49 protein-coding genes and 2 pseudogenes are annotated in these 44537 nt (G+C 66.0%); 16 read left to right on the top strand and 35 right to left on the bottom strand.

All coding sequences use genetic code 11. The features are described from left to right. The first annotated feature begins 200 nt into the window (after window positions 1–200). Window positions 201–332, top strand: a complete 132-nt coding sequence (locus AU192_RS26155) for a hypothetical protein (protein WP_090346444.1) — start codon at window positions 201–203, stop codon at window positions 330–332. A gap of 113 nt (window positions 333–445) precedes the next feature. Here the strand turns inward: AU192_RS26155 and AU192_RS15430 are convergent, their stop codons facing one another. The 3 genes from AU192_RS15430 to AU192_RS15420 are packed head-to-tail and all read right to left on the bottom strand — an operon-like array spanning window position 446 to window position 3304. Then, window positions 446–1444 (bottom strand): NAD(P)H-dependent flavin oxidoreductase, encoded by a 999-nt coding sequence (locus AU192_RS15430; RefSeq protein WP_064397655.1) that lies wholly within the window; start codon window positions 1442–1444, stop codon window positions 446–448. After that, window positions 1441–2193 (bottom strand): 3-hydroxyacyl-CoA dehydrogenase, encoded by a 753-nt coding sequence (locus AU192_RS15425; protein ID WP_064397653.1) that lies wholly within the window; start codon window positions 2191–2193, stop codon window positions 1441–1443. The genes AU192_RS15430 and AU192_RS15425 overlap by 4 nt, the downstream gene beginning before the upstream one ends. A 19-nt stretch (window positions 2194–2212) precedes the next feature. After that, window positions 2213–3304, bottom strand: a complete 1092-nt coding sequence (locus AU192_RS15420; protein WP_064397651.1) for a CaiB/BaiF CoA transferase family protein — start codon at window positions 3302–3304, stop codon at window positions 2213–2215. A gap of 88 nt (window positions 3305–3392) precedes the next feature. Here AU192_RS15420 and AU192_RS15415 point away from each other — a divergent pair, with 88 nt between their 5' ends. Both AU192_RS15415 and tet(V) read left to right on the top strand, forming a co-directional pair. Beyond that, a complete protein-coding gene (locus tag AU192_RS15415) occupies window positions 3393–4211 on the top strand; it encodes an enoyl-CoA hydratase (protein WP_064397650.1) in 819 nt (272 codons plus the stop codon). Between the two features lie 156 nt (window positions 4212–4367). Further along, complete coding sequence (gene tet(V) / locus AU192_RS15410) at window positions 4368–5615, top strand: tetracycline efflux MFS transporter Tet(V) (RefSeq protein ID WP_198957274.1); 1248 nt, start codon at window positions 4368–4370, stop codon at window positions 5613–5615. 1 nt (window position 5616) lies between these two features. On the opposite strand, the gene AU192_RS15405 is transcribed toward tet(V), so the two are convergent. Genes AU192_RS15405 through AU192_RS15395 form a run of 3 tightly spaced genes read right to left on the bottom strand, consistent with a single transcriptional unit; the run spans window position 5617 to window position 8055 of the window. Further along, a complete protein-coding gene (locus AU192_RS15405) occupies window positions 5617–6309 on the bottom strand; it encodes a CPBP family intramembrane glutamic endopeptidase (RefSeq protein WP_416171924.1) in 693 nt (230 codons plus the stop codon). 26 nt (window positions 6310–6335) lie between these two features. After that, on the bottom strand, window positions 6336–7484 hold the full coding sequence (locus tag AU192_RS15400) for an NAD(P)H-binding protein (protein ID WP_064397645.1): 1149 nt from the start codon (window positions 7482–7484) through the stop codon (window positions 6336–6338). 46 nt (window positions 7485–7530) lie between these two features. Then, window positions 7531–8055, bottom strand: coding sequence for a gamma carbonic anhydrase family protein (locus AU192_RS15395; RefSeq protein WP_064397643.1), 525 nt, complete (start codon window positions 8053–8055; stop codon window positions 7531–7533). 172 nt (window positions 8056–8227) lie between these two features. Here AU192_RS15395 and AU192_RS15390 point away from each other — a divergent pair, with 172 nt between their 5' ends. Beyond that, window positions 8228–8989, top strand: coding sequence for a fasciclin domain-containing protein (locus AU192_RS15390; RefSeq protein ID WP_064397641.1), 762 nt, complete (start codon window positions 8228–8230; stop codon window positions 8987–8989). 138 nt (window positions 8990–9127) lie between these two features. On the opposite strand, the gene AU192_RS15385 is transcribed toward AU192_RS15390, so the two are convergent. The 3 genes from AU192_RS15385 to AU192_RS15375 are packed head-to-tail and all read right to left on the bottom strand — an operon-like array spanning window position 9128 to window position 12248. Next, window positions 9128–10270: an acyl-CoA dehydrogenase family protein gene (locus AU192_RS15385; RefSeq protein ID WP_064397639.1), complete on the bottom strand. Its 1143-nt coding sequence runs from the start codon at window positions 10268–10270 to the stop codon at window positions 9128–9130. A 2-nt stretch (window positions 10271–10272) separates the two neighbouring features. Further along, a complete protein-coding gene (locus AU192_RS15380) occupies window positions 10273–11058 on the bottom strand; it encodes a crotonase/enoyl-CoA hydratase family protein (RefSeq protein WP_064397637.1) in 786 nt (261 codons plus the stop codon). Between the two features lie 44 nt (window positions 11059–11102). After that, entirely contained in the window at window positions 11103–12248 is a 1146-nt protein-coding gene (locus AU192_RS15375) for a thiolase family protein (protein ID WP_064397635.1), read from the bottom strand. A 315-nt stretch (window positions 12249–12563) separates the two neighbouring features. Here AU192_RS15375 and AU192_RS15370 point away from each other — a divergent pair, with 315 nt between their 5' ends. Then, entirely contained in the window at window positions 12564–13355 is a 792-nt protein-coding gene (locus AU192_RS15370) for a FadR/GntR family transcriptional regulator (RefSeq protein WP_064397634.1), read from the top strand. Here AU192_RS15370 and AU192_RS15365 read toward each other — a convergent pair. The 16 genes from AU192_RS15365 to AU192_RS15290 all read right to left on the bottom strand — a co-directional run bounded on the left by AU192_RS15365 (window position 13352) and on the right by AU192_RS15290 (window position 30382). After that, window positions 13352–15094: a DUF3556 domain-containing protein gene (locus AU192_RS15365; protein WP_064397631.1), complete on the bottom strand. Its 1743-nt coding sequence runs from the start codon at window positions 15092–15094 to the stop codon at window positions 13352–13354. The genes AU192_RS15370 and AU192_RS15365 overlap by 4 nt on opposite strands. 135 nt (window positions 15095–15229) lie before the next feature. Continuing rightward, entirely contained in the window at window positions 15230–15751 is a 522-nt protein-coding gene (locus tag AU192_RS15360; RefSeq protein WP_064397629.1) for a DoxX family protein, read from the bottom strand. 185 nt (window positions 15752–15936) lie between these two features. Next, window positions 15937–16200, bottom strand: coding sequence for a hypothetical protein (locus AU192_RS15355; RefSeq protein WP_064397627.1), 264 nt, complete (start codon window positions 16198–16200; stop codon window positions 15937–15939). Window positions 16201–16226: 26 nt separating this feature from the next. Next, entirely contained in the window at window positions 16227–17495 is a 1269-nt protein-coding gene (locus tag AU192_RS15350; protein WP_064397624.1) for a WS/DGAT domain-containing protein, read from the bottom strand. Between the two features lie 10 nt (window positions 17496–17505). Further along, the gene (locus AU192_RS15345; protein ID WP_064397622.1) at window positions 17506–18414 is read right to left on the bottom strand and encodes an alpha/beta fold hydrolase; all 909 of its coding nucleotides are present in this window, start codon (window positions 18412–18414) and stop codon (window positions 17506–17508) included. A gap of 7 nt (window positions 18415–18421) precedes the next feature. Continuing rightward, on the bottom strand, window positions 18422–19189 hold the full coding sequence (locus AU192_RS15340; RefSeq protein WP_064397619.1) for a hypothetical protein: 768 nt from the start codon (window positions 19187–19189) through the stop codon (window positions 18422–18424). Then, window positions 19186–19899, bottom strand: a complete 714-nt coding sequence (locus AU192_RS15335) for a tetratricopeptide repeat protein (protein WP_064397617.1) — start codon at window positions 19897–19899, stop codon at window positions 19186–19188. The genes AU192_RS15340 and AU192_RS15335 overlap by 4 nt, the downstream gene beginning before the upstream one ends. A gap of 143 nt (window positions 19900–20042) precedes the next feature. Continuing rightward, a complete protein-coding gene (locus tag AU192_RS15330) occupies window positions 20043–21542 on the bottom strand; it encodes an MCE family protein (protein WP_064397615.1) in 1500 nt (499 codons plus the stop codon). Between the two features lies 1 nt (window position 21543). Then, entirely contained in the window at window positions 21544–22695 is a 1152-nt protein-coding gene (locus AU192_RS15325; protein ID WP_094288934.1) for an MCE family protein, read from the bottom strand. Then, window positions 22695–24023, bottom strand: coding sequence for a virulence factor Mce family protein (locus AU192_RS15320; RefSeq protein WP_064397611.1), 1329 nt, complete (start codon window positions 24021–24023; stop codon window positions 22695–22697). Before AU192_RS15320 ends, AU192_RS15325 begins: the two co-directional genes overlap by 1 nt. Then, the gene (locus AU192_RS15315; RefSeq protein WP_064397668.1) at window positions 24020–25372 is read right to left on the bottom strand and encodes an MCE family protein; all 1353 of its coding nucleotides are present in this window, start codon (window positions 25370–25372) and stop codon (window positions 24020–24022) included. The genes AU192_RS15320 and AU192_RS15315 overlap by 4 nt, the downstream gene beginning before the upstream one ends. Continuing rightward, window positions 25369–26400: a virulence factor Mce family protein gene (locus tag AU192_RS15310; RefSeq protein ID WP_064397666.1), complete on the bottom strand. Its 1032-nt coding sequence runs from the start codon at window positions 26398–26400 to the stop codon at window positions 25369–25371. The genes AU192_RS15315 and AU192_RS15310 overlap by 4 nt, the downstream gene beginning before the upstream one ends. Window positions 26401–26437: 37 nt before the next feature. Then, on the bottom strand, window positions 26438–27898 hold the full coding sequence (locus AU192_RS15305) for an MCE family protein (protein WP_064397609.1): 1461 nt from the start codon (window positions 27896–27898) through the stop codon (window positions 26438–26440). Window positions 27899–27900: 2 nt separating this feature from the next. Next, window positions 27901–28755 (bottom strand): ABC transporter permease, encoded by an 855-nt coding sequence (locus AU192_RS15300; RefSeq protein WP_064397607.1) that lies wholly within the window; start codon window positions 28753–28755, stop codon window positions 27901–27903. Beyond that, the gene (locus AU192_RS15295) at window positions 28752–29519 is read right to left on the bottom strand and encodes an MlaE family ABC transporter permease (protein ID WP_064397605.1); all 768 of its coding nucleotides are present in this window, start codon (window positions 29517–29519) and stop codon (window positions 28752–28754) included. Before AU192_RS15295 ends, AU192_RS15300 begins: the two co-directional genes overlap by 4 nt. A 248-nt stretch (window positions 29520–29767) precedes the next feature. Then, complete coding sequence (locus tag AU192_RS15290) at window positions 29768–30382, bottom strand: TetR/AcrR family transcriptional regulator (protein WP_233151458.1); 615 nt, start codon at window positions 30380–30382, stop codon at window positions 29768–29770. Window positions 30383–30481: 99 nt separating this feature from the next. On the opposite strand from AU192_RS15290, the gene AU192_RS15285 reads away from it, so the two are divergent. Beyond that, window positions 30482–31339, top strand: a complete 858-nt coding sequence (locus tag AU192_RS15285) for an alpha/beta fold hydrolase (RefSeq protein WP_064397661.1) — start codon at window positions 30482–30484, stop codon at window positions 31337–31339. An 86-nt stretch (window positions 31340–31425) separates the two neighbouring features. Here the strand turns inward: AU192_RS15285 and AU192_RS15280 are convergent, their stop codons facing one another. After that, entirely contained in the window at window positions 31426–32382 is a 957-nt protein-coding gene (locus AU192_RS15280; RefSeq protein WP_064397603.1) for a hypothetical protein, read from the bottom strand. A 25-nt stretch (window positions 32383–32407) separates the two neighbouring features. Between AU192_RS15280 and AU192_RS15275 the strand changes: the two genes are divergently transcribed. Then, complete coding sequence (locus AU192_RS15275; RefSeq protein WP_064397601.1) at window positions 32408–33193, top strand: adenylate/guanylate cyclase domain-containing protein; 786 nt, start codon at window positions 32408–32410, stop codon at window positions 33191–33193. Here the strand turns inward: AU192_RS15275 and AU192_RS25470 are convergent. Next, on the bottom strand, window positions 33175–33351 hold the full coding sequence (locus tag AU192_RS25470) for a hypothetical protein (RefSeq protein ID WP_094288903.1): 177 nt from the start codon (window positions 33349–33351) through the stop codon (window positions 33175–33177). The genes AU192_RS15275 and AU192_RS25470 overlap by 19 nt on opposite strands. A 42-nt stretch (window positions 33352–33393) precedes the next feature. Between AU192_RS25470 and AU192_RS15270 the strand changes: the two genes are divergently transcribed. Continuing rightward, on the top strand, window positions 33394–34071 hold the full coding sequence (locus AU192_RS15270) for a hypothetical protein (protein ID WP_064397659.1): 678 nt from the start codon (window positions 33394–33396) through the stop codon (window positions 34069–34071). Window positions 34072–34268: 197 nt separating this feature from the next. Here the strand turns inward: AU192_RS15270 and AU192_RS15265 are convergent, their stop codons facing one another. From AU192_RS15265 to AU192_RS15255, 3 genes are all read right to left on the bottom strand, one after another. Further along, window positions 34269–35087 (bottom strand): LmeA family phospholipid-binding protein, encoded by an 819-nt coding sequence (locus tag AU192_RS15265; RefSeq protein WP_082695026.1) that lies wholly within the window; start codon window positions 35085–35087, stop codon window positions 34269–34271. A gap of 303 nt (window positions 35088–35390) precedes the next feature. After that, complete coding sequence (locus AU192_RS15260; protein ID WP_064397597.1) at window positions 35391–35666, bottom strand: WGxxGxxG family protein; 276 nt, start codon at window positions 35664–35666, stop codon at window positions 35391–35393. A gap of 155 nt (window positions 35667–35821) precedes the next feature. Next, window positions 35822–36307 (bottom strand): SRPBCC domain-containing protein, encoded by a 486-nt coding sequence (locus AU192_RS15255; protein WP_064397657.1) that lies wholly within the window; start codon window positions 36305–36307, stop codon window positions 35822–35824. A 124-nt stretch (window positions 36308–36431) separates the two neighbouring features. On the opposite strand from AU192_RS15255, the gene AU192_RS15250 reads away from it, so the two are divergent. Further along, the gene (locus AU192_RS15250; protein ID WP_064397595.1) at window positions 36432–36698 is read left to right on the top strand and encodes a hypothetical protein; all 267 of its coding nucleotides are present in this window, start codon (window positions 36432–36434) and stop codon (window positions 36696–36698) included. Between the two features lie 10 nt (window positions 36699–36708). On the opposite strand, the gene AU192_RS15245 is transcribed toward AU192_RS15250, so the two are convergent. From AU192_RS15245 to AU192_RS15230, 4 genes are read right to left on the bottom strand one after another with little or no spacing between them, the layout of a single operon-like run. Further along, window positions 36709–37257 (bottom strand): VOC family protein, encoded by a 549-nt coding sequence (locus AU192_RS15245; RefSeq protein WP_064397594.1) that lies wholly within the window; start codon window positions 37255–37257, stop codon window positions 36709–36711. 22 nt (window positions 37258–37279) lie between these two features. Further along, window positions 37280–37816 (bottom strand): GNAT family N-acetyltransferase, encoded by a 537-nt coding sequence (locus tag AU192_RS15240; RefSeq protein WP_064397591.1) that lies wholly within the window; start codon window positions 37814–37816, stop codon window positions 37280–37282. Continuing rightward, window positions 37813–38178, bottom strand: coding sequence for a DUF1801 domain-containing protein (locus AU192_RS15235; RefSeq protein WP_064397589.1), 366 nt, complete (start codon window positions 38176–38178; stop codon window positions 37813–37815). The genes AU192_RS15240 and AU192_RS15235 overlap by 4 nt, the downstream gene beginning before the upstream one ends. A gap of 40 nt (window positions 38179–38218) precedes the next feature. Then, the gene (locus tag AU192_RS15230) at window positions 38219–38578 is read right to left on the bottom strand and encodes an Rv2640c family ArsR-like transcriptional regulator (protein ID WP_064397588.1); all 360 of its coding nucleotides are present in this window, start codon (window positions 38576–38578) and stop codon (window positions 38219–38221) included. Window positions 38579–38679: 101 nt separating this feature from the next. Between AU192_RS15230 and AU192_RS15225 the strand changes: the two genes are divergently transcribed. From AU192_RS15225 to AU192_RS15200, 6 genes and pseudogenes are all read left to right on the top strand, one after another. After that, window positions 38680–39162, top strand: coding sequence for an ArsI/CadI family heavy metal resistance metalloenzyme (locus AU192_RS15225; RefSeq protein WP_064397586.1), 483 nt, complete (start codon window positions 38680–38682; stop codon window positions 39160–39162). A gap of 61 nt (window positions 39163–39223) precedes the next feature. Continuing rightward, window positions 39224–39766 carry a DinB family protein gene (locus tag AU192_RS15220; RefSeq protein ID WP_064397585.1) on the top strand — a complete coding sequence of 181 codons (543 nt, stop codon included), beginning with the start codon at window positions 39224–39226 and terminating at the stop codon, window positions 39764–39766. A gap of 58 nt (window positions 39767–39824) precedes the next feature. Next, entirely contained in the window at window positions 39825–40205 is a 381-nt protein-coding gene (locus tag AU192_RS15215; protein ID WP_064397583.1) for an ArsR/SmtB family transcription factor, read from the top strand. Further along, window positions 40202–41258: pseudogene (gene arsB / locus AU192_RS15210) on the top strand (ACR3 family arsenite efflux transporter); the annotation flags it as partial. The gene AU192_RS15215 and the pseudogene arsB, both read left to right, overlap by 4 nt. Before the next feature lie 55 nt (window positions 41259–41313). Then, window positions 41314–41748 (top strand): annotated as a pseudogene (locus AU192_RS15205) (arsenate reductase ArsC); the annotation flags it as partial. Between the two features lie 36 nt (window positions 41749–41784). Continuing rightward, window positions 41785–42189, top strand: a complete 405-nt coding sequence (locus AU192_RS15200) for a VOC family protein (protein ID WP_064397578.1) — start codon at window positions 41785–41787, stop codon at window positions 42187–42189. On the opposite strand, the gene ychF is transcribed toward AU192_RS15200, so the two are convergent. Then, window positions 42179–43252, bottom strand: a complete 1074-nt coding sequence (ychF, locus tag AU192_RS15195; RefSeq protein ID WP_064397576.1) for a redox-regulated ATPase YchF — start codon at window positions 43250–43252, stop codon at window positions 42179–42181. The genes AU192_RS15200 and ychF overlap by 11 nt on opposite strands. An 84-nt stretch (window positions 43253–43336) precedes the next feature. On the opposite strand from ychF, the gene AU192_RS15190 reads away from it, so the two are divergent. Continuing rightward, window positions 43337–44464, top strand: a complete 1128-nt coding sequence (locus tag AU192_RS15190) for a DUF6542 domain-containing protein (RefSeq protein WP_064397574.1) — start codon at window positions 43337–43339, stop codon at window positions 44462–44464. Window positions 44465–44537 lie beyond the last annotated feature (73 nt).

Below are 44537 nucleotides of genomic sequence, written 5' to 3'. Positions count from 1 at the left end.
GTGGTAACCACACCGATACCGGAGGTCCTCACCTACTTCCTCACGCCACGCCGTCCACAACCTGCCTGGCCATTACACCTAGCTGGTCAGCAAATCGCTACTGGCAAGTAGCCCGCGACCCTACTTGGCGGTAAGAATTGCCACAGTATTCCGAATCGTGACTCAAAGATTCCTTAGAGGTAACACTTACTGTCGAGTACATGTGGATCGACGACACCAGTGCCGATGTCATCAAGGTCGACTTCGAGGCGCTCTACCACGGCGATGTCCTGGTAGAAGGCGACACCTCGGAGCAGCTCGACGACGAGCACACCCTGCGCACCGCCGTCTGACCGAACGCGCGCCGAGGGGTCGCGCATTCGCTCCGACGGTTCGGCCCCGAGGGCCCGAGCCGGTTCTGTTGCTGCTTGCTGTTGAACCCGCCCGCTAAATCCGATCCTTTCTCCTAAGCCACGTTCTCTTCTTCGTCGTCGGCGATCATGTCGCTGAGCCGGCCGCTGATGATCTCCTCGGCCTCGTCGACGATGCGCGCGACCAGATCCCCACAGGTCGGGATGTCGTTGATCAGCCCCATCGCGGTGCCCACGCTCCAGATGCCTGCGTCGAGGTCGCCGACCTCGTAGACCTTCACCCCGCGCGAACCGGCGACCAGGTCCTTGACGTCCTCGAACTGACCGCCGCGGTTGAGGATCTCCACGACCTCACGCGACACCGCGTTGCTGGCCACGCGGGCGGTGTTGCGCAGCGGCCGGAAGATCAGCTCCGTGTCGAGCTCGGTGCCCGCGACGATCGCCTCCTTGACGTTCTGATGGATGGCCGATTCGACGGTGCACATGAACCGCGATCCCATGTTGATGCCGTCGGCGCCCAGCGCGAGTGCGGCCACCAGGCCACGGGCGTCGGCGAATCCGCCGGAGGCGATCATCGGGATGTCGATCTTGGTCGCCGCCGCCGGGATCAGCACCAGGCCAGGGATGTCGTCCTCGCCGGGATGGCCCGCGCACTCGAAGCCGTCGATGCTGATGCCGTCGACGCCGAGGCTCTGCGCCTTGACCGCATGCCGCACCGAGGTGCACTTGTGCAGCACCTTGATCCCGTTCTCGTGGAACATCGGCAGATGCGGCGCCGGGTTCGAACCCGCGGTCTCGACAATCTTGATGCCCGAGTCGACGATCACCTGCCGGTACTCGTCATACGGCGGCGGGTTGATCGTCGGCAGGATCGTCAGGTTGACCCCGAACGGCTTGTCGGTCAGATCGCGGCACTTGGCGATCTCCTTGGCCAGGTCGGCGGGCGTCGGCTGGGTCAACGCGGTGATGAAACCGAGCGCACCCGCATTCGCCACGGCCGCAACGAGTTCCGCGCGGCCGACCCACTGCATCCCACCCTGCACGATGGGATGTTCGATTCCGAACGTCTCGGTGAACTTCGTCCTGATGCTCATCGGGGGGCCATCCGGATCGCGCCATCCAACCGGATCACTTCACCGTTGAGCATCGGGTTCTCAACGATGTGCACGGCCAGCGCGCCGTACTCGTCGGGATCGCCGAGGCGCGCCGGATGCGGCACCTGCTTGCCCAGCGACTGCTGCGCCTCCTCCGGCAGCGAACCCAGCAGCGGGGTCTTGAACAGACCCGGGGCGATCGTGACGACGCGGATGAATTCGCGCGACAGGTCACGCGCGATCGGCAGCGTCATCCCGACCACGCCGCCCTTGGACGCGGAGTACGCGGCCTGACCGATCTGGCCCTCGAAAGCCGCGACGGACGCGGTGTTGATGATGACGCCGCGCTCGCCGTTGATGGGCTCGGTCTTGGCGATCCGCTCGGCGGCCAGCCGCAGCACGTTGAACGTGCCGATCAGGTTGACCTCGATCACCTTCTTGAAGCCGTCGAGCGGGAACGGGCCGTCCTTGCTCAGCGTCTTGATCGCGTTGCCGATGCCCGCGCAGTTGACGTTGATGCGCAGCGGACCCATCTTCTCGGCCGCGTCCAGCGCCGCGCTGACGGCGTCGGGGTCGGTCACGTTGGTCTCGACGAACTGGGCGCGATCCCCGAGTTCTTTGACCGCCTCTTCGCCCTTGAGGTCGATGACGACCACCGAGGCGCCCCTGTCGAGCAGGCGCTTGGTGGTGGCCAGGCCGAGGCCCGACGCACCACCGGTGACGACGGCTACGGCGTCCTTGATCTCCACTTTGAGGGTGTTCCTTTCTCTAGGCCCAGTCTCGTAAGACGGCTTCGGTGTCGGCTCCGGCTTGGCCGGGTGGTGTCGGCGCCGGCGGCGCGCTACGGGAGAACCGCGGCGCGGGCATCGGTTGCAGGTGCTCGCCGTCGCGATAGAACGTGTTGCGCTCGGTGACGTGCGGTTCGGACTCGACCTCGCTGAACGACAGCACGGGCGTCACGCAGGCGTCGCTGTCGGCGAACACCTTGGCCCAGTGGTCGCGGTCCTTGGACGCGATGACCTCGGTGAGTTTCGCGCGCAGCTCGGGCCAGCGGCTCGCGTCGTTCTGATCCGGCAGGTCGGCGATCTCCAAACCGAGACCCTTGAGGAACTCGGCGTAGAACTGCGGTTCGATGCACCCGACCGCGATGTAGCGGCCGTCGGCGCAGGTGTAGGTGTCGTAATACGGCGCGCCGCCGTCGAGGATGTTGACCCCACGCTGATCGGTCCACAACCCGTCCTGCAGGAAGCCCCAGATCATCTGCGCAAGCACGCTCGAACCGTCGATCATCGCCGCGTCGACCACTTGACCCTTGCCCGACGTCTGGCGCTCCCACAGCGCGGACAAGATGCCGACAAGCAAAAACATCGAGCCGCCGCCGAAGTCACCGGTCAGGTTCAGCGGTGGTACCGGCCGCTCGCCGGCCCGACCGATCGAGTGCAGCACGCCGTTGAGCGAGATGTAGTTGATGTCATGGCCGGCCTGCAGGCGCCGCGGCCCGGTCTGACCCCATCCGGTCATGCGGCCGTAGATCAGCCGCTCGTTGACCTTCGCGCAGTCCTCCGGTCCGAGACCGAGGCGTTCGGTGACACCGGGGCGCAGCCCCTCGATCAGCACGTCGGCCTTCGCGACCAATCGCAACACGAGTTCACGGCCTTCGTCGCTCTTGAGGTCGGCGGCGACGGAACGCCTGTTACGCAAGGCGGCCTCGCGCTTGCTAGTGGGGATCCCACCGAGCTTGCCCGGACGCTCGATGCGGACGACGTCAGCGCCCAGATCACCGAGGATCATCGCCGCGTGCGGGCCGGGTCCGATGCTCGCGAGTTCGATCACCCGCAGCCCGTGCAGAGGTCCCGCCATGCTTACCGCCCTTCGTTGGACAATCGCTTCCGGATCGCCGACATAGCTTACTTGTATAACCAAGTCGTGCGGTTCTAGGGTGCAGTGCATGACAACGCTGGATTCGGGCGCACCCACATATACCGGTATCGACGCTCTGAGGGTCGACCTCGCCGACGGTGTGCTTTCGGTGACGCTGAACCGGCCCGACAGCCTCAACTCATTGAACCGCGCGATGCTGGCCGGCATCGCCAAAACTCTCCAGACGGCGGCCACCGATCAGCGGGTCAAGGTGGTGCGGCTCGGCGGAGCTGGCCGTGGCTTCTGCTCGGGCGCTGGCATCGGCGGCGACGACCAGGCGCAAAAGGAGGTCGACGGCCCGGCCTCAGTGCTGGACGCAGCCAACGCCGCATCCCGCGCGATCGTCAACCTGCCCCAACCCGTCGTCGCGGCGGTGCACGGTGCGGCGGCCGGCGTCGGGGTATCGCTGGCACTGGCCTGCGACGTCGTATTGGCTTCGGACAACGCGTATTTCATGTTGGCGTTCACCAAGATCGGGCTGATGCCCGACGGCGGCGCCTCGGCGCTGGTGGCGGCGGCGGTCGGACGCACGCGCGCGGCCCGGATGGCGCTGCTTGCCGAAAAGGTCTCGGCGCGTGAGGCATTCGAGTGGGGTCTGGCGGCTGCGGTCTATCCGGCCGACGAGTTCGACGCCGAGGTCGACAAGGTGCTCACCTCGTTGAAGTCGGGACCGGCGGTGGCGCTGCGCAAGACCAAGCATGCGATCAACGCGGCAACGCTCACCGAGTTCGAACCCGCGCTAGGACGTGAACGCGAAGGCCAGTTGAAGCTGCTGACCTCGCCGGACTTCATCGAGGGAATCACGGCGTTCCAGCAGCGCCGCAAGGCCAACTTCTCCGACTTCTAACCTTCCTCCACCGCCGCGACTGACCGTGTCTGCACCGCGACACGCGGCGTTCGTGCGTACAAAAGCGGTCGCTCGCACGAAGAAAATCGGTGGACTCGGCGCCTGCGCGTCGGCAACCATCGACAGGTGAGTACGCAATTCGAGATCCAACAGCCGGTGCGCAACGCCGGCGGCTGGCGCGTGCTCGCACCGTTCCGTAACCGCGAGTACCGCCTGCTGATCGCGGCCGTGACGTTGTCGATCTTCGCCGACGGCATGTTCGCGGTGGTGCTGGCCATGCAGGTCATCGAACTGAACAACGACCCCGTCTCGCTGTCGATCGTGACGACCTGTTTCGGCGGCGCGCTCGTCGCCTTCGTATTGGTCGGCGGGATCGCCGCCGACCGATTCCCTCAACGCGCGATCATCATCGCGGTCCAGACGGTCAACGTGCTCGCCTCGACAGCCATCGCGGTGCTGGGAATGTCTGGCGCACTGCAGATCTGGCACCTGGCGGTGGGCGCAGCTGCCCTAGGCACGGCGGCGGCCTTCTTCTTCCCCGCCTACAGCGCGATCCTTCCGCGGATCCTGCCGCCCGAGCAGCTGCTCGCCGCCAACGGCGTCGAGGGTGTGGTGCGCCCGGTGTTCCAGCGCGCGATCGGCCCGGCCGCCGCCGGAGTGATCGTCGGCGCGACGTTCCCCGCATTGGGCGCGGTGGCGGTGGCCGCCTTGTTCGCCGTCGGCCTGGTGTTGCTCGTCGCGACCCGGCCGGCGCTGAGGCCTCCTGCGTCACAGGAGCACACACATGTGCTGCGCGATCTTCGCGACGGCTTCGTGTTCGTGCTCGGCACACCGTGGCTATTGTGGACGTTGCTGTTCGCGAGCATCTTCGTGCTGGTCGTCCTGGGACCGATCGAGGTGCTGCTGCCGTTCATCGCCAAGGACCGCTTCGCCGACGGCGCGCGGATGTACGGCTTCATCCTGGCGTTCTTCGGGCTCGGCAGCGCGCTCGGGGCACTCACCGTGTCGTCGGGCCGTATGCCGCGCCGGTATCTGTCGGTGATGATGGCAATGTGGGGTCTCGGCGCCATCCCGCTGATCGTGTTCGGTTTCACCTCTTCGTTCGCGGTGATGGCGGCCGCGACGTTCGTCATCGGGTTCACCGACGGCACCGGGATGGTCATCTGGGGCACGCTGCTGCAGCGACGGGTGCCGACGGCGATGCTGGGCCGCGTGTCGAGCCTGGACTTCTTCGTCTCGCTGGCGTTCATGCCGGTGTCGTTCGCGATCGTGGGACCGTTGTCGAAAGTCGTTTCGATACAGACGATTTTCCTCGTCGCGGGCATCGTGCCCGTGCTGGTGGCAGCGGTCGCGGTGTGGGCGGCCGGAATGCGTCGCGACGAGCTGGCCCACCCGCTGCGCTGAGTCAGACGCCGAAGATCGGCGGCAGCGCGAGCACCATGACCAGACCCCAGAAGAAGTGGGTCAGCATCGGTGCGAGTATGCCGCCGGTCATTCGGCGTTCGAACGCGCAGATCGTGCCCAGGATGATCGCGGCGAAGCCGAGCATCGGGTTGCCGGTGGTGGCCGCGGTGGCGATGACGTAGAAGACCGTCGAGATCAGTATCGGCTTCATCGTGCCCAACGCCGTGTAGAGCGCGCCGCGAAAGAACATCTCCTCGGCCAGCCCGTTGATCACGGTGATGAACGTCACCAGGATCAAGGGTCCGTAGTTGGCGTATTCCAGTACGCGAGTGATGTATTCGCTTACGCCGGGAATCTCGCGCGCAATCAGGCCGCCGATGACGAACACCGCGCCCAGCGCCAAACCCACTGCGGTGCCGGTGATCACGGGCCGTTGATTGCGGCCGCGGAAGCGGATGCATCCCATGTGCAGCGGGCCTGACAGGAACGCGCCCAGCGCCCACACCCCGGCCAGCGCCAACGTCAGCCAGTAGAACGACGAGTCACCCGGCGGGCGGGTCAGCGAATAACCGAGCAGCGCGGCGCCGATGACGAGCACGACCGCGACGACGATGCGCCTGCGCCGTATGACGCTGGGCGGTTCGTGATGCGGAACGGGGCACGCACTGACGATCTCGCGGATCTCCCGAAGCAGGCCGGGTCGCGTCTGCGTCTCCTCCGTCACGTCAGATCAACCTTAGGCACGAAATGCAGCAGGGTGTCCACACCCGTGCGCACCGCCCCGGCGACGGGTCCGGGCACCCCGCCGATGAGCCCGAGCGCGGGCCGGACGACCGACGGTGTGACCGCACCGGCCACCTGTTGCAGACGCAGTGTGTCCCCACCCGCCCAGCCGGGGTCGGTATCGGCGAGGTGGTGTGGGTCGGTGAGCTCGTCGACGGGTCGACGCCGACGGCTCGCCAGCGCCCGCGTGATCGCCTCCTCGACGCCGATCAGCCCGGCAGGCGGGTCCGGCACGAACTCGCGCAGCCGGGTGTCAGAAGCCATCATCGGATGGTCCAGCGACTGCACCAGGTCGGCGGCGAGTCCTCCCGGCACCGGCAGCACCACCCCCGTCACCCACGAGACGAGACCGGTGTCGACGCCGTTGACCGGCAGCTCGGCCCGCCACTTTCCGGCGATTCGCGCATACGTGCGCAGCAGCTCGGCATACGACGTGGTTTCCGGGCCGGTGATGTCGTACGCGCCGGCGGGCACACGCTCGCTGTCGGCGGCGGCGACGAGGTAGTGCAGCACATCGCAGATCGATATCGGGTCGATCGGGTTCACCGACCACGACGGCATTGGGATGACCAGGAACCGATCCCCCACATAGCGCAGCATCTCGAACGACGTCGACCCCGCGCCGATGATGATGGCCGCGCCGAGCCACACCACGTCCGGTCCGCCGTCGACGTGCAACGCCTCGGCGACCTCGGCGCGGCTCGCGAGGTGTTCGGACAGCTCGTCACCGTCGGGCACGAACCCGCCGAGGTACACGATGCGACGCACACCGGCGTCCTTGGCCGCCCTCGCCACGTTGGCCGCCGCGCGGTTGTCGGCCTCGCGGAAATCGGGCTGCCCGATGCCGTGTACGAGGTAGTAGACGACATCGATCGGGCCGGCGTCGGCGAAGGTCGACCGAGCCGAGGCTTCGTCATGGGCGTCCAATGCGACGGCGTCGACGCGGTCCTGCCACCCGAACTCGGCCAGCCGGTCGGGATTTCGGCTGGCGGCGACCACCTCGTGTCCCTCGGTGAGCAGTTCGTTGACGAGCCGGGAGCCGACGTAACCGGTCGCGCCGGTCACCAGAGTGCGAACACGTTTCACGGTAGGGCCTGTACCCGGATCGGACCCCGGAGAATCCCGGGAGAATCTAGGCCTTGGCGTCTCGGTGCAGATCGATCAGATGCTGGTACACCTGCGCGTTGTAGCGATTGTGGTTGACCTCTGCGTCACTGAGGTCCCGGCGCACCTTGGCAGGAACCCCGGCGACCAGAGTCCGCGGCGGCACCACGAAACCCTGCGGCACGACGGCGCCCGCGGCGATCAACGCGCCCTGTCCCACCGTCGCGCCGTTGAGGATGACCGCCCCCATGCCGATGAGGGCCCCGTCCTCGATGACACAGCCGTGCAGCACGGCGTTGTGGCCCACGCTGACCTCTTCACCGATGCGGACCGGGAACTCCGGGTCGACGTGGACCGTCACCCCGTCCTGGATGTTGGTCCCGAAGCCGACCTCGATGGGCTCGGCCTCGGCCCGCAGCGTGGCGCCGTACCAGACGCTGGCCCGCGCCGCGAGTGTCACGTCGCCGATCAGGCTCGCGTTGGGCGCCGCCCACGCCTCGGCATGCAGCGACGGCAGGCGACCACGAATGGGAAGGATCAGCGGCTCAGGCATGCGGCTCATCGTATGCATCGGCGTTTCGCCGCCGTTCGGGGCGCTATGTGGGCAGATTGACAAAGCCCAGGTCAGATGGCCCGCAGCGGCTGTTTGGCGAGGTGGCGACTTTGGCAGGCACACAGCACTGCCTCTAACATGCCTTTCGACCTGTCTAGCTGAGGAGCCGTAAGTGAAGACTCGCACCAGCAAAGCCCTTGGTGCCACTGCCGGGATCGCCGCGATCGCCTTTTCGGTGCCGCTGGCCGTGACCGCATACGCCGATCCACCCGCGCCCGCACCCGAGCAACCGGCCGAGCCGACCACGACTGCGGTGGTCGAGATCCCGAACCCCGAGGGGAAGGGCTGTGACGCCTTCAAGGAGGCGGTGCCCGACTGGAAGGCGCTGAACAACCTGCCCGTAGGCCAGGCGCTGCAAGCCATCCCGGAGGCCAGCACCTTCTACTCCGCGATCTCCGGCGGGTTCAACCCCGCCGTGAACGTGGTGCCCGTGCTGGAGAACGGCCCGTACGTGGTCTTCGTGCCGACGAACGAGGCCTTCGCCGCGCTTCCTCCCGCGCAACTGGACGCGCTGAAGGCCGACCCCGCCGCGCTGACGGACTTCGACTACTACCACGTGTTCCTCGGCTTGCTCGGACCCAAGGATGTCAAGGGTCAGCGGCCCACCCAGCAGGGTGCGGAGATCAAGGTGACCGGTGAGAACGCCGACGTGACGATCAACGACACCGCCAAGGTGGTCTGCGGTGGCATCCAGGCGGCGAACGCCCGGATCTACCTGATCGACGCGGTGCTCGATCCGGCCAACGCGCCGGCGGCCGTGACGCCGTCGGCGACCTCGACCAGCGAGACGACGACCACCACGACGACGACCGAGACCACCGAGCCGGCCCCGCCGGCGGAACCGACGCCGGCAGGCGACGCTCCGATCGGCTGATCTCGCCCGCACACGCGAAAGCCCCCGAAACTCCGTTGTTTCGGGGGCTTTGGCGTTAGGGGTCGCGGCTAGAAACCACGCCGGGGGCAGCTATACGCCACGCCGGCGAGCCGGCTATACGCCACGCCGGCGAGCCGGCTATACGCCTAGGTCGCGGCCGATGATCTCCTTCATGATCTCGGTGGTGCCACCAAAGATCGTCTGGATGCGCCCGTCGACGTAAGCGCGCGCGACGCGGTACTCCATCATGTAGCCGTATCCGCCGTGCAGCTGCACGCACTGGTCGACGACCTTCTTGGCCACCTCGGTGGCCCACCATTTGGCCTTGGCCGCCTCGACCGCGGTCAGCTCACCGTCGACCACACCCTGTAGGCAGCGGTCGATGTAGTTTTCGGTGACCTCCAGCTCGGTCTCCATCTCGGCGAGCAGGAACCGGTTGTGCTGGAAGCTGCCGATCGGCTGGCCGAAAGCCTTGCGGTCCTTGGCGTATTGCAGCGTTTCGTCGAAGACCCCGCGGGCTCCGGCGATGGCCGAGATCGCAATGCCCAACCGCTCCGAGGGCAGGTTGGTCATCAGGTGGTAGAAGCCGCGACCCTCCTTGCCGAGGAGGTTGGCGTTGGGCACCCGCACGTTCTCGAAGTGCAGCTCGGAGGTGTCCTGGCTGTGCAGCCCCATCTTGTCGAGCTTGCGGCCCCTGGTGAAGCCCTCCATGTCGCGCTCCACCACGAACAACGAGAAGCCCTTGTGGCCGGCCTCGGGATCAGTGCGCGCGACGACCACACACAGGTCGCAGTTGATACCCGACGAGATGAATGTCTTGGAGCCGTTGATGATCCAGTCGTCACCGTCGCGCACCGCCGAGGTGCGGATGCCGGCCAGGTCGCTACCGGCGCCCGGCTCGGTCATCGCGATCGCGATGATCAGCTCACCGCTGGTGATGCCCGGCAACCAGCGCTTCTTCTGCTCGTCGTTGGCCAGCTCCTTGAAATACGGGCCCACGACGTCGTTGTGCAGGCTCAGCGCCGGTCCATGCACGCCGGACCTGGCGGTCTCCTCGTCGATGATCGCGTTGAACCGGAAGTCATCTGAACCGCCGCCGCCGTACTCCTCGGGCATGTTGAACCCGATGAGGCCGTACTTGCCTGCCGCGGTGTACGCCGACCGGTCGACGATGCGCTCGGTCTCCCACTTCTCCTGGTTGGGCACCAGTTCGCGCTCGATGTACTCCCTGACGGTCTCGCGGAACGCCTCGTGTTCGGCGTCGTAAATCGTTCTCTTCACTGCTACTTGGCCTTCCAAACAGGCTGGCGCTTCTCGGCGAATGCCAGCGGTCCTTCTTTGGCGTCTTCTGAGCGGAGCACCGTCGAGATCTCACGCATGGTCCTCGACCATCCGCCTTCGTCACCGGTGATGACACCGTCGTCGACACCCATCGCGACCCGCTTGCTCGCCCACACCGCGAGCGGCGCATTGCTGGTGATTCGTTCGGCGAGCTCGAGTGCGGCCTCGACCGCGGTGCCGTCGGGCACCATCCGGTTGATCAGACCCCACTTCAGCGCATCGGCCGACGACATCGGCTCACCCGTGAACAGCAGCTCCATCGCGACCTTGCGCGGCAGGTGGTCGACGATGCGAAAAACCCCACCCGCGGCGGCGATGAGGCCCCGCTTGACTTCGGGCAGACCGAATTTCGCGCGCTCTTCGGCGATCACCAGATCGCTGGCGAGCGCGAGTTCGGTCCCTCCGCCCAGCGCGGTGCCGTTGACCGCGGCGATGGTCGGCTTGTCGATGTAGTGCCGCACGTACCCGGCGAAGCCCCACTCGTCGTGTTCCGGGTGGAACAGGCTCTCCCGCCGCGAAATTGCCTTGAGATCTGCACCGGCACAGAAGGATTCACCTGCACCGGTGATCACCACCGCGCGCACCTCGGGGTCGTCCTGCGCCTGCTGCAGCGCATCGCCTACCGCGGTGCTCACCGCGCTGTTGACGGCGTTGCGCGCCTCCGGCCGGTTGATCGTGATGAGCATGACGTTCCCGCGGCGCTCGGTGAGCGCCGCGGGCGTCGTCATGGCTCGTCCGACGACGATCTTTGAGGAGTCGGACACAACCAACGTCACAGCAGCTCGAGGATGGTGGCGTTGGCCTGCCCGCCACCCTCGCACATGGTCTGCAGACCGTACTGAATGCCGTTGTCCCGCATGTGGTAGAGCAGCGTGGTCATGATGCGCGCACCCGAGCCGCCCAGCGGGTGGCCCAGCGCGATCGCACCGCCGTTGGGGTTGAGCTTCTTCTCGTCGGCGCCGATGTCCTTCAGCCACGCCATCGGAACCGGGGCGAACGCCTCGTTGACCTCGAACGCCCCGATGTCGTCGACGGACAGGCCGGAACGCTTGAGTGCCTTCTGGGTCGCCGGGATTGGCGCCGTCAGCATGATCACCGGATCGGCGCCGGCCAGCACCGCGGTGTGCACGCGGGCCAGCGGCTTGAGGCCCAGTTCCTTGGCCTTCTCCGCCGACATGAACAGCAGCGCCGCCGAACCGTCGGAGATCTGCGACGAGTTGCCGGCGTGGATCACGCCGTCCTCGCGGAACGCGGGCTTGAGTTGGCCCATCTTCTCCAGGGTCGTGCCGCGCCGGATGCCCTCGTCCTTGAGCACGGTGTTGCCCTCGTCGTCTTTGATTCCGACGATCTGGTCGTCGAACGCGCCGGCATCCTGTGCGGCGGCGGCCTTTTCGTGCGAATCGAGCGAGAACTGGTCGAGATCGGTGCGGCTGAAGCCCCACTGCTCGGCGATCATCTCGGCGCCGATGCCCTGGTTCGGAGTCTGCTTGTAGCGGTTCTTGAAGTTCGCCGAGTACGGGTTGCCACCGTTGGCCAGCGAGGCGCCCATCGGGGTGCGCGACATCGACTCGACACCGCCGGCGACAACGACGTCGTAGTGGCCGGCGACCACACCGGCGGCGGCGAAGTGCACCGACTGCTGGCTCGAACCGCACTGGCGGTCGACGGTCACGCCGGGCACGGTCTCCGGCCAGCCGGCGGTCAGCAGCGCGGTGCGGCCGATGTCGAGAGCCTGCTCACCGGCCTGCATGACGCAGCCCCAGATGACGTCGTCGACGAGCGCGGGATCAACGCCGGCGCGCTCCACCAGACCGTTGAGAACCTGTGCCGACAGGTCACCGGGGTGAACCCCAGACAGCCCGCCGTTGCGTTTGCCGACGGGCGACCGTACTGCTTCGACGATGACGGCTTCAGCCATGACGCTTCTCCTTCGAAGTTCGATGATTTACCCACACACGGAGGGGTCCACCCCCGAACGTAAACGAACAAGGTTTACTAGGTCAACCTACTGGTTGGTGGGCGCGGTGGGGAGGGTGGGCCTCCGGGCGAATTTTGCGGGTGCCGCGAACGTAGCGAAGGTTCGCCCTGCCTGGTCATTCGGGATAAGGTTCACGTCCGTCCCGGCCGAGACCGTGAGGGCGCCGCCGCAGGTCGCTTTGCTCGACGTATTCCCACACATGGTTTACTGAGTTGTACAGCTGGCCGTTGGGTCAGCCGCAACGTGGGAGTTGGAGTGGCTCGAAGTACACCGCTGGCGCCGATGATCGGCCCGGACGGCGTCGGCGCCGGGACGACGGTGCGGTCACCGAAGACGGCCGAACTCGTCGCCGGCACGCTGCGCCGCATGGTGGTCGACGGCCAACTCAAGGACGGCGACTTCCTCCCCAACGAAGCCGAGTTGATGGCTCACTTTGGGGTGAGCCGACCGACCCTGCGGGAGGCCGTCCGGGTCCTGGAGTCCGAACGCCTCGTCGAGGTGCGGCGCGGTTCGCGCACCGGCGCCCGCGTCCGCGTGCCCGGCCCCGAGATCGTCGCCCGCCCCGCGGGCTTGCTGCTCGAGTTGTCCGGCGCGACGATCGCCGACCTGATGACGGCGCGCGCCGGAATCGAACCGATGGCGGTGCGGCTGCTGGCCGAGTCCGGTTCGGCCGAGGCGTTCGACGAACTCGACGGCCTGCTCGAAGAGCACGTGCCCTCGGGCTGGCAGAACGACACCCTGGCCGAGACGACGGGCGACTTCCACCGGCGCGTCGTCGAGTTGTCGGGCAACGCGACCCTGTCCATCATCGCCGGCATGCTGCACGAAATCACGGTGCGCCACAACGCATTCCTGTTCAAGGAACGTCGGCCGGTCTCCCGTGCCGACTTCGACAAGTTGATGCGTTCGTACCGGAAGTTGATGCAGCTGTTGAGGTCCGGCGACGGCGCGGCCGCTGAAGCACATTGGCGCAAGCACCTCGACACCGCGCGGGAACTGCTGTTGCAGGGACTCGAGGATGTCCAGGTCCGCGACGTCATGGGCTAGGGAGCGTCAGCGCTGTCCTTCTGCCACGTGACGTGGACGGGAACGGTGTCGTCCCACGGCTGGCGGGTGACCATGTCGGCGACGCGGATGTAGCCCCGCTCGAATTCCCCTGTCGCGGCGTCGACCAACCGATACTGCTGGGTCTGCCGATGGATCGGCTGTCCGTCGATCAGCACGACGATTATTTCTCCCGGCTCGAAATTGCAGCGCTTCTGCAGGGCCTCGATGAGTTGTTCGTTGTGCATATGGCCGTCGCCGAAGTTCCAGCCGATCGCGGTGCTGCAGATGCGCTCACCGTCGGTCAGTACGTAGTCGTCCTCGTTGTGCCCGGCCATCGCCCGGTGGGCGAGGGTGAACATAGCGCGACCGTGAGAGTTGAACGCGCGGAAGGCGTATCCCATGTAGAGATACATCTGGGCAGTCTCGGGGCTGCCGTAGTACCGCTCCATCTGCGCCTGCGGCATGCTCGCGATCGAGACGACGCTCTTCTCGATCTTCGCCGAGGCTGACGGTTTCACACACCACAGCCCGGTGTCCCAGTTGCCCGCGTAGTAGCGCATGCCCGGCAGAAAGGACACCTTGCGCGGGAACAGGTTTCCGAGAATAACGGTGCCCGCTACGACGGCGAACAACACGATCGGCCACGGACTCTGCAGGTCGCCGAGGCCGATGCCCGGATGTCCCACGAAGAGCGCCAGGACCGCGAACATCATGAAAACGTTCCACTCCAGCGGCACGCCCATCGGAATCGAGGACAGAATCCCGAAGTGGAAGACCAGCATCACGAACGCGGCGATGTAGGTGGGCCAGCCCCCGTGGGAGAAGAACAGCACCAGCGGGACGAGGCCTTCGATCGCCGTGCTGAAATGCGCCAGCCACCGTGATGCGCGCCCGGGTCGCAGGTCGTCCGGAAAGCGTTCGAAGAACTTGCGTTTGATCCACTTGAGCCGGAACACGGGGTTGTTGCTCATCATCGTGGAGATGACGAACGGGAAGTGTTTGTTGAGCTTGGACGTCGCGGCGCCGAGCCAGATCGTCAGGCACACGAGTTTGGCCGCGATGATGATGTCGGGCCCGGCGAACAGGAAACAGACCGCGAGCGAGGCGTACACCTCGCCGCGGGCCGCCAGGAAGATCACCTTGTCGCGCAGGCCGAGCACGGCGAGAACGCCGAGGATGGCAGCGACCTGCCACACCGGTAACACGCCGACGGTCGTCCCCAGTTCGGGTATCGGTCCGGTTCCGTCGGAGAACAGCGCCACGAGGAGCAGGACCAGGAGCGCGCCGTAGAGCAGCGCGTCGAACGGTGTGCGGGTGTCGCCTTTGGTCAACGGGATCCGGGTCGGCCACGGAGGCAGCCGAATCGTGTTCGGCCGCAACCAGTACAGGATCGAGCCCATCGGCGGGAAGAAGCGGTTGTTAAGTGGTCCGAAGCCGCAGCCGAGGCCGACGACCTCGAACAGCATCGTGTACAGCACGACCTTCTCGAACACGATCGGCTCGTTGTACCAGGAGGCGACGTTGGTGAACCCGTCGATCCCCGTGGTGCTGATCGCGATCAGCCATGCGCCGAGGATGTAGAGCAGGATCTTGACGACGTAGAACAGGTGTAGGACCACCGGCGTCCCGAATCCCACCTCGGCCCAGTGCCGGGCCATGGGCACGATCTTCTCGGCGCGGCTGCCCTTACTCCACTCCTCGTAATCGACGACAGGCGCGTCCTGTTTCAAGAACCCCATGGGAACACAGACTAGAACGTGTTCTAGCTATGCGGCTCCAGAACCTCACGTCCGCTTCGCGAAATCTACAACAGGGTCGCGATCGCCGAGGTTTCACGACCCTGATGTGCAGTTCGCGAACTGCGTGGGCTGTCGTCAGGCGTCGGTCTTGGCGGGCGGCCGGTAGAAGATCGCCAGCTGACCGATGCCGCCGAGCAGGCCGAGACCCAGCGAGATGACCAGACCCCACCAGCCGTGCAGTAGGTCGTAGAAGCTCGTCGAGCTGAACAGCAGGTGGTCGAGGCTGAGCTTGCCCGCGCCGATCGTCGCGATGCCGACGGCAGCAGCGGCGAGCACGAGGTTGTACTCCCAACCTTCCTTGACGATGAAGAAGCCGTTGGCCCGGTGCACGGTCCACGCGGCAACGAGCATGAGCGCCACGAAGCCCGCGGCCGGTATCGGGGTGAGCAGGCCGAGCGCGAGACCGATGCCGGCCGCCATCTCGGTCGTCGCGGCGACTCGGGCGTGGAACTTGCCCGGCTTCATCCCCATGCTGTCGAACCACCCGGCCGTGCCGCTGAGGCCTCCGGGTCCGAAGAACTTGTTGTAGCCGTGGGCGGCCATGGTCAGGCCGAGCACCACGCGCAGGATCAGCACTCCGACGTCGTAGGCAGTCATGCAACAAAATCTAGGCCATGTGTTAAGCCGCTGCCCAGCCCCCTCGCATGATCGAGTGGTCATTTACCCCCACGCCCTGCGTGCGCGCCCAGCCCGCGTGAAACAGTTACCCCCAGCTCTTGGCGTCTGCACGGCGGGGTTATCCCCAAGTTGGGTTTCATCCCCAGATGCGCTCTATCCGCTGGTTACACGACGTCTGGGTCGATAGATTCGATCACATGTTCGAGGGATTGGTGGCCGCCGCCGGTGACGGCGACCTCGGCGGCGGCGATCGTCCAATTGTCGATGCACCACTGTTCGCGGTCGACGGCCCCGGCTTCGACGATCAAACGTTCCAGGACGTCGGCGGCGGCGGCCAGCCGGCGCGCGCAGGCGGCGTTTTCCACCCGCGCCCACGTCGCCCCGACCGCACCCGCACCCCGAGCACCAACCACCGTCGACCAACTCATGGCCGAACGCAACAAACCCCCAACTTCTAGGGGTATGCGGCGGTCAAGGACGCCTCCAATCTCTCGACATAAGAGTCGATGTCGCCGATCGCCGACTCGGCCGCATGCACGCTGACGGCGATGGTGTCTCCGATGCCGTGTACGCCATGCGTCACGCCCATCATCGGAGACAGCCCCGGAAATCCGGCCGTGAGCACCACCGGTGAGTTCCCGAAAAGTAGGTCGGCAGGTCCACGGTTCACGCTGGATACGACGGTGTTCCCGGTGACCGTCGGGGAGCGCAGTGACATGTCGAATTTCTTGACGCCATAACGCAGTAACGGTGCCGGCACCGCAGCGGACGCCCGACCAGACGCAACCATCGCCGGATGGGCGGCCCTGCGCCGGCGTTGCTCCAGGTCCTCGGCAATGCGCGCTGCACGTTCATGGAATGGCAGATCCGGATACAGGCCCACACCCACATTGCCGAAGTGATTGTGGGCGCGCCGCTCGCCCGTCTTCGCCATCGGCACCTCGGCGCCCAGCAGCGATGGGTCATCACCGAACTCCCGCAAGTGCGCGGCCAACGCCTCGGACACCGCGGCCAATGCGCCAGTCGTCACCGTGGGCCCTGGCATCTGTGAACGCCGCATCACCACGGTCCGGATGCTGCGCAAGCCTTCCGGTCGCGCATTGCTGCGCAACGCTGGACGCGAATCCGCCTGCGGCGGAACCAATCCCGCCGATGTAGTTCGCACCAACCCACGGTGAGCCCGCGCAGCAGCATAACCACGCCACGGCAGCCTCGGCCCTAGAAACCGCTCTGGCACCGCAACATTCGGTACGATCTCTCTCCGCCCGAACAGCCACGCCGCCAACGCCGATGACCGCAGACCGTCCCCGAGCGCGTGCGCCACCTGTACCACCGCAACCGTTCCGGGGCCCGCTCCCGGAACATCCTCGACAGCCGGGAAGACGTGAATTCGCCACGCCATCATTCGCGGATCGAGTTGGTCCGAGCTCAACAACCCCGCCACGATCGCCAGACAGCCCGCCCAACTGCTCTCCGCGGCGTGCATGACGAACTGGTTCGGCGCGACGTCCGCGGGCACCCACTGCGGATACGTCAGCGGATTGCCGTCACGCACCCGCAGGCGCAGCTCGGTACAGCCCCGCGCCCGGTCACGGATTCGCGCTAGGGCCGACTCGACATCGGCAACGTCCCCCGCGAAACCGTAGAGCAGAAACTGATCGCTGGGAGTCTTCGCCGACATCCAATACGCCTGCGCATCCACCGCAGCCAGTCGCCGCCCCATGTCCCCCAGGCTAAGCGCGCGTCGAGCCGATGAAGTCGACGATGTGCCCCGCGACGGCTTCCGGCTGTTCCAGCTGCAGGAAGTGACCGGCCCGCTCGACGGTGGCGACCTCGCTACCTTCCGGCAGAACCCGCCGCACCCATCGGGTGTAATCCGCTGAGGCACAACCATCGTCGATGCCGTGCAGGTACAGCGTCGGAAGCTGTGGCGCCGAGAGCCAATGCCGGTGCAGTTCGGCGTACTGCGCGGGCGGCTTGCTGTTGCGCACGGTGGCCCGGTAATACCCGAGCGCGGCACGCCAGTTCTCGGGCGCGCCGATCGCGTCGAGAACGTGGGCGACGTCGTCGGCGGCGTCGTAGCCCGGCGACCACTGGCGCCACAACCGGGGCACCACCCACGACGCGGATCGCTCGGGAAGGCCGGGCAATTGGAAGTACATGATGTACCAGCTGCGGAGTAACTGGCGGGGCAACTGTGCGGCGAGCCGGCCCGCATCCGGCGTCTTGCCAAGGGGTCGGAACGCCGCGGCAAACGGCACCGACATGATGACGGCCTTCGAGAACGGGCTGTCGGGCATCGCGGCGAGCCCGGCACCGGCGATCGCTCCCCAGTCATGCCCGATCAGCACGTCGCGGCCCGTCGGTCCGGCCGCGTCGAGCACCCGCAGCGCATCGTCCATCAGCGCGCCGACGTGGTAGCTGCCGTCGGACGCGGTCGACGACGGTGCGTAGCCTCGCATGAACGGCGCCACCACCCGGAATCCCGCGTCGACGAGTAGCGGTGCGATGTTGCGCCATCCGTGCGCGGTGTCGGGAAAACCGTGTAGGCACAGTGCAATCGGCGCACCGACGGTGCCCCAGCTGAGGGCGCGCAGCCGTACGCCCGGCGCATCGACATCGATGAGTTCGGGTTCGGCCACTACGCCCCTACACCGGCTCGAACTTCGAGATGAGCCAGTCGCCGTCGATCTTCTCCAACGTCACCCGCACACTCGAGGCGGTATCCGTCGGCGCGTCCTGCCCCATGACCACGGTCTGGTTGACGAACACCAGCACCACGGCCTCCTCGGAGTCGGCCGACACGGATGCGGCCGCCGGAACGGAAGCCACCGCGGAGATCTGCTTCTGTTGTGCGCCGGGGATCACCACGTCGTTGATGAGCCCGGTGTAGGACTCCTCGAACTCGCCTGTCAACAAGGAGCGTGCATCGTTGAGCTGCTGTTCGACGGTGTCCGGCTTGTACGACAGCATCGCCACTGTGCTGTCCTTGGCGGCCTGGACCGATTCGGCGCGCGCCGCGTCCGCATTGCGCACGGAGTTGTCGACCCACTTCAGATAACCGGCTCCGCCGGCCAGCAGCAGCGCGAGGGCGGGCAGCACGCCGAAGGCGAAGACGCGGGCCCAGTTGATGCCTCGCTTGCCTGCGGGCTCGGTCGCGGCGGGCTCGGCTGTGCCGGGCTCGCTCGTGGCTGGCTCGGTCGTCTCCGCTGCCTCGGTCGTTTCGGCCGCCGGGGTGTCTTCTGCGGCCGTGGTCTTCTCCACCGCCTCGGTCTTCTCCGCAGGCGCGGCCGTCGTCTCGGCCGTCGATTCGGTCAACTCGACCGCCTCGGATCCCGGCGTCGTGCCCTTCTCGGCAGACTCGTCGGTGGCGTCGTTGTCTCGCTTGCGCCGCGGAAGTCGATGTCTATTGCTCACGGTACGAACTCCACATTCGAGATCTTGGCCTCGTCCTCGCCGGTCTTCTGCACCGAGATCCTCATCCGCCAGGACCGCGGCGCCTGCTCGGGCGCTCCGGCATTGGTCGTGTTGACGGTCACCGCGACCAGCACCTTGGCCTCGTTGTCGTTCAACGACTCGATCCCAGCTTCGGCGATCTCGCCCTCCGACTTCGACTGCGCCTGCTTGACGACCTCGATGAACGGTTGCGCGCGGGCCTGGAAATCGTCGTAGAACGTTCCGGTCGATGAGTCCAGGACACGTTGCACATCCTGCTCGGCGTGCTCGTGGCTGATCGTCGTGAGGTTCAGCGCGCCCTGCCGCCCGACCTGCAGGAAGAGGTTGCGCAGATCCTCGGCCTGCCGCGACTCGTACGCCCGGTACCCGAGCCACCCCGCAAGCGCCGCGAGGGCCACCACGACCACCAGGCCGACGATCGTCGCCAACCGGACGTGCGACATCGGCGCCTTGGGCGGGGCGGGCTCCGCTTCATCTTCGGCGGCGTCGGCGGCGTCGTAATCCTCGACGCCTCCGGCAGCCTCTGTCGTCTCGGCAGCCTCTGTCGTCGACGCAGTCGGTGTGGTCGAAGCAGCGGGCGCCACCGAAGCAGCCTCTGCCGTCTCGGCAGGTGTCGTGGATTCGGAACCTTCGGCCGCGGCGTCCTTGCCGGGTGTGGTCTCGTCTGCCATCTAAGTTCCTCTGCGGCCCACGGGCCAGGTCGGGGTCGGGTAGACAGGTCGGCTACAACTTACGTGTCCGACACCATAGCGTCGGAACCTGCCCACGAAACGGCACCACGTCCGTGCCGGTATCGACACTGCAAACTTCAGCGTCAGCTCCCCGGCGGGACGAGCATCGACTGCCACGGCCGCTCGCCCGCTGCACCGTTTGCCAGGTTGGACTGGGTGTACACCTTGCCGTCCGGTCCCACGTACTCGCCGGACGCGGGGTCGTACTCGGCGGCCGCGACGGGCAGCGGCGGCGTACCCGGCGGAGGCGGCGTGATGGCGACTGGCACATCCGGCGGCACATGCGGAATCGGCTGCCCGGACAGGGTCGCGTTCGGATCACCCTTCCAGTTGTAGCCGTCGTTGAGCGGCACGTACTGCTCGTCGCTCTCGCACATCTGCCACGTCGGAGCCCGCTTGCCCGGCACCGTGATACACGGCAGGTTGCGCGCGCCGCGCACGTTGAACGGCGCATCCTGCGGCGTGCGGCAGTACAGATCACCCTCCGGCCGGTCGGGGTAGTCCTCGAAGACCGGCACCCGCTGCTGTTGCGCGGGCAGGAACCCCGTCGTACACGGCGGCGGCAGGTTCTGCGGCGGCAGCGGCAGCGGTGCGGGCAGCGCGGGCAGGATCGCATTGAGGTTGAAGATCAGCGAGTCGCCCATGTAGTCCTGCTTGGTATTGCGCTTGTGCACACCCACGGCCTGTGTGACGGCAGTGCCCTGTGGCAACAACACCAGCAGCTGCTCGAGGCTCGGCTGGTAGGCGAGGGCGACCTCTCCGATGCTGACCAGGTTGGCCAACACGATCGGCAGGGTCGGCTGCAGTCGTTCGAACAGGGCGCGCACCTCGTCGGCGGCCCCCGGCCCCTTGGCCAGAATCCCCGACACCGCCGGATCCTGGCTCTGCAGTTGACCGCTGATGCTCGCCAGGTTCGCCGCCCACGCCTGAATGGAGCCGGCAGTCTCGGTCTGGGTGTCGAGTATCGGCTTGGACTCGTCGATCAGTGTGAGCAGCGGGTCGAGGTTCTTGCGGGCATCGATGGCCAGCGTGGCGCTGCCCTGGACCAGCCGGCGCAGTTCGGGGCCGAGCCCGCCCACCGCGGTATAGGCCTCGTCGACGACGGTCCTCAAGTTCTCTTGCGGAATCGCCTGCAGCCCCCGGGCCGTATCGTCGAGCACCGTATTGATGTCCGTCGGAACCGTGGTGCGGTTCAACGGGATCACATCGCCGTCCCTGAGCTCCGGGCCCTCACCGCTACGTGGGAGCAACTGGACGTACTGCTCGCCGACGGCGGACACGCTGTGCACCTCGGCTTCGAGGTCGGCGGGGATCCTGACGTCGGAGTCCAACGACAGCACCGCCTCGACTCCCCTGTCGGTGAGATCGACGCTTTTCACCTCACCGACCTGCACACCGCGGTAGGTGACGTTGCCCCGCGGATACAGCCCGCCCGTCTCCGGCAGTTCGAGCGTGACGCGGTACTGCCCCACGCCGAGGAGGGTCGGCAACTGCATGTACCCAAAGATCATGACGCTCAACGCAATGATCGCGATGGCCGAGAAGATGGCCATCTGAATGAGGATCTGACGGGTCATTCGCATGCTACGGCCCCTGATCCCAGCGATACGGAGCGACCAACGGGTTGCCGCCCGGTGGCGGCACGTGGTGGTTGCACGGGCTCGGGAACTGGCCGATGGTGCGGCCCCACTGCAGTTCCAGCCAGGTCAGGTTGCACTCGAACCGCGTTCCGGTGAAGAAGGCCGAATCGATTCTGCTCAACGTCAGGTCGACGACCAACGTCAGGTTCGCGTAGTCGCCGCGCATCCAATTGAGCAATGTCTCCTTCGGGAACGGGAAAGTCGGCAAGAAGCTCAGCGCGCGGGTCAACGCGGGACCGGCGTCGGCCAACTCCTCCAGCACCACGCCCAGGTCCTTGAGCTCTTGCACCAGAGCGTCTTTGGTCTGGTTGACCGAGTCGGCGGCCAACGCGCTGAACCGGCCCAGCTGGGTCAGCACCTCGGCCAGGTTCTGCCGCTGATCCCTCAGCACGGCCAGGGCATCGGGGATGGTTCGTAAGGCCTTGTCCACCACCGGCTTCTGTTCGGCGATCTGCCCCATCAGATTGTTCAGGCTTTCGGTGGCCTCGATGATGTCCTGCTTTTGGTCATCGAGGTGGCCGATCGCGATGTCGAGCTGTTCGATGAGACTGCGCAGGTCGTTCTCGCGACCGGTGAACGCGACACTGAGAGCTTCGGTGATGTCGTAGATGTTGCCGATCCCGCCGCCGTTGAGCAGCAGCGCAACTGCGGCCAGCGCCTGCTCGGTGCTCGGGTAGGCGCTGGACGACTCGAGCGGAATCAGCGCGCCCTCTTTCAGCTTGCCCACCGGCGGCGCGTCGGTCGGCGGGGCCAACTCGATGTGCAGCGACCCCAACAGGCTCGTCAGCCCGAGCTTGGCCGTCGCATTGGCGGGCAGCTCCACGTCACCGTTGAGTTCCATCGTCACCAGTGCATGCCAGTCCTGGCGCTCGATTTTGCGCACGGTGCCGACGTTCACATCGGCCACCCGGACACGGGAGTTCGGCTCGATGTTGTCCACGTCGGGCATCTGCGCCTGGATCGTGAACGCATTCGGACCGGTGCCCTCGACGCCCGGCAACGGAAGCGAGTTCAGCCCCTGCCAGTCCGAACAGCCCGACAGCAGCGCGGCAGACACGGCCACCACCGCTACTCTGCGAAAGAGCTTGCGCCGCATCATGGGCCGACCCCCTGGGGCACCATCATGCCGTGCAGACCGTCGGCCGGGTTCGTCGAGACCGGCGCCTCTGCCGCCAGCGGCGGGCCCGCGACCGGAGCGGGTGGTGCCGCCTGCGCCGACGGGGGCGGCGGAGCCGCGGGCGGAACAGGTTGCGGCGGAATGTAATCCGGGCGCAGCCAGTCCTCGCTGTAAGTCAGCTCGTTGGGCCGTGTCGTGGCACCGGAGAAGACGTTCTGCATGATGGGCAGGAAGTTGTACTGGCGGTTCTTCAGGATCGGCGCCAGGTACTGCACGCACAGCTTCGCCGACTGCTCGGCGTTCAGCCGGGATGCGGCCTGAATCCCGCCGCACAGGAACGAAATCGGGTTGGCGAAGTTGTTGAGCATCGGCAAGCTGCTCACCGCACCCTGGGCGGGCTGCCAGATGTTGACGTAGTTCTGCAGCGTGTTGGGGGCCACGTGCAGGAACTGCTTGAGCTCGCCGAGGCTGTCGGTCAGCGCCTGGGTCACCCCCGCCAACTTGTCCGACGTGGTGCCCAGCGCTTCACGGTTGTCGGCGACGAAGGTCTGCACTTCCCCGACGACGTTGTTGAGGTCGCGCAGCGCGTCGGCGACTTCGCCGGGATCGTTGGCCAGCAGTCCGGTCACGGACGCGAGGTTCTGGTTGAGCTGACGCATCACGTCGGTGCTGTCCTGCAGCGCCGAGACCAGGATCGCCAGATTCTTGACCGTGGAGAAGATGTCGGTGCTGTGGTCGCCAAGCGCAGTCACGGCCTGCGACAGCTTGACGACGGTGTCGCGGATGTTGGCGCCTTCACCGCGCAGGTTGTCGGCGGTGGTGTTGATGACCGATCCCAACGGGCTGACATCGCCGGGCTCGGTAGGCTGCAGCGTCTCGGCGAGCTTCTGCAACTGTTGCCGGACCTCGTCCCACTCGACCGGAACGGCGGTGCGCGACTGCGGGATCACCGTGTCGTCACCCATCACCGGTCCGCCGGTGTAGGGCGGGGTCAGTTGGATGGCGCGCGCTGTCACCAACGTCGGCGACAGGATCGCGGCCTTGGCGTCGGCAGGCACCTTGTGCTTGCTGTCGTACCAGAACGAGATCTTGACCCGGTCGGGCTGCGGTTCGATGGATTCGATCTTGCCGACGGGGACGCCGACGATGTTGACGTCGTCGCCGGGGTAGATACCGTTGGCGTTGTCGAAGTAGGCGACGACGTGTGTGCGGTTGATCGCTCCGGTGTTGCGCAACAACACGACCGCGCCGGCGGCGAGTATCACGACCAGCGCAACGGCCAACATGTTGCGTGCACCCCGCGTCATCGTCCGGCCTCCGGCGATGAAAGGTGGGCCTGCCCACCGGGAGCGGGCACCGCGACCGGAGACGGTGTCGGGTCCGCGGTCGAGCGCATGGCCGGCGGCGCCTCGGCGGGCGGGCCCGGCGGCGGCCCGCCTGGGGGCGGTGCCGGCAGCGGCTCGCGGTATGGATAGCAGCCGGGTCCCGGCAGCGGCAGCCCGGGCGGCCCACACGCTTGATCGCCGGGATTGCCGGTGATGGCGTCGGGCACCGTCAGCCGCGGTTCACCGCCTTGACCCGTCCGCGGGAACGGCACCGGCAGCGCCGGTGTCCCCGGCTGACCGACCTGCGGGTCGGACAGCTCCGACGGCAGCTTCACGTTGGGGTCCAGGCCGAGGTCGGAGAATGCGGCATCGATGAACGGCTGAAGGAACTGGCCGGGCAACAGGTTGGCGACGTAGTTCTTGAAGAACGGACCACCCGAAACCGATTCACCCAGCGACATCACATAGTCGGTCAGCAACGAGAGCGACTTCTGCACGCGTTCCTTGCGATTGTCGATGATCGTCAGCACGCCGTTGAGCTTGTCCAGTGCGGGCCGAAGGGTTTCGCGGTTCTCGCCGATGAAACCCTGCAACTGCGCGCTGAGCGCCGAGATGTTGCCCGAGATCTCATCGAGTGCGGCGCTTTGGTTTTGCAGCTCTGCCAGCAGCGCGTTGGTGTCGGTCACCAGACTCACGATCTGGTTGCTGCGCTCGGCCAGCACCTTGGTGGCCTTGTCGGCGTTGCCGAGCAACCCCCGCAACTGCGCGTCACGTTCGTTCAGCGTGTCGGAGAACCGCGCCACACCCTCGATCGCGATCTTCAACTCCGGTGGAGTGTCGGAGAACGTGGCCGACAACACCCGCAGCGATTCGGACAACTGGTCGGTATTCAAACCGCTGATCGCCGTGGCCAACTCGCCCAGCGCATCGGGTAGCTCATAGGGCGACGTCGTGCGGTCGAGCGGGATCGTGCCTTCCTGCCGGCCGTCGCCGCGGGAGGTGACCTCGAGGATCTTCGTGCCCAGCAGGCCCTCGGTCTTGATCGCCGCCTCGGTGCGATCCCCCAGCCGGATGTCGCTGTCGACGGTGAACGTCACCAGGGCACGCGGTCCGTCCAGCTCGATCGATTTGACCCGGCCGACCTCGAATCCCGAAACACGCACGGCCTTACCGGCTTGCAGCCCGCCCACCTCGGCGAAGTAGGCCGAGTACTCGCTGCCCTGCAAGAACGGCAGCCGATCGTAGTTCAGCGCCCCCAGCACGATGCCGATCGTCAACGCCAGCCCGATGGCTCCGATGACGGTCTGATTCCGTTCCGAGAAGGACCTCATCGCGGCGCACACCTCCCGGTGGACTGCCCGGCAACCTTCACATACACCGGCTGGCCGCCCTTGCCGTTGAGTTTGAGCACGATGTCACAGAGATAGAAGTTGAAGAAGTCGCCGTAAAGCCCTTGCCGCGCCAGCGCTTGATGGGCATCCGGCAGGGTGTTCAGCAGGTTGTCGAAGTATTCGTGGTCAGCCACCACGATGCCCGCGGCGCGGTCCGTTTCCTGGACCGTCTTGCGCAACGGTGGCCGGGCCTGGTCCAACAGGTCCGCGACGGTTCCGGCCGCTTCGTTGGTGTACGCCAGCCCGTTGCTGATGTCCGCTCTGCGCTCCGCCAGGGTCCCGACCAGTTCGCTGAGCGCGTCGACTGCCTTCGCAAACTGGTCGTTCTGATCACCGAGCGATCCCAGCACCACGTTGAGGTTGACGATCACGTCCCCGATCAGCCGGTCCCGGTCGGCCAAAGTCGTTGTCAGCGCTGCGGTCTGGGACAGGAACGAGTTGATGGTCGTGCCCTGTCCCTGCAGCGCGTGGATCAGCTGACTCGACAGCGCGTTGACCTGATCTGGATCCAGCGCACGGAACAGCGGGCGGAAGCCGCCGATCAGCGCGTCGAGGTCGAGCGCCGGAGACGTGCGGGCGAATGGAATCGTGCCGCCGGGCTCGAGCTTCTTGACTCCGCCCGCGCCCTCCTCGAGTGCCAGGTAACGGCCGCCGATGAGGTCGTCGTACCGGATGACGGCCCTGCTGCCTTCGGTCAGCACCACCGACTGGTCCGCGTTGAACTCGACCCGCGCGGTGGTATCCGGTTGGATGGCAACCTTTTCCACGCTGCCGACCTCGACACCGGCGATGCGCACGAAGTCCCCGTTCTCCAGGCCGGTGACATTGGTGAACTCGGCGACATAGCTGTTGGTGGCCTCCCCGAAGCGCATCTCGCCGAAGACCGCGAACAGTCCGAACACGCCGAGCAGGCAGACAGCCAGGAACACGCCGAGACGCACCGCGTCTCGGCGAACCCTGGCGTTCATGCTGGACATGGCGTGTCACCTCTCATGGCGTCGTGGATCATCCGAACGGGGGGCCCGGTCGTGCCGGCGTCGGCAGCGGTGTCGGTCGCAGCGGCGTGGGCTGCACCTGGGCCGGCGAGTGGACGATGAACGGCTCCGAACCCGGTGTGGGACCGGGATCCCGCGGCGCCATCGGCGGCGGTGCGGCCGGCAGGCCGGGCCACAGTGGGGTGCCGTCGTCGGCGTACAGATCGGCACCGTAAGCCGGGGCTCCCGGGTACGGGATCGGACCTATCGCGGGTCCGCCGAACAGGTTGCGCACGCTCGGCGGTTCGGGCACCGCACGGGTGGTCGGCAGGTAGTTGGCGTATCCGGGGAAGCCGATGCCGGGGTTGGGCCGCCAGTCGATTCCGGTGCCGAACCCGGTGTTGGTGACGAGGTTGCGCACCGGCCAGTTCTGCGCGACGTCGGGCAGCGAGCCGCAACTTGGCTTACCGCCCGGCCCGCCCTTGGCGCCGACGATCGGCAGGTGATTGGGGTACCGGTACGGGTCGTCGCCGACGCCCAGGGCCACGTCCAGCACCAGTGTCCGGCCGTTACCGCCCGGCCCGTCGTACCCGCCGGTGTCCAGCAGGGTCTTGGCACCGGTCAGCAGGCAGGTGTATTCAGGGCTGTACTTGTACAGCAGATTCGTCGTCGGTTCGAGCACGTTGATGGACTTGATCAGGTTCGCCTGGTTCGGCGCCAGCAGGTTGATTCCGCTGTTGGAGAGCCCGATGGTGGCCATCAGCAGCGCGTCCAATTGGCTGGCCTGGGCCGTGATCGTGGCGCTCGTCGTGCTGAGCGCGTCCAAGGTGCTCAGAATGTCCTGTGCCGCAGCGCTGTACGTGTCGTTGAAATCCCGCAGCGCGCGCAGGTCGGCGGTCACCGTCTCGTAGCGCGGATTGACTTCGAGCAGCACCTGATTCGCGTCAGTGGTGGCCTGTCCGATCAGCTCGCCCTGACCCCGGACCCCCTCGGCGAGCGCATACAGCGTGCTGTTGAGCTTGGCCGGGTCGATCTGTTCGAGCACGTCGACGATGTTTTGAAACACCGTGTTGGCTTCGACGGTGACGTTGCGCGACTCGATCACCTGACCGGCGGCCAGGTGCTGTGAACTCGGATCGTTCGGATAGATCAAATCGACGAACTTGGCCCCGAACACCGTCGTCGCCCGGATCTGCGCCTCGACGTTGGACGGGATGAACTGGAGCTTGTCCTTGTCGATCTCCAGCTTCAACGCCACCGGTTGGCTGCCACCCTGGATTGCGGAGACCCGACCGACCTGCACGCCGCGCAACTTGACCTTGGCGTCGGTTTCCATCACCAGACCCGAGCGGTCGGATGTCAGCGTGACCGTCTCGGTCGCCCTGAAGGCGCCGACGAACAGGGCGTACGTCAGCCAGATGGCGGCGGCGAGTATGACCACGAGGATCAACGTCCACCACGCGGGGTGCAGGCCTTCGTCTTCGATGTCCATGATCAACCGGCCAGGTTGAAGTTGCCGGATTGACCGTAGACAGCGAGCGACAGCATCACCAGCACGAAGGCCGAGACGATGAGCGAGGTGCGCACCGCCCGCCCGACGGCCTCACCGACGCCCGCGGGTCCACCTCGCGCGGTGTAGCCGTAGTAGGTGTGCACCAGCATGATCATCACTGAGAGCGCGATGGTTTGACCGAACGACCACATCAGATCCGTGGGGTTGAGGAACGTCCTGAAGTAGTGGTCGTATACGCCCGTCGACTGACCGTAGATCACGGTGGTGCCGAAGCGTGCCGCCCAGAACGCGGCGATCACGCCGACGCAGTACAGCGGGATCACGACCAGGAAGCCGGCGACGACCCGCGTCGATGCGAGGTAGGCGATGCTTCGGATGCCCATCACTTCCAGCGCGTCGACCTCCTCGTTGATCCGCATGGCGCCCAGTTGCGCGGTGGCGCCCGCGCCGATGGTGGCCGACAACGCCACCGCCGTCGTGGCCGGCGCGATCAGCCGCACATTGAAGAACGCCGAGGCGAAACCGGTCAGCGCCTCGACGCCGATCTCGGAGAAGTCGGTGTAGCCCTGCACCGCCACCAAGGCGCCGGTCGTCACGGTGAGGAAGCCGACGATGGCCACCGTGCCGCCGATGATGATGAGCGCCCCGGCCCCAAGGCCCATCTGGGCGATGATCCGGATCAACTCGACCTGGTAGTGCACGACGGTGTAGCGGATCGACGTCAGGGTGCGGCCGAAGAACTTGGCTTGCATCCCGACTCGGTTCCACGGATCGGCGACGCTCTTGAACCGGGCTTTCAGCCAGGGGAACTGGGAATGCGGCCGTGAAACAGTCACATCGTCACCTTCACCGCGACCGCGGTCGCGACGATGTTGATCGCGAACAACGCCATGAACGTGAAAACCACGGTTTCGTTGACCGCGTTGCCGACGCCGGCAGGTCCTCCGCCGACGGAAATGCCCTTGTAGCAAGCGATCATGCCTGCGGACAAGCCGAACAGCGCGGCCTTGAGCAACGCGATGATGACGTCGGTGGTTCCGATGAGCAACGTCAGACCGGCGGCGAACGCACCCGGTGAGACGTTCTGAATGTAGACCACGAAGAAGTATGCGCCGGCCAGCCCGACGAGGATCACGGTCGCCGACAACGCCAGCGACACCAGGGTCGCGGCCGCCACGCGTGGAACGACCAGCGCCTGAATGGGATTCACACCCATTACCCGCAGCGCATCGAGTTCTTCGCGGATGGTGCGCGCGCCGAGGTCCGCGCACATTGCGGTGGCCCCTGCGCCCGCGACCACCAGCACCGTCACGATCGGGCCGATCTGGCGTACGGTTCCGAGCGCCGCGCCCGTTCCGGAGAAGTCGGCGGCGCCGAACTCCACCAACAGAATATTGAACGTGAAGGTCAGCAACACCGTATACGGAATGGTCAGCATCAGCGTCGGCAGTATCGAAACGCGTGCGACGAACCACGACTGAGAGATGAACTCACGCCACGCGAAAGGTGGCCGAAACATCCACACGAAGGTGTCGAGCGCCATGGAGTAGAAGCCGCCGAACGCGCGCACGGGCTTTGCAATTGCATTGACAGCGACCATCAGTCGGCTCCCACCCGCGCGCTTCGCACTGCCATCTGCACTGCCATAGCCCGCTCCGACCTTCCCTGACACCAACAACCCGCGCCCGTGATGGCTGTGGCGCAAGGGTACACACAGCCGGACGTCCGGGAACCGTATATCGGGATTTTGCGGTTGAGCAACCGCCGACGTCGCTCAGCCGAGTTTCCCCACGACAGGGGCCAGTGGCTAACTTTCGCGCACGGCCTCCTCGAGGTCAGCGATGACGCTCATCGTTCTTCGGCGACGAACTGCCTGGCGCCCAGCGCGCGGAGCGCGAAGTCGAGCACGCGGGCCTTGGCCAGGCGCAGACCCTCGTGGTCGTCGAAGGTCTGGCTGATCAACACGCGACTGATGATCGCGTTGATGGCTACCGCATCCTGCTCGGGGTCGGCCAGCGGAAACGAACCGTGGTCGCGGCCGCGCCGCAGAATCTCTACCAGTGAGCGCTCGCGATCGGCGTGTGCCTTCTCGCGCGTCTCGCGATAGCCCTTGGCGGCGCGGACCTCGTCGGAGTCGATGACGGTGAAGTGCATCCGCATCTCCTCGTCGTGGATCAGCCCGAACATCGCCTCGATCCAGGCTTCGAGTTGCTCGGCGGGCGCACCCGACTTCTCCTCGAGGACGCGGTCGAGGCGCCGCGCCAACGCGTCGGTCTCCTCGCGCAGCATGGCGAGGAACAACTCGTCCTTGGATTCGAAGTGACGGTAGAAAGCGCGGGTCGAGACTTCCGCCCGCTGCAGAATCGCAGCGACCGGAACGGGTCCCGTGTGTGGTTGCGACAAACAGGCGTAAGCAGCCTCGATGATGCGCTCACGGTCATGGGCGGCAAACTCGGGCTGCACGAGCGCAAAGTATATTGACGCCCTCATCGCGGACATCGGGATCGACGGAAATTCCCGGTAGGTAACGTGAGCCACTGGGGCGAGCCGGAGAGGACGGCCGTGAGCGCGACTGACAGCGAACCGCAGACCGTTAAGTTCCGCGGGTCGGAGGACATCACCTTGGTGGCCGACGAGTGGAACCGTGGTGCGCAGACGCAGCAACCCTCCGTCCTGCTGCTGCACGGCGGCGGCCAGAACCGTTACTCGTGGAAGCAGACCGGACACGTTCTGGCCGGTCTGGGTCTGCACGTGGTCGCGCTGGACAGCCGGGGACACGGCGACAGCGACCGGGCACCGGGCGCCAACTACACCGTTGACGCGTTGAGTGCGGACACGCTTGCGGTCATCGAGCAGATCGGGCGTCCGGTCGCCTTGATCGGCGCGAGTATGGGCGGGATGACGGGCATGCTGGCTTCCGCCGCCGCGGGACCCGAAAAGGTCACCAAGCTCGTGCTCGTCGACGTGGTGCCGCGGTACGAGAAGGACGGCAGCGCGCGCATTCGCGAGTTCATGTCAAGCGGCATAGACGGATTCGAGACCCTCGACGAGGCGGCCGACGCGGTCGCCGCGTATCTGCCGTACCGCAAGCGGCCGCGCAACCCCGAAGGTCTGAAGAAGAACCTGCGATTTCGCGACGGACGCTGGTTCTGGCATTGGGATCCGGCGTTTCTCACCGCGCCGATCGACGACCGGTTCATCCGCGAGGAGAAGCTCGAGCGCGCGGTGATGAGCTTGACCATCCCGATCCTGTTGATCCGCGGGAAGCTTTCCGACGTGGTCAGCACCGCGGGGGTCCAGGACTTCCTGGAGAAGGTGCCGCGAGCGGAATTCGTCGAGCTCTCCGAGGCCGGGCACACCGCGGCCGGCGACGACAACGACGCTTTCTCCGAAGTGGTGGTCCAATTCGTCAGCCGGTGACTCACGACCGCTGCATGCGCCGAAACTGAACCTCCGCGTCAAGAAATCGTGATGATTTGTGCAGAAGTTCAGTTTCGAGTCGACGGCTACGCCAGTAGCGGTACGGTCTCGTGGCGGTCGTTGGTCAGGATCTCGAACATCGCGCGCCGGTTGGCCGTCAACTCGGCGCGCTCGAACGCCTTGCCCGCCACCTGGATTCGGCAGCTGGCGATCGCGGAGTTGTAGCAGTATTTCGTCGCGCCGTCGGTGTCGGTGTACGTCAGCCCGATCACGTCGGACGGTTGCGTCACGATCTCGCCCTCGATCATCTGGTCGCCGACCCGCCCGCCGAACGTCCATGTGAACGGCTGGTAGTGGCCGTGGGTCTGCAGGCTGCCGCGGATCGAGCGCACGGCGAACTCCTGACCGGCATGCCGGAACACGAACAACGTCACACCGGGCAACAGCACCGGGCCGAACGCCGCTCGGGCAGTGACGATCTCGAGCGTCGTATCCGGTGCGTCGTCGAACCCGCAGACCTGCCCGTATGCGTACGACGGTGTGTGCCGCGTGCCCCAGTTGTGGTTGACGCTGCCGGTCCAGCCGTCGACAACGAGGCGGACATCGTCGAGTTCGAGCAACCCGTCGAAGCGCGCGAGGGGATGGCGCACCGTCGTCTTGGCGGTCGGAAACCGCGCCGCGTAGGCACGGTCGGTGAGCAGCCGGACCGGTGCTTCGTCGCCCGGGGTGATGCGCAGGTCCCACCGCGCCGAGCGGGGCCGACCCGTGACCACGCCCTCGGCCGACCGGTCGTCGAGGACGGTCGCGGCGATGCCCGCGGTCCAGTCCTCGTAGCCGTAGTCGGCCGACTCGATCGGGTACGGCTCCTTGAGCGCGCGGTTGCCCGCGCCGTCGGGGTCGAAGACCATCACCCACACGTCTGCGACCGCCTCCCCCGCCGCGGGAAGCAGCAGCGTCTCCCGGAGCCACAGCGCCTGAGGCAGGTCAGGGTGGTTGGCGCGGATGTAGCGACTCTCGTAATACGGGGGCTCCGCAGACGTCACCGATTCAGCATCCAATACTTGGTGTGTGACCGGTGCCCAGATCGTGGCTTACGTATTGGCGATTGTGGCGGCGGCCGAAGCCGTCGCGCTGGCCGTGCTGTGGATCCGTTACACCCGCCAGCGTGAGGAACTCGACGAAGCCCGCCGGCGTCTGGACACCAGGAACATGCTGTTCAGCGGCGGCCGCGAGGCGGTAAAGCAGGTGTGGCAGACCGCGAACATCCTGCGCAAGGACGGCCTCGGCGCGGCCGTGCGGTCCTCGATCGAGGACCTTGCGGACTGGGCCGAGGTCGAACGACCGGACCTGGCGCGGCTCTCGCCGAGCGGCAAGATGGTGATCCTGTTCTCCGACATCGAGGAGTCGACGGCGCTCAACGAACGCATCGGCGACCGCGCCTGGGTCCGGCTGCTGGGCCGCCACGACAAGATGGTGCGCCGCCACGTAAAGAAACACTCAGGTTATGTGGTCAAAAGCCAGGGCGATGGTTTCATGGTGGCCTTCGCCCAACCGGAGGAGGCCGTGCGCTGCAGTATTGAGGTGCAGCAGTCACTTCGCCGTCCGCCCAACGGTATTCGCGTCCGAATGGGTATTCACATGGGCAAATCGGTGCGCCGCGGTGACGACCTGTTCGGACGCAATGTCGCGATGGCCGCCCGCGTGGCGAACGAAGCCAACGGCGGCGAGGTTCTGGTGAGCGAGGTGGTGCGCGACGCGCTCGCCGACGTCGGGGACATCGAGTTCGACGACGGCCGCGACGCCGAACTCAAGGGGTTCAACGGATCACACCGGCTCTATGCCGTCGCGTCCTGACCGTCGGCGTTGGTCTCGGCCACCCGCTGGTGTAGCCGCGCCCTGATGTCATCGGGTGTGTACGAATTGCGGCGCCGCTGATCGCGCGCGACCAGCGCCCCGCCTGCCACCACACCCGCCACACTCGCCAGCCCGACCCACTTCCAGATACCGCGCATGACGCTCAGTCTGCCTAAGCTGCGGATGTGAAACCAACCACCGTGTCGTTGGAGCAGGCGCTCGAGGCGACCCGCACCGGCGATCTGTGGCTGTTTCGCGGACGGTCGGGGCCGGACCGGGCGATTCAGTCGTTGACCAACAGCCCGGTCAACCACGTCGGGATGACGATCGCGATCGAAGACCTGCCGCCGCTGATCTGGCACGCCGAACTCGGCGACAGGCTGACCGACATGTGGACCGGGCGCAACCAACGAGGCGTTCAACTCAACGACGCACGCCAGGTGGTGGAGCGGTGGATCACCAACTATCACCAGCGCTGCTGGCTGCGCCAACTCACGCCGTATGCCAGCCGCGAGCAGGAGGACCGCGCGTTGAAGGTGGTCGCCCGCATGGACGGCACACCGTTCCCTAGCACCGCGCGGCTGACCGGCCGATGGTTTCGCGGCCGCCTCGCCGTCACCGACTTCACCCGCGGAATTCCGTTCGTACACAAGAAGGTTCGCGATGCGACGCTACGCAGAAAACAGGAGAAGCTCCAAGTGGGGCTGCAGACCGCATACTGCGCCGAGACCGTCGCCATCACCTACGAGGAGATGGGCCTGCTGACCTCGGAGAAGCACTACAACTGGTTCGATCCGGGCTCGTTCTGGAGCGGCGACACGCTGCCGCTCGCGCCCGGCTATCAACTCAGCCCCGAAATCGCCGTGACGCTGGACTGATCGAGGCCCCCAGAAACGAGGCTTGCAAGGCAAGGGAAACCCCTGCTTCTTTTTCGTTCCGGCCGCCATACCGTCATTGGCATGTTGACGTGGATGAAATTAACCGTGACACTCCTGCTCGCCGCACTCACGATGCTGTTGTCCGGGTGCGTCTTTGCCACCGGCACAGTCATCAGTACGGTCCCGATTCTGTAGCGCTAAAGGCGCGCGAAGCAGGGGTTGGCGTCCTCCTTGGGGATGGCGGCGTCTCGACTCGAGAATGTGCCAACCACGCCGGAGTCGGTGACCTCGACGCTGTCGGCTTGGATCCCGAGCGGGTAGTTGTCGTTGAGCTTCTTGGTCAGGTCGTTGAGCGCGGTCTGCACAGCCTCCTTGGGCAGCGGCCCGGTGACGTCGAGGACCTGCAGGTTGAGGTCACCGTCGGTGACGACGGGTTTGGCGCTGACACTGTTGTCGCCGGCCTCCAGGATCACCGTCCCCGCCGCGGGGTCGGTACGCACGCCGGTGACCAGATTGCCGACGCCGGGCAGGTTCGCGGCAACGGTGTCCTTGATACCGGCCGACTTCCAGCTCAGCGTGGCGTCGAGCGACCCGATGGTGCCCTTGGAATCCCCGGTGTCCTGCAATCGCACATCGGCGAGGGTGACCTCCGCGGTCATACCGTCGGCGCTCTGCACCCGGTTTCCGTCGGTGGTGACCGAGATGTTGGTGTAATGCCCCGTGATGTGCTGCCACAGGAACGGGGGGTTCACTCCGAAGGAAATTTTGACGCCGTCCTCGGTCACACACTCGGCGACCTCGGTCAAGATGTTGTCCGCGCGCTGCCGCGCATAGAGCTCGCCGGCGGCCAGGCCACCCGCCAGCAGGGCGAGCACGATGACGGCGACCAGCGCGATCGACGTTTTGTTGAAACCGTGTCTGCGGCGCGGCTTCTCGTCGCCGCCCGGCGCCCCGAACGTTGGTGGTGGCGGCGGTGGGATCGGTTCTCGTCGATGGATCTGCTGGGTCGGCTGCACGTCGGCCGGTGACGGTGGTCGCGGGAAGCGTTGTGTCGGACCGGCGCTCGCCGGCCCCCTTGGGGTGCGGAGTTGCTCGGTCGGCCGCTCGTGCGGCGGCGGGGCCGGTTGCCGGGGCGGCTCCGGCGGCCGGGGCGGAGGTCGCCGCTGTGACGGGTGCGGTGGCGGCGAGCCACGGCCCCGCCACTCAGGCGGACCCGGGCGGTGCGGCGGCTGCGTCACGTGCGCGATTCTGCCCTATCAGTACTCGAGAAGCCCCCGCCAGGGCGGGCCTGGCGGGGGGCTCGTAGATCGAGTGAGGTACTACGCCCGCGGCGGCGGCGGGTTCGTCGTACCGGTGTTGCGAACGGCCGGGTGGTCGGCGTCCCTGCGCTTCTTCAGTCCGAGCAGGCCCAGCAGGCCCAGGAGCCCTGCAAGCCCCCACAGACCGGTGTTGTCGCTTTCCTGCTCGTGCTCGACTTCCTGCGCGACCGTCGCGGTGGTCGATGCGGGCACGGTCAGATCAGTCGCATTGGCGACACCAGCGCCGCAGAACAGCAAGCTGAGCGTCATGGCTCCCACTGCCACTGTTTTCTGCATCGTGTTGCTCCTTTGTGTCGGAGCCAGTCGACCCATGGACATCGAGTCCACCCCCCTAGCTCGGGAGCAAGTGTTTACGCAGAAGAAACCGTTCAAACCTGATGCCGGCGAGATCCTGCACAACGCGTCGGGCGTGCATCGCTTGGGTGGGCCGGTCACTCGGCGCGAAACACGGCCTGTCGCCTCGCGAGGTAGTCCGCGAGGTTCTGCAGCGAAGAATTCATTCCCTCCGCGTGGTCGGCGGCCGAGATCCCGACCGGCACGTCTTCCGCGCGCAGTTCGACCCGGGTGTCGCCGTCGACCCTCGTCACCGACCACGTCATCGTCATCGTTCCGCCGAAAATCGCCTCGGCAGACGAAAATTCGACGGTTTGAACGACGCGGTCATCGGGCTCTATTTCAACGAAGCGTCCCTCAAGGACATCGGAGTCGGCGTTGCTCTTGCCGCCCTGCGCGGGCGGGTCGCTGTAGGTCAGGACCATTCGGTAGGAACTACCAGGCTGGGCGTCGAAGTGTTCGAATCGGCCGGTCATCCCCGACGGCGGTAGCCACTCGACCAGCGCCCCAGGGTCGACGAGCGCCTCGAAGACGCGGCTCAACGGCGCCTTGACCACCCGCGATGCGCTATCCGTGCGTGTCATCACCAACATTGAACCCGATTCGGCGATCGCAATTCTCGGGATCGGTAGCGCGTCCGGCGCCTTCTACTCATCGCACCGGCGACGCGACACGACGCGAAGCCTCGAGAAAAGGAATCAGGCAGACATGAACGCACACGGCGCGAAGAAGTCGATGATCGGGGCGACGCTGTTGGGCGGTGCGGCCCTCGCCGCAGCACTCACCGCGGGTGCCGCCCATGCGACCCCGTCGCCGCTTCCGGAGCTGAGGATCGAACACTCCGATGTCGCTGCCCCCGGTGACGGTTCGGTGCGCGCCAGCCATCCGCAATCGCGGTTGTGCGACGGCTCGGTGCGCGTCGCCAGCCCTACAGTCCAGGCGTGGGACGGCTCGGTGCGGGTGGCCCTCCCCTGACTTCGGTCTACTAGCGCGGCAGGGTTCTTCTCGCCTGCCACGTGACTCCCGCCACGGTGTTCGCCAGGTCCGGCCTGGCTTTGGCGAATACCCGCAACGCTCGGTAGAACGACCAGACATGCCGGGGCGTCGGTACTTTCGGCACCCACGCCAACTCCCAGTGGATGCCGTTGATCGGATCGTCGAAGAAGACGGCGTAGTAGCCGGGCCAGTACTGCGGATACTCCCTCGGCGGGTCGGTGACCGGGACATCGCGCGCAAGCAGGAACTCGCGGTGGAAGCGATCGACTTCTTTGCGGCTACGCGCCCACAGGGCGATGTGGTTGATGCCGACGGACTGGTCGGCGTGGGTCAGCTTCGCCCCGGTGCGGGCAGGTTGAATGCCGATATAGCTGTGCGGGTTGACGTAGCGCGTCATGTAGTAGATCGACTCGTATTCCATGTTCATCGACGAGAAGCTGCTGTATCCGAGCCAGCCGAACAACGCGTCGTAGAAGGCGATCGAATTGTCGTAGTCCAGCACCGCAAACTCCACGTGACTGACCCCGCGCCACCGCATCGCGACCCCCCCCCATTGTGTACTACGGAGTGTAGTACTCGTATGTCACGACGGTCATCGTTTCTCCAGATGGCGTGACCTCGTCCCGGGGACCGTGCGCCAGCACAAAGCCGACGCTTTCCAGTACCCGACGAGATCCGTCGTTCTCCGGAGCGGTCCGTGCCGTCAACCGAGACAATCCGGCTTCGGTGGCCAGACCAGCGACCGCCGACAGACCCTGACGGGCCGCGCCGCGACCGCGCCCCTGCGGAGCCAACCAGAACCCCACCTCTGCATCGGATTCGTTGATCTCGAAAAGGACGATGCTGCCGAGGAAGTCGTCGGACCACGCGTCCGCGATGGCCAGCACGGCGAGGGTGTCTTCGGTCAGACCGCGTGCGATGACGCCGTCGATCTGCTCGCGCACGATCTCTGCCGAGTACTCCCGCAGCGGTAGGTGTGCGAACCGTCGCACCGCGTCGTCGTCAGTGCCCGCTGCGAAGGCGTGCGCGTCGCCATGTCGCAGCCGACGGACAGTCGCGTTGCCTTCGCCGCGGGGAAGCCGGTCGGCGATCCTCACTTGCGGCGCTTCGACGCCTTGTTGCTGCGGTTGACCTCGACGGCCCTGTTGATCAGGGCCTTGAACGCCTTGGGATCCAATTCATCGTCTTCGCGTAGATCGATCGACCGCCCGACCGGAGCTTGCAAACTCGCGTTGAAGAGTTTGTCGGGGTCGTCGATGGACGAGCCCTTAGCGAAATTCACCTTGACCTTACCCTTGTACATCTCCAGCGTGCAGATGAGGCCGTCCAACGAGAACGCAGGCACACCATCGGGATTCGATGGCTTGCGCCATTTGATCTCCTCGACGACGTCGGGCTCGGCTTGCTTGATCAGTGACCGGATGTCGTCAACCCGGTCGACGCGCCAGTCGTCAGTCATACCTCGAATGTAACGCCTCGCGGCTACGACCCCGGCGAGACTACGTGCAGCAATTTGGGTCCAAGACGGCGCATAACGCACCGAGCGCATCGCGGTGCGGCCGGTGGTACACGTTCATTCCGCGCCGGTCGGATTCGACCAGCCCAGCGCGTCGAAGCTGGGTCAGGTGATGGCTGACAGTTGATTCGGTCAACCCAAGTGCCGTCGCAAGTTCGCCGCTGTTCTGCTCGCCCGCCGACGAACTGAACAACATCGACATGATCTTCACCCTGGCCGGGTCAGCGAGCGCCTTGAGTCGAAGCGCGACGTGGAGCGCGGCGTCGTCGCTCATCGGGCCGGCGGCGACCGGCGCACAGCACACCGGCGCGGACATATCGATCACGGGCAACGATTTGGGCATGAAGCAAGTCTGCCACGGGTCTTGACATATATCAAAAAGGTGAGGAAGGTGGTGGGCAGCCGGCTACTTCGATATATGTCTCACAAGTATGGAGGAACATCATGTCCCGCGTTCAGCTCGCCCTCAACGTCGACGACCTCGACGAAGCGATCACCTTCTATTCGAAGCTGTTCAACACTCCACCCGCCAAAGTCAAGGAGGGCTACGCGAACTTCGCCGTCGCCGAACCACCGCTGAAGCTGGTCCTGCTGGAGAATCCCGGCAAGGGCGGCACAATCAACCACCTCGGAGTCGAGGTTGCGACGAGCGAGATCGTCCACGCCGAAATCGCCCGCCTGAGCGACGAGGGGCTGTTCACGGACGAAGAGATCGGCACCACCTGTTGTTTCGCCAAGCAGGACAAGGTCTGGGTGACGGGCCCGGCGGGCGAGAAGTGGGAGGTGTACACGGTGCTCGAAGACTCCGACACCTTCGGCACCAGCCCTCAGCGGCCCGGCGATACTGACGCTGAAGGCGGCGTCTGCTGCGGCGGTACGGCCGCGGACAACGACGACAAGGTAGCGGCAACGTCTTCCTGCTGCTAGATGTGATGCGTCCCGCCGCGACCTCGTGGAGATCTGATCGCGGCGGGCGCATCATCGAAGTATGGAGGCGGGCGGTGCGAGCGTCGATCGAGCCGCGATCAACGCCGACCTCGAACGTGCGCGCATCGACTTCCACCGACTGCTCGACAGCGCCGAACCCTCGGACTGGGCAAGGCCGACCGACGGCACCCGATGGACCAACGAAGAGTTGTTGTTCCACATAGTCTTTGGATACATGGTCGTTCAACGGCTAGTGGTGCTGATAGCGGTCTTCGGGCGGCTTCCGCGCGGGGCAAGCGCCGCGTTCGCTCGCATCCTCAACGCATCGACCCACCCCTTCCACCTGATCAACTACTACGGATCGCGGGCCGCCGCCCTCGTGTACAACCGCCGCCGGATGGGGACAAAGCTCGACCGTGTGATCAGTTCGCTCCAACGGCGGATGGCCCACAAACCCGACAGCGCATTCCACCGCGGCATGCACTTCCCGACCGGGTGGGACCCCTTCTTCAGCGACTACATGACGCTGGAGGATCTCTACCGATACCCAGGGCGGCACTTCGACTTCCACTCCCGCCAGCTCACCCTCACCCCGCGAACCTGAGGCGACGTTCACCCGATGGTCGTTTGCGTCCTGAATCGATGCCTGTCAATATCGATGGATGTCTAAGTCGTATCTCCCCTTGGACGATGCGACGGCCTGCGCGTACGCCCCCGTCATCCGCGAACCGTTGTCGATCGCTGCCGCTGCCGACATCGCAGCCAAACTCAAGGCCCTGTCCGACCCAGTGCGTCTGCGCCTGTTCAGCCTGGTCGCCAGTCACGCCGGTGGAGAGGCCTGCGTCTGCGACATTTCCGGTGACTTCGACGTCACCCAACCAACAATCTCGCATCACCTCAAAGTCCTCAAGGACGCCGGGCTTCTCGCCTCCGAGCGGCGCGGGTCCTGGGTGTACTACTCCGTCCGTACCGAGACCCTGATGACGCTGTCGTCGGTGCTGAGCACCGTCGCCGACGACGCGACAACCGGGGCACCCGCGTGACCAAGTCCCTCACCGCGGACGCGCACCCCACCGTCGTTGAGAAGTTGTCGCTGCTCGACCGCTTCCTGCCGGTATGGATCGGCATCGCGATGGTCGCCGGCCTGTTCCTCGGGCGACTCGTTCCAGGCCTGGACATGGCCTTGAATCACGTTCAGGTCGACGGTATTTCGTTGCCTATCGCGCTCGGCTTGCTGATCATGATGTATCCGGTGCTGGCGAAGGTTCGCTACGACCGGCTCGACACCGTCACCGGCGACCGCAAGTTGCTCATCAGCTCGTTGGTACTCAACTGGGTGCTGGGCCCAGCTTTGATGTTCGCGCTGGCTTGGCTGCTGCTGCCCGACCTACCCGAATACCGCACCGGCCTCATCATCGTGGGCCTCGCGAGATGCATTGCCATGGTGATCATTTGGAATGACCTCGCCTGTGGCGATCGCGAAGCCGCCGCCGTCCTGGTCGCACTCAACTCGATCTTCCAGGTCATCATGTTCGCCGTCCTCGGCTGGTTCTACCTGTCCGTGCTGCCCGGCTGGCTCGGTCTGGAACAGACGACCATTAGCACCTCGCCCTCGGAGATCGCCAAGTCCGTGCTGATCTTCCTCGGCATTCCACTACTCGCGGGATACCTGTCTCGGCGGCTCGGAGAGCGGGCCAAGGGCCGCGCCTGGTACGAATCCACGTTCCTGCCTAAGGTCGGCCCTTGCGCGCTGTACGGCCTGTTGTTCACGATCGTGATTCTCTTTGCGTTGCAAGGCGAACAAATCGCGAACCGACCCGTGGACGTCGTCCGCATCGCCTTGCCACTGCTCGTCTACTTCGCCGTGATGTGGGGCGGCGGTTACCTCCTCGGAGCCCTGCTCGGGCTGGGCTACCAGCGCACCACCACGCTTGCATTCACCGCTGCGGGCAATAACTTCGAACTTGCCATCGCCGTCGCCATCGCCACCTACGGCGCAACCTCGGGCCAGGCACTCGCCGGAGTCGTCGGCCCGCTCATCGAAGTACCCGTGCTCGTCGCCCTCGTCTACGTCTCACTCGCCCTTCGTCGCCGCTTCACCGACGACTTGACCCCGATACCCATCACGTCCGACCGGAGCGCGCGATGACGGGAAAGGGGGCCGACGGCAAGCCGTCCGTGTTGTTCCTGTGCACCCACAACGCAGGACGGTCCCAGATGGCGCTGGGTTACTTCGTCCACATGGCCGGCGACGACGCCGTTGGCTCGTCCGGCGGCTCCGAACCAGCCGATGAGATCAACCCCTCCGCAATCGAGGCCATGGCAGAAGTCGGCATCGACATCACCAACGAGTTCCCCAAGCCCTGGACCGACGAGATCGTCCAAACCGCCGATGTCGTCGTCACCATGGGCTGCGGCGACACCTGTCCGGTTCTTCCCGGAAAGCGTTACGAGAATTGGGAGTTGCCCGATCCGGCGGGCCAGTCGGTCGACACCGTTCGACCGATCCGTGACGACATCGAGCAGCGCGTCCGCCGCCTGCTCACTGATCTCGGCGTCGCCGTTCGACGCGTACCCGGTGCGTAGCGGCAGTGTTGCAAAGTCCCAGAGGAGACAAGCACGATGGCAAACCGCTGGTGTGGAGTGACGATCGATTGCGCCGATCCCATTCGGATGTCGGCTTTCTGGGGCGCACTGCTGGGCATTCCTGCTTCAAGCGAGCATGGGGATGATCCGGACTGGGCAACGGTGGGCTCGCGCTCGGGACGGATTCCCCGACTGACCTTTCAGCGCGTACCCGAACCGAAGGTCACCGAGGTCCGCATTCATCTGGACGTGCAGGTAGACGACATCGACGCGGGCGGCGACCAGGTCGAATTTCTTGGCGGACGGTGGACGGGCATTCGCAACGATTACGACGAGGGCGCGGTCCTTGTGATGCTCGATCCCGAAGGACACGAATTCTGCTTGGTTCAGTACTTCGAGAACCAACCACCAGAAGGTGAACCGGATTCGGTCAAACGTTGAAGCGGAACTCGACGACGTCTCCGTCAGCCATGACGTAGTCCTTGCCTTCCATCCGCACCTTGCCCGCGGCCTTCGCGGCGGCCATCGACCCGGCCTCGATCAGGTCGTCGTAAGAGACGATCTCGGCCTTGATGAAGCCCTTCTCGAAGTCGGTGTGGATCACACCTGCCGCCTTCGGCGCGGTATCGCCCTGGTGAATCGTCCACGCGCGGGCCTCTTTCGGGCCCGCGGTCAAAAACGTCTGCAACTTCAGCGTGTGAAAACCGGCACGCGCCAACGCATCCAGCCCACGTTCGGTCTGGCCGATGGACTCCAGCAGCTCGGCGGCCGATTCGTCGTCGAGCTCCTGCAGCTCGGCCTCGATCTTCGCGTCCAGGAAAACCGCGTCGGCGGGTGCGACCAGTTCACGTAGCTCCGCCTTGCGCGCCTCGTCGGTCAGCACCGCCTCATCGGCGTTGAACACGTACAGGAACGGTTTGGTGGTCAGCAGATTCAGCTCCCGCAGCGGCGCGACGTCGGTCCCGGCGGCGAACAACGTGGTTCCTTCGTTGAGGACTTCCTGCGCAGCCACGGCGGCCTCATATGCCGGCCGGCGCTCCTTGTGCGTCCTGGCCTCCTTCTCCAGCCGCGGCAGCGCCTTCTCCAGCGTCTGCATATCGGCGAGGATCAGCTCGGTCTCGATCACCTCGATGTCGGACTTGGGATCGATGCGGCCGTCGACGTGCGCCACATCGTCGTCGCTGAACACGCGCACCACCTGGCAGATCGCGTCGCTCTCGCGGATGTTGGCGAGGAACTTGTTGCCCAGCCCGGCGCCTTCCGAGGCGCCCTTGACGATCCCGGCGATATCAACGAAGGTGACCGGCGCATGAACGATCTTTTCCGACCCGAACATCTTGGCGAGCTCGGCCAGTCGCGGATCGGGCAGCGGAACGACACCCTCGTTGGGTTCGATCGTGGCGAACGGGTAGTTGGCCGCGAGGACGTCGTTGCGCGTCAACGCGTTGAACAGCGTCGATTTCCCGACGTTCGGCAGGCCGACGATTCCCAGGTTCAAGCTCACAGGGTCCAGAGTCTAGGAGACCGTGACGGGCACGCCAGAACCGCGCTGACAGCCACACGGAGCCAGAGCCGGTACGGTCTACCTGTGTCTGCACAGCGCGCACGGTCGGCCGTCGGCGCCGACCACCGCTCCGCGCATCCCAACTTTCCCGGTGTGCCCGGGTGGGGCGGCGTGCTGATCGCAGTCACCCTGACGACGGTCGGGTTCGCGTTCGACGCCGGATCGGGCAGCCGAGAACTCAGCTCGGTGTTCGCGGCGTTCTACGTCCTCGGCTGCCTCGCGGCCGTACTGGCGGTCCGCCAGCAAGCCGTGTTCACCGCGGTCATCCAGCCGCCGCTGCTGTTGTTCGTCAGCGTGCCGGGCGCCTACTTCCTGTTCACCGGCGGCCAGTTCACCGGGGTGAAGGACCTGGCGATCAATTGCGGCTATCCACTGATCGAGCGCTTCCCGCTGATGTTCTTCACGTCGGCGGCCGTGCTGCTGATCGGTTTGTGCCGGTGGTACATCGGGATGTCGACACGCCGCACCTCCCCGGCCACCTTTGAGGACAGCGAGGCGAAAAAGCCCGCATTGGCCGCGGCCGTCGCGACCGCGGTCACGGCAGCGGCGGCCAAGATCTCGCCGCTGTTCGCCCGCACGCCACGTGACAAGGACGACGAGGTCGCCCCCCGGCCGCGCCGCAAGCGCCCCGACACTGCGAGCCGGAACGCCCGCGCGGACCGTACGTCGTCGCGAACCAGCAGGGCGGCCGCCGATCGCAGCGGTCGGCCGGCCCGGCGCAGTACGACGTCGCGGTCCCGCCATGTGCGGCCTCCTGCCACCGAGATCATCGAGCCGATCGCCGAACGTCCTCGGCGCGCTCGCTCCGGCAGGCACGCCGAGCCGCAAGGGGCCGAGCCTCGGCGCAGGCCGCGCACGTCGAACCCGCGTCAGCCGGGTCCTCCGCCGTCCGAACGCCGCGCCGGCTACGACCGCAGGAGTCAGGACCGGACAGCGGACCGGCCCGAGCGCCGCCGTCGCTTCGACGACTACCAGCCTCGCGAGCCGCACGGCCGAAACGGCAGCAACGGCAACGGGTCAGGCAACGGGACCCACCATCCGATCTCCCGGGTGCGCTACCGCGGCGAGGAAGCCGACGACCGCGCGGAGTACCGCACCCGCCGCCGCGCTCCCCGCGGCTGGGAGGCCGATTCCTGGGAGTACGACATCTGATATGTAGAGAAGTTTGTCAAGAGGGCAAGGTGAGGCGCCGCCGGGGAGCTACCCCGACGGCGCCTCTTTTGCT

The sequence above is a fragment of the Mycobacterium lehmannii genome (assembly GCF_001499925.1).
In the GTDB taxonomy this organism is placed as follows: domain Bacteria; phylum Actinomycetota; class Actinomycetes; order Mycobacteriales; family Mycobacteriaceae; genus Mycobacterium; species Mycobacterium lehmannii.
Note: the sequence above shows the minus strand (reverse complement) of the source record. Positions and strands in the feature narration are given on the sequence as shown.

Coding starts and splice junctions, on each gene's coding strand:
- AU192_RS15305 (WP_064397609.1), bottom strand. CDS start 27,898: ATGGACATCGAAGACGAAGGCCTGCACCCCGCGTGGTGGACGTTGATC.
- AU192_RS15330 (WP_064397615.1), bottom strand. CDS start 21,542: ATGCGAATGACCCGTCAGATCCTCATTCAGATGGCCATCTTCTCGGCC.
- AU192_RS15250 (WP_064397595.1), top strand. CDS start 36,432: ATGAACGCACACGGCGCGAAGAAGTCGATGATCGGGGCGACGCTGTTG.
- AU192_RS15335 (WP_064397617.1), bottom strand. CDS start 19,899: ATGGCAGACGAGACCACACCCGGCAAGGACGCCGCGGCCGAAGGTTCC.
- AU192_RS15315 (WP_064397668.1), bottom strand. CDS start 25,372: ATGAGGTCCTTCTCGGAACGGAATCAGACCGTCATCGGAGCCATCGGG.
- AU192_RS15200 (WP_064397578.1), top strand. CDS start 41,785: ATGGCAAACCGCTGGTGTGGAGTGACGATCGATTGCGCCGATCCCATT.
- AU192_RS15310 (WP_064397666.1), bottom strand. CDS start 26,400: ATGAACGCCAGGGTTCGCCGAGACGCGGTGCGTCTCGGCGTGTTCCTG.
- AU192_RS15255 (WP_064397657.1), bottom strand. CDS start 36,307: ATGACACGCACGGATAGCGCATCGCGGGTGGTCAAGGCGCCGTTGAGC.
- AU192_RS15350 (WP_064397624.1), bottom strand. CDS start 17,495: ATGGGGCGGCGACTGGCTGCGGTGGATGCGCAGGCGTATTGGATGTCG.
- AU192_RS15295 (WP_064397605.1), bottom strand. CDS start 29,519: ATGGTCGCTGTCAATGCAATTGCAAAGCCCGTGCGCGCGTTCGGCGGC.
- AU192_RS15420 (WP_064397651.1), bottom strand. CDS start 3,304: ATGGCGGGACCTCTGCACGGGCTGCGGGTGATCGAACTCGCGAGCATC.
- AU192_RS15415 (WP_064397650.1), top strand. CDS start 3,393: ATGACAACGCTGGATTCGGGCGCACCCACATATACCGGTATCGACGCT.
- AU192_RS15230 (WP_064397588.1), bottom strand. CDS start 38,578: ATGCCCAAATCGTTGCCCGTGATCGATATGTCCGCGCCGGTGTGCTGT.
- AU192_RS15360 (WP_064397629.1), bottom strand. CDS start 15,751: ATGACTGCCTACGACGTCGGAGTGCTGATCCTGCGCGTGGTGCTCGGC.
- AU192_RS15215 (WP_064397583.1), top strand. CDS start 39,825: ATGTCTAAGTCGTATCTCCCCTTGGACGATGCGACGGCCTGCGCGTAC.
- AU192_RS15225 (WP_064397586.1), top strand. CDS start 38,680: ATGTCCCGCGTTCAGCTCGCCCTCAACGTCGACGACCTCGACGAAGCG.
- AU192_RS15245 (WP_064397594.1), bottom strand. CDS start 37,257: ATGCGGTGGCGCGGGGTCAGTCACGTGGAGTTTGCGGTGCTGGACTAC.
- AU192_RS26155 (WP_090346444.1), top strand. CDS start 201: ATGTGGATCGACGACACCAGTGCCGATGTCATCAAGGTCGACTTCGAG.
- AU192_RS25470 (WP_094288903.1), bottom strand. CDS start 33,351: ATGCGCGGTATCTGGAAGTGGGTCGGGCTGGCGAGTGTGGCGGGTGTG.
- AU192_RS15260 (WP_064397597.1), bottom strand. CDS start 35,666: ATGCAGAAAACAGTGGCAGTGGGAGCCATGACGCTCAGCTTGCTGTTC.
- AU192_RS15365 (WP_064397631.1), bottom strand. CDS start 15,094: ATGGGGTTCTTGAAACAGGACGCGCCTGTCGTCGATTACGAGGAGTGG.
- AU192_RS15320 (WP_064397611.1), bottom strand. CDS start 24,023: ATGACGCGGGGTGCACGCAACATGTTGGCCGTTGCGCTGGTCGTGATA.
- AU192_RS15395 (WP_064397643.1), bottom strand. CDS start 8,055: ATGCCTGAGCCGCTGATCCTTCCCATTCGTGGTCGCCTGCCGTCGCTG.
- AU192_RS15325 (WP_094288934.1), bottom strand. CDS start 22,695: ATGCGGCGCAAGCTCTTTCGCAGAGTAGCGGTGGTGGCCGTGTCTGCC.
- AU192_RS15430 (WP_064397655.1), bottom strand. CDS start 1,444: ATGAGCATCAGGACGAAGTTCACCGAGACGTTCGGAATCGAACATCCC.
- AU192_RS15375 (WP_064397635.1), bottom strand. CDS start 12,248: ATGGCTGAAGCCGTCATCGTCGAAGCAGTACGGTCGCCCGTCGGCAAA.
- AU192_RS15355 (WP_064397627.1), bottom strand. CDS start 16,200: ATGAGTTGGTCGACGGTGGTTGGTGCTCGGGGTGCGGGTGCGGTCGGG.
- AU192_RS15235 (WP_064397589.1), bottom strand. CDS start 38,178: ATGACTGACGACTGGCGCGTCGACCGGGTTGACGACATCCGGTCACTG.
- AU192_RS15380 (WP_064397637.1), bottom strand. CDS start 11,058: ATGACGACGCCCGCGGCGCTCACCGAGCGCCGCGGGAACGTCATGCTC.
- AU192_RS15220 (WP_064397585.1), top strand. CDS start 39,224: ATGGAGGCGGGCGGTGCGAGCGTCGATCGAGCCGCGATCAACGCCGAC.